The 57004-nt window shown below is 64.6% G+C and carries 50 protein-coding genes (1 of these 50 cut by a window edge); 31 read left to right on the top strand and 19 right to left on the bottom strand.

The window, feature by feature from the left end; translation table 11 throughout:
- The first annotated feature begins 17 nt into the window (after positions 1–17).
- Positions 18–527, top strand: a complete 510-nt coding sequence (locus ACRARG_RS00550) for a hypothetical protein (protein WP_432688030.1) — start codon at positions 18–20, stop codon at positions 525–527.
- 129 nt (positions 528–656) lie between these two features.
- On the opposite strand, the gene ACRARG_RS00545 is transcribed toward ACRARG_RS00550, so the two are convergent.
- The 4 genes from ACRARG_RS00545 to ACRARG_RS00530 are packed head-to-tail and all read right to left on the bottom strand — an operon-like array spanning position 657 to position 2766.
- A complete protein-coding gene (locus tag ACRARG_RS00545) occupies positions 657–1130 on the bottom strand; it encodes a CinA family protein (RefSeq protein ID WP_432688029.1) in 474 nt (157 codons plus the stop codon).
- Entirely contained in the window at positions 1127–1621 is a 495-nt protein-coding gene (locus ACRARG_RS00540; protein WP_432688028.1) for a phosphatidylglycerophosphatase A family protein, read from the bottom strand. The genes ACRARG_RS00545 and ACRARG_RS00540 overlap by 4 nt, the downstream gene beginning before the upstream one ends.
- The gene (gene ispF / locus ACRARG_RS00535) at positions 1618–2097 is read right to left on the bottom strand and encodes a 2-C-methyl-D-erythritol 2,4-cyclodiphosphate synthase (protein WP_432688027.1); all 480 of its coding nucleotides are present in this window, start codon (positions 2095–2097) and stop codon (positions 1618–1620) included. The genes ACRARG_RS00540 and ispF overlap by 4 nt, the downstream gene beginning before the upstream one ends.
- Before the next feature lie 9 nt (positions 2098–2106).
- Positions 2107–2766: an IspD/TarI family cytidylyltransferase gene (locus ACRARG_RS00530; protein WP_432688026.1), complete on the bottom strand. Its 660-nt coding sequence runs from the start codon at positions 2764–2766 to the stop codon at positions 2107–2109.
- A 165-nt stretch (positions 2767–2931) separates the two neighbouring features.
- Here ACRARG_RS00530 and dusB point away from each other — a divergent pair, with 165 nt between their 5' ends.
- The 5 genes from dusB to ntrX all read left to right on the top strand — a co-directional run bounded on the left by dusB (position 2932) and on the right by ntrX (position 10199).
- Entirely contained in the window at positions 2932–3945 is a 1014-nt protein-coding gene (dusB, locus tag ACRARG_RS00525) for a tRNA dihydrouridine synthase DusB (RefSeq protein ID WP_432688025.1), read from the top strand.
- Positions 3942–5024 carry a two-component system sensor histidine kinase NtrB gene (locus ACRARG_RS00520; protein ID WP_432688024.1) on the top strand — a complete coding sequence of 361 codons (1083 nt, stop codon included), beginning with the start codon at positions 3942–3944 and terminating at the stop codon, positions 5022–5024. Before dusB ends, ACRARG_RS00520 begins: the two co-directional genes overlap by 4 nt.
- A gap of 3 nt (positions 5025–5027) precedes the next feature.
- Complete coding sequence (locus ACRARG_RS00515; RefSeq protein ID WP_432688023.1) at positions 5028–6398, top strand: response regulator; 1371 nt, start codon at positions 5028–5030, stop codon at positions 6396–6398.
- 100 nt (positions 6399–6498) lie between these two features.
- A complete protein-coding gene (locus tag ACRARG_RS00510) occupies positions 6499–8793 on the top strand; it encodes a sensor histidine kinase NtrY-like (RefSeq protein ID WP_432688022.1) in 2295 nt (764 codons plus the stop codon).
- Positions 8790–10199: a nitrogen assimilation response regulator NtrX gene (gene ntrX, locus ACRARG_RS00505; protein WP_432688021.1), complete on the top strand. Its 1410-nt coding sequence runs from the start codon at positions 8790–8792 to the stop codon at positions 10197–10199. The genes ACRARG_RS00510 and ntrX overlap by 4 nt, the downstream gene beginning before the upstream one ends.
- Here ntrX and ACRARG_RS00500 read toward each other — a convergent pair whose 3' ends face one another.
- Positions 10200–10685, bottom strand: coding sequence for a hypothetical protein (locus tag ACRARG_RS00500; RefSeq protein WP_432688020.1), 486 nt, complete (start codon positions 10683–10685; stop codon positions 10200–10202).
- 105 nt (positions 10686–10790) lie between these two features.
- On the opposite strand from ACRARG_RS00500, the gene trkA reads away from it, so the two are divergent.
- From trkA to hflX, 4 genes are all read left to right on the top strand, one after another.
- Positions 10791–12167, top strand: a complete 1377-nt coding sequence (trkA, locus tag ACRARG_RS00495) for a Trk system potassium transporter TrkA (protein WP_432688019.1) — start codon at positions 10791–10793, stop codon at positions 12165–12167.
- 4 nt (positions 12168–12171) lie between these two features.
- The gene (locus ACRARG_RS00490; RefSeq protein WP_432688018.1) at positions 12172–13692 is read left to right on the top strand and encodes a TrkH family potassium uptake protein; all 1521 of its coding nucleotides are present in this window, start codon (positions 12172–12174) and stop codon (positions 13690–13692) included.
- A 141-nt stretch (positions 13693–13833) separates the two neighbouring features.
- Positions 13834–14073 (top strand): RNA chaperone Hfq, encoded by a 240-nt coding sequence (gene hfq, locus ACRARG_RS00485; RefSeq protein WP_432688017.1) that lies wholly within the window; start codon positions 13834–13836, stop codon positions 14071–14073.
- Entirely contained in the window at positions 14073–15347 is a 1275-nt protein-coding gene (hflX, locus tag ACRARG_RS00480; RefSeq protein WP_432691288.1) for a GTPase HflX, read from the top strand. Before hfq ends, hflX begins: the two co-directional genes overlap by 1 nt.
- On the opposite strand, the gene ACRARG_RS00475 is transcribed toward hflX, so the two are convergent.
- A complete protein-coding gene (locus ACRARG_RS00475; protein WP_432688016.1) occupies positions 15344–17824 on the bottom strand; it encodes a penicillin acylase family protein in 2481 nt (826 codons plus the stop codon). The genes hflX and ACRARG_RS00475 overlap by 4 nt on opposite strands.
- 104 nt (positions 17825–17928) lie before the next feature.
- Between ACRARG_RS00475 and ACRARG_RS00470 the strand changes: the two genes are divergently transcribed.
- Positions 17929–18801, top strand: a complete 873-nt coding sequence (locus ACRARG_RS00470; protein ID WP_480382047.1) for an NAD(P)-dependent oxidoreductase — start codon at positions 17929–17931, stop codon at positions 18799–18801.
- An 18-nt stretch (positions 18802–18819) separates the two neighbouring features.
- On the opposite strand, the gene ACRARG_RS00465 is transcribed toward ACRARG_RS00470, so the two are convergent.
- The 11 genes from ACRARG_RS00465 to ACRARG_RS00415 form a co-directional block, all read right to left on the bottom strand.
- Positions 18820–19599 carry a GntR family transcriptional regulator gene (locus ACRARG_RS00465; protein WP_432688014.1) on the bottom strand — a complete coding sequence of 260 codons (780 nt, stop codon included), beginning with the start codon at positions 19597–19599 and terminating at the stop codon, positions 18820–18822.
- 39 nt (positions 19600–19638) lie between these two features.
- Positions 19639–22896 carry an acetyl-CoA carboxylase family protein gene (locus ACRARG_RS00460; protein ID WP_432691287.1) on the bottom strand — a complete coding sequence of 1086 codons (3258 nt, stop codon included), beginning with the start codon at positions 22894–22896 and terminating at the stop codon, positions 19639–19641.
- Between the two features lie 2 nt (positions 22897–22898).
- Positions 22899–24614: an AMP-binding protein gene (locus ACRARG_RS00455; RefSeq protein ID WP_432688013.1), complete on the bottom strand. Its 1716-nt coding sequence runs from the start codon at positions 24612–24614 to the stop codon at positions 22899–22901.
- Complete coding sequence (locus ACRARG_RS00450; RefSeq protein WP_432688012.1) at positions 24611–26275, bottom strand: AMP-binding protein; 1665 nt, start codon at positions 26273–26275, stop codon at positions 24611–24613. The genes ACRARG_RS00455 and ACRARG_RS00450 overlap by 4 nt, the downstream gene beginning before the upstream one ends.
- Positions 26272–26496 (bottom strand): acyl-CoA carboxylase biotin carboxyl carrier protein subunit, encoded by a 225-nt coding sequence (locus ACRARG_RS00445; protein WP_432688011.1) that lies wholly within the window; start codon positions 26494–26496, stop codon positions 26272–26274. Before ACRARG_RS00445 ends, ACRARG_RS00450 begins: the two co-directional genes overlap by 4 nt.
- On the bottom strand, positions 26496–27383 hold the full coding sequence (locus ACRARG_RS00440; RefSeq protein ID WP_432688010.1) for an ABC transporter permease: 888 nt from the start codon (positions 27381–27383) through the stop codon (positions 26496–26498). Before ACRARG_RS00440 ends, ACRARG_RS00445 begins: the two co-directional genes overlap by 1 nt.
- Positions 27380–28339 (bottom strand): ABC transporter permease, encoded by a 960-nt coding sequence (locus ACRARG_RS00435; protein WP_432688009.1) that lies wholly within the window; start codon positions 28337–28339, stop codon positions 27380–27382. The genes ACRARG_RS00440 and ACRARG_RS00435 overlap by 4 nt, the downstream gene beginning before the upstream one ends.
- 70 nt (positions 28340–28409) lie before the next feature.
- A complete protein-coding gene (locus tag ACRARG_RS00430) occupies positions 28410–29975 on the bottom strand; it encodes an ABC transporter substrate-binding protein (RefSeq protein ID WP_432688008.1) in 1566 nt (521 codons plus the stop codon).
- A 19-nt stretch (positions 29976–29994) separates the two neighbouring features.
- Positions 29995–31017 (bottom strand): ABC transporter ATP-binding protein, encoded by a 1023-nt coding sequence (locus ACRARG_RS00425; RefSeq protein WP_432688007.1) that lies wholly within the window; start codon positions 31015–31017, stop codon positions 29995–29997.
- Positions 31014–32021 carry an ABC transporter ATP-binding protein gene (locus tag ACRARG_RS00420; RefSeq protein WP_432688006.1) on the bottom strand — a complete coding sequence of 336 codons (1008 nt, stop codon included), beginning with the start codon at positions 32019–32021 and terminating at the stop codon, positions 31014–31016. Before ACRARG_RS00420 ends, ACRARG_RS00425 begins: the two co-directional genes overlap by 4 nt.
- Positions 32018–33553: an acyl-CoA carboxylase subunit beta gene (locus ACRARG_RS00415; protein ID WP_432688005.1), complete on the bottom strand. Its 1536-nt coding sequence runs from the start codon at positions 33551–33553 to the stop codon at positions 32018–32020. The genes ACRARG_RS00420 and ACRARG_RS00415 overlap by 4 nt, the downstream gene beginning before the upstream one ends.
- Positions 33554–34039: 486 nt before the next feature.
- On the opposite strand from ACRARG_RS00415, the gene ACRARG_RS00410 reads away from it, so the two are divergent.
- Positions 34040–35443 (top strand): amidohydrolase family protein, encoded by a 1404-nt coding sequence (locus tag ACRARG_RS00410; protein WP_432688004.1) that lies wholly within the window; start codon positions 34040–34042, stop codon positions 35441–35443.
- A 78-nt stretch (positions 35444–35521) separates the two neighbouring features.
- Positions 35522–36514, top strand: coding sequence for an isopenicillin N synthase family dioxygenase (locus tag ACRARG_RS00405; protein ID WP_432688003.1), 993 nt, complete (start codon positions 35522–35524; stop codon positions 36512–36514).
- A 17-nt stretch (positions 36515–36531) separates the two neighbouring features.
- Here ACRARG_RS00405 and ACRARG_RS00400 read toward each other — a convergent pair whose 3' ends face one another.
- On the bottom strand, positions 36532–36921 hold the full coding sequence (locus ACRARG_RS00400; protein WP_432688002.1) for a RidA family protein: 390 nt from the start codon (positions 36919–36921) through the stop codon (positions 36532–36534).
- A gap of 221 nt (positions 36922–37142) precedes the next feature.
- On the opposite strand from ACRARG_RS00400, the gene ACRARG_RS00395 reads away from it, so the two are divergent.
- From ACRARG_RS00395 to ACRARG_RS00330, 14 genes are all read left to right on the top strand, one after another.
- Positions 37143–38141: an ABC transporter substrate-binding protein gene (locus ACRARG_RS00395; RefSeq protein WP_432688001.1), complete on the top strand. Its 999-nt coding sequence runs from the start codon at positions 37143–37145 to the stop codon at positions 38139–38141.
- Positions 38142–38307: 166 nt separating this feature from the next.
- Complete coding sequence (locus ACRARG_RS00390; RefSeq protein ID WP_432691286.1) at positions 38308–39045, top strand: ABC transporter ATP-binding protein; 738 nt, start codon at positions 38308–38310, stop codon at positions 39043–39045.
- Positions 39042–39896: an ABC transporter permease gene (locus tag ACRARG_RS00385; protein WP_432688000.1), complete on the top strand. Its 855-nt coding sequence runs from the start codon at positions 39042–39044 to the stop codon at positions 39894–39896. The genes ACRARG_RS00390 and ACRARG_RS00385 overlap by 4 nt, the downstream gene beginning before the upstream one ends.
- Positions 39896–41158, top strand: a complete 1263-nt coding sequence (locus tag ACRARG_RS00380) for a cytosine deaminase (RefSeq protein WP_432687999.1) — start codon at positions 39896–39898, stop codon at positions 41156–41158. Before ACRARG_RS00385 ends, ACRARG_RS00380 begins: the two co-directional genes overlap by 1 nt.
- The gene (locus tag ACRARG_RS00375) at positions 41155–42555 is read left to right on the top strand and encodes an FAD-binding oxidoreductase (RefSeq protein ID WP_432687998.1); all 1401 of its coding nucleotides are present in this window, start codon (positions 41155–41157) and stop codon (positions 42553–42555) included. The genes ACRARG_RS00380 and ACRARG_RS00375 overlap by 4 nt, the downstream gene beginning before the upstream one ends.
- 112 nt (positions 42556–42667) lie before the next feature.
- Positions 42668–43252, top strand: coding sequence for an NAD(P)H-dependent oxidoreductase (locus ACRARG_RS00370; RefSeq protein ID WP_432687997.1), 585 nt, complete (start codon positions 42668–42670; stop codon positions 43250–43252).
- Positions 43249–43875, top strand: coding sequence for an NAD(P)H-dependent oxidoreductase (locus ACRARG_RS00365; protein WP_432687996.1), 627 nt, complete (start codon positions 43249–43251; stop codon positions 43873–43875). Before ACRARG_RS00370 ends, ACRARG_RS00365 begins: the two co-directional genes overlap by 4 nt.
- Positions 43872–44786 (top strand): isopenicillin N synthase family dioxygenase, encoded by a 915-nt coding sequence (locus ACRARG_RS00360; RefSeq protein WP_432687995.1) that lies wholly within the window; start codon positions 43872–43874, stop codon positions 44784–44786. Before ACRARG_RS00365 ends, ACRARG_RS00360 begins: the two co-directional genes overlap by 4 nt.
- Before the next feature lie 2 nt (positions 44787–44788).
- Positions 44789–45577: a creatininase family protein gene (locus ACRARG_RS00355; RefSeq protein WP_432687994.1), complete on the top strand. Its 789-nt coding sequence runs from the start codon at positions 44789–44791 to the stop codon at positions 45575–45577.
- A 95-nt stretch (positions 45578–45672) separates the two neighbouring features.
- Positions 45673–46725 carry an ABC transporter ATP-binding protein gene (locus tag ACRARG_RS00350; protein WP_432687993.1) on the top strand — a complete coding sequence of 351 codons (1053 nt, stop codon included), beginning with the start codon at positions 45673–45675 and terminating at the stop codon, positions 46723–46725.
- A gap of 2 nt (positions 46726–46727) precedes the next feature.
- Entirely contained in the window at positions 46728–47618 is an 891-nt protein-coding gene (locus tag ACRARG_RS00345; RefSeq protein WP_432687992.1) for an ABC transporter permease, read from the top strand.
- Positions 47611–48411, top strand: a complete 801-nt coding sequence (locus ACRARG_RS00340; protein WP_432687991.1) for an ABC transporter permease — start codon at positions 47611–47613, stop codon at positions 48409–48411. Before ACRARG_RS00345 ends, ACRARG_RS00340 begins: the two co-directional genes overlap by 8 nt.
- A 29-nt stretch (positions 48412–48440) precedes the next feature.
- Positions 48441–49463: an extracellular solute-binding protein gene (locus ACRARG_RS00335; protein ID WP_432687990.1), complete on the top strand. Its 1023-nt coding sequence runs from the start codon at positions 48441–48443 to the stop codon at positions 49461–49463.
- A gap of 233 nt (positions 49464–49696) precedes the next feature.
- On the top strand, positions 49697–51325 hold the full coding sequence (locus ACRARG_RS00330) for a GMC family oxidoreductase (protein ID WP_432687989.1): 1629 nt from the start codon (positions 49697–49699) through the stop codon (positions 51323–51325).
- Here the strand turns inward: ACRARG_RS00330 and pdxR are convergent.
- Positions 51306–52781: a MocR-like pyridoxine biosynthesis transcription factor PdxR gene (gene pdxR / locus ACRARG_RS00325; RefSeq protein WP_432687988.1), complete on the bottom strand. Its 1476-nt coding sequence runs from the start codon at positions 52779–52781 to the stop codon at positions 51306–51308. The genes ACRARG_RS00330 and pdxR overlap by 20 nt on opposite strands.
- Before the next feature lie 98 nt (positions 52782–52879).
- Between pdxR and ACRARG_RS00320 the strand changes: the two genes are divergently transcribed.
- The 4 genes from ACRARG_RS00320 to ACRARG_RS00305 form a co-directional block, all read left to right on the top strand.
- A complete protein-coding gene (locus ACRARG_RS00320) occupies positions 52880–53989 on the top strand; it encodes a mandelate racemase/muconate lactonizing enzyme family protein (RefSeq protein ID WP_432687987.1) in 1110 nt (369 codons plus the stop codon).
- A 67-nt stretch (positions 53990–54056) separates the two neighbouring features.
- Positions 54057–55310: an NAD(P)/FAD-dependent oxidoreductase gene (locus tag ACRARG_RS00315; protein WP_432687986.1), complete on the top strand. Its 1254-nt coding sequence runs from the start codon at positions 54057–54059 to the stop codon at positions 55308–55310.
- A 137-nt stretch (positions 55311–55447) separates the two neighbouring features.
- Complete coding sequence (locus ACRARG_RS00310) at positions 55448–56515, top strand: extracellular solute-binding protein (protein ID WP_432687985.1); 1068 nt, start codon at positions 55448–55450, stop codon at positions 56513–56515.
- A gap of 280 nt (positions 56516–56795) precedes the next feature.
- Positions 56796–57004 carry the 5' end (the start) of an ABC transporter ATP-binding protein gene (locus tag ACRARG_RS00305; RefSeq protein ID WP_432687984.1) on the top strand. It continues 862 nt past the right edge of the window, so 209 of the gene's 1071 nt are visible here — the first part of the coding sequence; its start codon is at positions 56796–56798; its stop codon lies off the right edge, out of view.

Raw genomic sequence — 57004 nt, 5'->3', positions numbered from 1 at the left:
ATGTGTAGGAGACAACCATGCCGCTGATTTCAGGGGTCACGACGCTCGTGACCAACATCGTCGCGCCTGGCAATAGCGCCAACGCGCCGGGCCAAGCTAAGCAAACTGAAGAAGAAACCGTCGTCGAAGAGACCGTACCGGCGGAAACCGAAGACACCGCGGAGCCTGCTGCCGAAGAGGCCGCGCCTGCGACCTCGGGGTCGAATGGCCTGTCGCGCTACAGCCTTTATGTTGCGGCAACGCAAGCGGCAGAGACTCCGGCGGAAACAGCCGCTGCTGCAAGTGAAACCGCCTCGGAAAAGCGGGAAGACGAGGTGACGGCAGTGGATTTTGCGCGTCGTGCCGCAATTGCCGCGCAGGCCAAGGCGTCCACGCAGTCGCTGATCGACGGCATGCAGAATGCCGCTGAAGAAGAGGTCGATCCGTTTGAGCCGCTGGCCAAAAACGACACCTCCGGCAAATCGGCTTATGCCAATGTGAACGCGGCTCCGTCGCGGACCGGCGGCACCTATAACGGCGACGCCTGAGTGCAGAGCCAACGGCAGGGCTGACTATCAGCCGATGTCGGGACAAGACAAAGGGCGCGGGCCAGAACCGCGCCTTTTCTTTTGGCCGGAACGGAGGCGGAAGCCATGTAGCTGACCGCACCAGGCCCCTTACTTCAGAAGCAGAAGCGCCATGTTCAGCGCATGATCGCGGGAGGCAGACCGGACCGCGCCACGCCCCAATGCCCCGAATTGCACGGTTTCGACCACTGGCGCGCGGCCCTTGAGGACCGCGCCAAAGCAGACCATGCCCTCCGGTTTGGTGTCCGTCCCGCCCGGACCGGCGATACCGGTGATCGACAGGGCAAGATCGGCCCCGGACACCGCCATGGCGCCCAGCACCATTTCCCGCGCTGTCGGTTCGGACACCGCGCCATAGGCGGCCAGCGTTGCCTCGCGCACGCCCAGCAGGCGCATCTTCATCCCGTTGGAATAGGTCACGAAGCCACCCAGAACGACAGCAGACGACCCGGCGATATCGGTCAGCGCGGCGGCGACCATCCCGCCGGTGCAGCTTTCCGCCGTCACCAGAGTCAGCCCCCGGGTGCGGCAGGCGGCCAGAACCTCCTCCGCCAGCCCGCTCACATCAGCACCACGTGATAGAGCGCGCCGAGGATCAGCACGACCGCCGCCGCCAGCGCCCCGGCGATCACATCGTCCAGCATGACCCCCAGCGGACCTTCTTTGCGATCGGCCCAGCCCACGGGGCCCGGTTTCCAGATATCGAAAAGCCGGAAGAACAGGAAGGCCACGAGCCAGCCCGGCCAGAGCGCCAGCACAGACACGCCTGCGAAGGTCGCGCCATAGCTGACGGGGAAGAGGGCAACCCACTGGCCCACGACCTCATCCACGACCACCTCTGACGGGTCATGATCGGCTTGGCCTTTCGTCACCTCCAGCGTGGCCCACCAGCCCAGGGGAACCAGCAGCACCGTCGCAACCAGCACCAGCGCGAACCCTCCGATCAGATGCAGCACCAGCATGAGGGGCAGGGCGGCGGCGCTGCCCCAGGTCCCCGGCGCCGGTTTCAGGTTCCCGACCCCGCCCAGCGTGGCGATCAGCTGTGCCGCGCTCATGCCTGCACCAGCAGGGCCGTGGCAATTGCCGCAATCCCTTCCTGCCGTCCGGTGAATCCCAGCTGTTCCGAGGTCGTGGCCTTGACCGAGACACGTCCCGCATCCATCGACATGATCCTTTCCAGTTCCGCCTGCATCGCCTGCGCATGCGGCCCCACCTTGGGGCGTTCGCAGATCAGCGTGCAGTCCACATTGGATATGGCATAGCCCTTCGACCGCGCGAGCTCTACCGCATGGGTCAGGAAGATATGGCTCTCCGCACCTTGCCACTGCGGGTCGGAGGGCGGGAAATGCCGGCCGATATCGCCCTCGGCCAGCGCGCCATAGATCGCATCGGTGATCGCATGCATGCCCACATCGGCATCCGAATGCCCCTTGAGCCCGCGATCATGCGGCACGGCCACACCGCAGAGCATGACGTGATCGCCCTCGCAAAAGGCATGCACGTCAAAGCCGTTTCCCATCCGGATATCCATCCGTCCTCCTTAAAGACTGGCCAGAATTCTGGCCGCCCGGGCAAAATCCCCGGGCAGGGTGATCTTGATATTGTCTTCGTCGCCCGGCGTAATGACGACCTCCAGCCCGGAGGCGCGGGCGACCTCGACATCATCCGCCGCCTCGCCCGGAAAGCCGTCATGCGCCGCGGCGATGGGGCCAAGCGCGAACCCCTGCGGCGTCTGCGCCCGCATCAGCCCCCGCCGGTCGCGGGTGCCGGTCACGCGGTCATTCTCCGCGGTCCAGAGCGCGTCAGTCACCGGCACGCCCGGTGCCGCCGCCTCTGCCCCCGCCAACAGCGCGCCCTTGACGCCCGCGATGACGCGGGCGCTGACACAGGGCCGGGCGATATCGTGGATCAGGACATGGGTCGCGCCCAGCTCCCAGGCCTTGGTGATCCCGGCCTTGACCGAAAGCGACCGGTCCGCGCCACCCGTCACACGATGCACATGCTGGGGCAGGGCGACGTCAATATCCTCCGGATGCAGCACGAGGATCACCGGATCCGCGCCGTCAAAAGCCGCGATAGTCCAGTCGGCCACCCGCCGTCCCGCGACCTCCCGCCATTGCTTGGGCAGGCCGCCACCGGCGCGGAGCCCGCGCCCGGCCGCGACAAGAATACTGGCAAATTTTGGGTGATCGGGCTGCATGTCGCCGTCTTATGCGCTAAACACGGCAGCGGCAATCATTCGGCGCCTGCGTGCGGGTGATTAATTTTTGTGCGTTCACATTGGTGTGCTGGTTTTCTGCGCACATGCTGCGTTGAACCTGCTGGCACCTGCGGTTAATCAGACTTTGTTGCTCAAGGATTAGGCATGTTTTCGGACCCTCTCTCCGATATTTCCGGCGATCGGACGACCCCTGTCGTCGCGCTGGCGCCCATGGCCGGTATCACCGACCTGCCTATGCGCGACCTCGTTTCGGGGTTTGGCGCCGACCTCGTGGTGAGCGAGATGGTCGCCAGTGGCGAATTGCTGACCGGCCGACCGGGCACGCGGGAACGGGCCGAGCTTGGCCTTGAACGCGCCGCGACCTCTGTCCAGCTGGCAGGACGCGATCCGGCCACCATGGCCGAGGCCGCCCGTCAGGTCGAACAGCTGGGCGCGAAGGTGATCGATATCAATATGGGCTGCCCGGCAAAGAAGGTGACCGGCGGCCTGTCTGGCTCGGCCCTCATGCGCGACCCCGATCTGGCGCTGGCGATCATAGAGGCGGTGGCGGAGGCGGTGGCGACCCCGGTGACGGTAAAGATGCGCCTTGGCTGGGACGAGGGGCAGCTCAATGCCGCCCATATCGCCGCCCGGGCGGAAAGCGCCGGGGTTCGGATGATTGTCGTGCATGGGCGCACCCGGTGCCAGTTCTACAAAGGGCAGGCGGACTGGGCAGCGATCCGCCCCGTGGTCGAGGCCGTCTCGATCCCCGTGCTGGCCAATGGCGATATCACCAACGCCCAAAATGCGCGCGAGGCGCTGCGCCTGTCGGGTGCGGATGGCGTGATGGTCGGGCGCGGTATTCAGGGCCGCCCCTGGGCCATCGAACAGATCCGGAGGGATCTGGCCGGAACGGCCCCGCTGGACGCCCCCGACCCGGCAGAGGTGGCCGCGCTGGCCGCAGCGCATTACGAGGCGATGCTGGGCTTTTACGGCGCAGAGCTTGGCCTGCGCGTGGCCCGGAAACAGCTGGGCTGGTACATGGATCAGGCGAAAACGCCGGCAGTGCTGCGCGGCCGGATCCTGCGCAGCCGCGACAGCCGCGAGGTTCTGGAGCTTCTGGTCCCGGCACTTGCCGAACATGCCGCGCGGCACCCGGAAGGCAGGGCGGCGGCATGACGGCGGAAAGCGATCTCTGGAATTCGCTGCCTGTGCCGGCGCTGATCCTCGATCAGGAAGACCGGATAAGCGATGTGAATGCGGCGGCCGAAGGATTCCTGAACACCTCGGCCAAATCGATCCGGGGCACCCTGGTCTGGGAAAAGGTCATGATCGACAGCCCGCTGGACAAGGCGTTCCGCCGCGCGCGAGAGACCGACTCGCCGCTTTTCGTCAACGACGTGGACGTCGGCACCGGCGAACGCGCCCCGCTGCATTGCAACCTTCAGGTGGCGCCGCTGACGGGCCAACCGGGCCATATGCTGTTCCTCATCTCGCCGCGGGAACTGGCGGGGCGGCTGACGCAGGACCACACGGTCAAATCCGCCGCCAAATCCGCCATCGGCATGGCGGAGATGCTGGCGCATGAGATCAAGAACCCGCTGGCCGGCATCACCGGCGCGGCACAGCTGCTGTCCATGGGCCTGTCGAAGGAAGATCAGGAACTGACCGATCTGATCGTCGCCGAAAGCCGCCGGATCGTGAAGCTGCTGGAACAGGTCGAACAGTTCGGCAACCTGACCATGCCGGATCTGCGCCCGGTCAATATTCACGACGTGCTGGACCGCGCGCGCCGGTCAGCCCTGCTCGGCTTTGGCGCGAATATGAAAATCCAGGAGGATTACGACCCCTCGCTGCCGCTGGCCATGGGCGATTCCGATCAGCTGTTGCAGGTCATTCTGAACCTTCTCAAAAACGCATCGCAAGCCGCCGGCAAGGATGGCGGGACGATCCGTCTGCATAGCTATTTTGAACATAGTTTTCGCCTCAGACGCTCTGATGGGGAGGGCAAGACGCTGCCCCTGCAGATCGAGATCATCGATGACGGTCCGGGCCTGCCGCCCGAGATCGCCGATCAGATCTTCGACCCCTTCGTCTCGGGGCGCGAAAACGGCACCGGACTGGGCCTCGCCCTCGTCAGCAAGATCATCTCGGACCATGACGGCTGGATCTCCGTGACCTCCGTTCCGGGCAAGACCGTCTTCCGGCTCTCCCTGCCGATGGCGCCCACCAAGAAAAAGAAATCCAAGGAGAAATAGACCATGGACGGCACGATCCTTGTCGCCGATGACGACCGCACGATCCGCACGGTGCTGACACAGGCACTGACCCGCGCGGGCTGCAAGGTCCACGCGACCTCCTCCCTGACCACGCTGATGCGGTGGGTCGGCGAGGGGAAAGGCGACGTGGTCATCTCTGACGTGATGATGCCGGATGGCAATGGTCTGGAAATGCTGCCGAAAATCTCTCAGGACCGGCCCGGCCTGCCGGTCATCGTGATCTCGGCCCAGAACACGATCATGACGGCAATCCAGGCGGCGGAGGCCGAGGCCTATGACTATCTGCCCAAGCCTTTCGACCTGCCCGACCTGATGAAGCGCACGGCCCGCGCGCTGGAGGCCCGCCGCCGCAGCGCCGCCCCCGCCGCCATCACCGATGAGACAGAGCGCCCGGATGAGCTGCCGCTGGTGGGCCGCACGCCGTCGATGCAGGCGCTCTACCGGCTGATCGCGCGGGTGCTGAACACCGATCTGCCGGTGCTGGTCACCGGGGAATCGGGCACGGGCAAATCGCTGATCGCCCGCTCGATCCACGACTTTTCCGACCGCCGCACGCTGCCCTTCGTCACCGCCGCCGCGGCAGAGCTGCAGGATATCGAGGGCCCGTCCCAGGTTCTGGCCCGCGCCAAGGGCGGCACCATCCTGATCGACGAGATCACCGACATCCCCGGAGAGGTGCAGGCCCGCATCGTGCGCATGATGGACGGCAATGCCGACAATCTGCCGCGCTTCATGGCGACCTCCCAGGCCGATCTGAACCGCGCGATGGAGGAGGGGCGGCTGCGTCAGGACCTTTATTACCGCCTGTCCGGCGCGGCGATCCATGTGCCCGCCCTGCGCGACCGGGTCGATGACATTCCGCTGCTGGTCGAGCATTTCCTGCTGCGCGCGGAACGCGAAGGCATGCCGCTGCGCAAGCTTTCGGCCGAGGCAATGGAGATGGTGCGCAGCAATCCCTGGCCCGGCAACGTCCGCCAGCTGGAAAACGCGATTCGCCGTCTGGTGCTGACAGCGCGCACCGATGAGATCACCAAGCCGGAAGTTGCCGCCGTTCTGGGCAGCCAGACGGAAAGCGAACCCGCCCAGGGTGTCGACGATGGAGAAAAACTGTCAGCCTCGATCGGCCGCCACCTGCGCCGCTATTTCGACCTGCATGGCAACATGCTGCCGGCCCCCGGCCTTTATGCCCGCATTCTCAAAGAGATGGAGATGCCGCTGATCGAGATCGCGCTGGAGGCCACAGGTGGAAATCAGGCCAAATGCGCCGATCTTCTGGGGATCAACCGGAATACTCTGCGCAAGAAGATCACCGATCTGGATATTCGCGTGACTCGGCGTCGCAAGTTGATGTAAAACCGCAACAGGTGCGTGGCCGACGTGTGTCAGATCACATGCGGCCGTCAACATGTAGCGGTCGTCGCAGAATGCGACACATCTGAACGAGGCGGGGCCTGTGGCAACTCGGGCACGAAATTTGACCTGGGCGGGCATTCGCAGGCTGCGGCGTCAGAAGAAACTGCAGAACGCCGGCACATTGGGTCTGGTCCTCCTGGGGCCGGTTCTGGTGATGGCCACTTTCCTGGTGCTGGGGCCGCTGGAGAACGGCGCCTCCTCCTTGAACCTGCGGCTCGTGCTGCTGGCCGATCTGGTCTACGTGCTGCTCATTGCGGCGCTGGTTCTTCAGCGTGTGGCGCAGATGGTCGCCGCGCGTCGGGCCAAATCTGCCGGGTCGCGGCTGCATCTCAGACTGACCGGCGTGTTTGCGATCATGGCGCTGATCCCGACCGTATCTGTCGCAATCTTTGCCGTTCTGACCATCAATATCGGCCTTGAGGGCTGGTTCTCCGACCGGGTCCGGCAGGTGGTCGGCTCCTCGCTTGAGGCCGCCCGCGCTTATGAAGAAGAACACCGGCAGGATCTGGAAGAAGACGCGCGCGCCCTCGCGCGGTTCCTCGACGGGGCCAAGCAGCGCGATTTCCTGATCAACGACGCCGTGCTGCGGACCGTCCTCGCCAATGGGCAGGGACAGATCCAGCGCGGTCTGCGGGAAGCCTATGTCATAGACGGCGCGGGACACATCAAGGCGCGGGGCGAAGGCTCCTATCTCTTTGATTTCGAAAAACCTTCTGACAGTCAGATCGCCGAGGCGACCGAAGCGGGCTATCTGCTGATCGAAGACTGGGACATCAGCGAATTCCGCGCGCTGATCCCGCTTCAGAACTTTGTCGACCGCTATCTCTATGTCAGCCGCGATGTCGACGGCGATCTGCTGGGGCTGCTGGACGATACGCAGGAAACCGTCCGGCTGTATCAGCAACTGGAGAGCGAACGGGGCAGGGTGCTGTTTGAATTCGGTCTGCTTTATATCGGATTTGCGGTGATCCTGATCCTCGCGGCGGTCTGGCTGGGCCTGTGGTTCGCCGAACGTCTGTCCCGGCCGGTGGGCCGTCTGACAGGCGCGGCGCAACGTGTGGGCGCGGGCGATCTGAACGTGCAGGTGGCCGAAGACGATGGCGACGACGAGATCGCCATGCTCTCGCGCTACTTCAACCAGATGACCACGCAGCTCAAGGGCCAGCGCGACGCCCTGCTGGAGAATACCAACCATATTGAACAGCGCCGCCGGCTGTTCGATTCCGTGCTGTCCTCTGTCACTTCCGGTGTGGTCGGTCTGGACCGGGAAGGCCGCGTCACATTCGTGAACCGGTCTGCGGAGCGGCTGCTGGACTGGCAGGAAGACCGTGAACATGTGGCGATTTCGGTGGCGGTGCCGGAATTTGGCGCGCTTTTCGATCAGCTCAGGGACAGCGGCGGTCAGACCCTGCAGGCCGAGGTCAAGGTGACCCGGCACAACAGTCAGGAAACGCTTCTGGTCCGCATGGCCACCCGCCGCAACACCGAAGGCCGCCGCGAAGGCTATGTGGTGGCCTTTGACGATGTGACAGAGCTGGTGACCGCGCAGCGGATGGCCGCCTGGGGCGATGTGGCCCGTCGCATCGCGCATGAAATCAAGAACCCGCTCACCCCCATTCAGCTGTCGGCGGAACGGATCAAGCGCAAGTTCTCCCGCCAGCTGGAGCCGCAGCCGGCAGAGGATCTGGCCGCCCTGACGGAGGTCATCGTCCGCCAGACCGGCGATCTGCGGCGCATCGTCGACGAATTCTCCAAATTCGCCCGGATGCCTGAACCGGAAAAGCAGCTGGAAGATCTGCGCGACCTGCTGCATGGCACGGTCCTGCTGCAGCAATCCGGCCAGCCCGATGTTACGATCACAGAGACGCTCGCCGGCCCCATGCCCGCCGATCTTGACGCGACGATGATCGGTCAGGCGCTGACCAACCTGATCAAAAACGCGGGCGAGGCGACGGAAACGCTGCGGGAAAAAGGCGCGCCGGAAGGGTATCGTCCGGAGGTCCGCGTCAGCGCGCGCACTCTGGTCGAAACCTCTGATATCGGCTCTCTCCCCTGGGCCGAAATTCGCATCGCCGACAATGGCATCGGCCTGCCCGAAGACCGCGCGCGACTGTTCGAACCCTACGTCACCACCCGCGACAAGGGCACCGGCCTGGGCCTGCCCATCGTGAAGAAGATTATCGAGGAACACGGCGGCACGCTGCGCCTCGACGACGCGGAGCCCTTTGACGGGCTTCAACATTCCGGCGCCTGCGCCATCATCCGCCTGCCGCTGAGCGTGGCCACGGTGGACGGCGAAGAGCCGCCGCAAAAAATTGCCAGTGAGGGACCATGAGCGACATTTTGATCGTCGATGACGAACGGGACATCCGGGAATTGATCTCGGACATTCTGGAGGATGAGGGCTTCTCCACGCGCCTTGCCGGCAGTTCGGACGAATGCATGGCGCATCTGAACACCGAACCCCCGGCGCTGATGATCCTCGACATCTGGCTCAAGGACAGCCGGATGGACGGGATCGACATCCTTAAACATGTCAAACGGGACAACCCGGATGTGCCTGTGGTCATCATTTCCGGCCATGGCAATATCGAGATCGCCGTGGCCGCGATCAAGCAGGGTGCCTACGACTTCATCGAAAAACCCTTTAATATCGACCAGTTGCTGGTTGTGATCCGGCGCGGGATGGAAACCTCCCGGCTGCGGCGTGAAAACCAGCAGCTGCGCCGGCGCGACACCCAGTCGGCGGAAATGGTCGGCCAGTCCGCTGCGTTCCGCGCCATGATGGGCCAGCTCGACAAGGTGACGAAATCCAACGGCAGGGTGATGCTCAAAGGCCCCGCCGGCGCCGGCAAGGAGGTTGCCGCCCGCTATATCCATGCCGAGTCGAACCGCGCCGACGGGCCATTTGTGTCGGTCTCCTGCGCCTCGATCGAGGCGGACCGGATGGAAGAGGTGCTCTTTGGCCGCGAAGGCGGCGAGCGCGGCGTGGAGCCGGGCCTCCTGGAAGAGGCGCATGGCGGTGTGATCTATTTCGATGAGGTCGCGGATATGCCCGTGGGCACCCAGTCCAAGATCCTGCGCGTGCTGGTCGATCAGCAGTTCCTGCGGGTGGGCGGCACGGATAAGGTCCGGGTAGACCTGCGCGTCGTCTCCTCCACCTCCCGCGATCTGGAGGCGGAGATCGCCGCAGGCACCTTCCGGCAGGAGCTCTTCCACCGCCTGAACGTGGTTCCGATCGACGTGCCGAGCCTTGCCGAACGCCGGGACGATATTCCGGTGCTGGCCCGGCATTTCATCGAAGCGCTGCACAAGACGCAGGGCCTGCCGCAACGGGATCTGACCGAAGAGGCGGCCGCCCTGATGCAGACGATGGTCTGGCCGGGCAATGTCCGTCAGCTTCGCAACGTGCTGGAACGGATCCTGATCCTGGGCGAGGGCACGGGCCCGATTGATGCGCGCGAAGTGCCCGGAGAGGAAGAGCGCTCGGCCGAAACGGGCCGCGTGGTCCTGTCCGGCGCCCTTGCCACCCTGCCGCTGCGCGAGGCGCGCGAGGCGTTCGAACGCGAATACCTGCTGACGCAGATCAACCGTTTTGGTGGCAATATCTCGAAGACCGCTCAGTTCGTGGGCATGGAGCGCTCGGCTCTGCACCGCAAGCTGAAGTCGCTGGGTGTGGTCACATCCACCAAATCCGGCGGGCGCATCGCCCGGCTCGACGAAGGGGACGACGACGACTGACTAGCCGCGGACCGGCGTCACGACCTGATAGGCTGTTTTACCGCGCGGTACGACACAGGAACTGTTGGCCAGCGCGGGCATGGCCAGATCAAGCGAGCTTGGCACCTGCGCCTGGACCGCTTCATCGCAGACCGGAAGCGTGACACGCGTATAGCCCTTGGCCGCCATGCAGGACCGTTCCAGCAACCGGCGTTCGGAGGCGTTGACGTCGATCGTCACGATCTCCGGCGGTTCGCGAAACCCCGGCACGACGAAACAGGACCCGTCGTCGCGGCAGATACGCTCTGGCGGGACGAATTCGCCGGGGTAGATGCGGGTTTCGTTTTTGACCGGCGCCTGCTGGATCGCGCTGAGCGCACAGGCGGTTTCCTCGGCCTGAACGGCGGCGGCGCTGACACCCTGCCGGTAATAGATTTCCCGCGCACAGCCTGCCAGGGCAAACAGGGCGACAGAGAACAGAAGAGCGGGGCGCGCGATCATGGCCATATGCCGAGCATGCATGGTTTTTCCCTGCCGGACAATTCGTTTGACCCCTTGTAACGCATCTGTCATGCGATAGCTTCTGATTAGGGAAATCCCGAAGGAGATGGGATGAAGGTCATCATCTGCGGGGCGGGCCAGGTTGGCTGGCAGATCGCACGCCACCTGTCGGGCGAAAACAACGACGTGACCGTTGTCGACAACAACCCCGAACTTATCCGACGTGCCACCGATACTCTGGATGTGCAGGGGCTTACCGGCTTTGCCTCCTATCCCGATATTCTGGACAAGGCGGGGGCGCGTGACGCCGATATGATCATCGCCGCCACCTATTCGGACGAGGTCAATATGGTGACCTGCCAGGTGGCGCATTCGATCTTTGCCGTGCCGCGCAAGATCGCCCGCCTGCGCGCGCAAAGCTATCTCGACGCGATCTATTCCGACCTCTACCGCCGCGACCATATGCCGATCGACGTGGTGATCAGCCCCGAGCGCGAAGTGGCAGAGGCCGCGATGCAGCGCCTGTCCGCGCCCGCCGCTTTTGACACGGAGAAATTCCTCAACGACAAGGCGCAGCTGCTGGGCATCAATATCGATGCCGACTGTCCGGTGGTGAACACGCCGCTGAAACAGCTGACGGATCTGTTCTCGACGCTGCGGGCCATCGTTGTGGGCATCCGGCGCGACGGGCGGCTCTTTGCGCCGGAACCCAATGACCAGATCTTTCCCGGCGATGCCTGCTATATCTGCGTCGTTGACGAGGACGTGCCCCGCACGATGGAGGTCTTTGGCAAGACCACCCGCACGCAGGAACGCGTGGTCATCATCGGCGGCGGCAATGTAGGCCTCGCCGTGGCACAGCGTCTGGAACAGAAGGGCCGCGGCATCCGCGCCAAGGTGATCGAGAAAAGCCGCTCCATCGCTGAAAAGGCCGCCGATGCGCTGGAAAGAACCATCGTTCTGAACGGCGACGGCCTCGACAAGGCGCTGCTGGCAGAGGCAGGCATCCAGCGCGCCGACGCCATCCTCTGCGTCACCGATGACGACAAGACCAATATGCTGGCCGCCGTGCGCGCCAAGGCGGCGGGCTGTCCGATGACCATCGCGCTGATCAACGATCCGACGCTGGTGCCGATGATGGGGCCGCTGGGCATCGACGCCCATATCAACCCGCGCCAGACCACCGTGTCCTCGATCCTGCGCCATATCCGCCATGGCCGGGTGCGCGGCGTCTATTCCATCGGCGATGCCGAGGCCGAGGTGATCGAGGCAGAGGTGCTGTCGACCAGCCCGCTCGCCGGGCGCATCCTGCGGGAGATCGACTTCCCGGAAGGCGTGCTGATCGGTGCCATCGAGCAGAATGGCAAGGTCATCAAACCCACCGGCCAGACCCGGATCGAGGCCGGCGATGTCGTGCTGATCTTTGCCCTGGCCGATGACGTGCCCGAGGTGGAACGCCTGCTTCAGGTCTCCATCGACTACTTCTAGGCCGATGCGCATCCGCACCTCAGAACAGCCGCTGTTTCTGGTCCTCGTCTCGGCCGCGGCCGTGTCGATGCTGATCCCGGCCGTGGTCGGGCTCGCCACCGAAGATTTCAGATCCGCCCGCAGTTTCCTCTATGCGGGGCTGATGGGCATGTTTGCCACCTGGCTGATCGCGCTGGCCCGGTCCGGGCGGACCTGGACCCGGCGCAACACCGATCTTGTGGGGCTACTGTCATTGCTGGGGGCATATGTGCTCATCCCGGCCTATTTCGCGGTTCCCTTCCACGAGGCCCTCCGCTCGACCACCTATCTGAATGCCTATATCGAGATGGTCTCGGCGTTCACGACAACGGGTGCCACGGTCTTTGACGTGCCCGGACGCATGACGCCCGCGCTTGACCTGTGGCGGGCGCAGGTCGGCTGGATGGGCGGGCTGCTGATCTGGGTGGCTGCGGCGGCCGTTCTGGCACCGCTGAACCTGGGCGGATTCGAGGTCACCTGGGCCGCCGTTGCGGGATCCTACGAAACCGGCGCCGAACGGTTCCAGCGTGCCAATCTGTTGCGCCGGGTGATCCGTTTCACCCAGCAGCTGGCGCCGATCTACTGCCTTTTGACGGGCATCCTCTGGGTCATGCTTCTGATCAACGGAGACAATGCGCTCACCGCGCTCTGTCATGCCATGTCGACTTTGGCGACCAGCGGCATCTCCTCTGTGGGGGGGCTGCCAAATGCCGAGAGCGGGATCGCGGGCGAAATGGTGATCTTTCTGTTTCTCTTCTTCGCGCTCAGCCGGGTGAGTTTTACCAATGACACCTCTGTCTCGCGCTTTGGCCTGCATCTGGATCCGGAGCTGCGGCTGGGTGCGCTGATCGTGATCTCCATGCCGATCCTGCTGTTCCTGCGCCACTGGATCGCCGCCTTTGAGGTCAATGCCGGCGAGGATCTGGTGACCGGCCTGCGCGCATTCTGGGGCGCGATTTTCACGGTGATGAGCTTTCTGACCACAACAGGGTTCGAAAGCGCCGACTGGGATACCTCGCAGGCCTGGTCTGGCCTGGGAACGCCGGGGCTGATCCTGATGGGGCTGGCGATCATGGGGGGCGGGGTGGCCACGACCGCAGGCGGGGTCAAGCTGATGCGTGTCTTTGCGCTCTACCTCAACGGGCTGCGGGAGATGGAGCGGCTGGTGCATCCGTCCTCTGTCTCAGGGCTCGGGCCGATGGCGCGGCGGATCGGCCGGCAGGGTGCCTATCACGCCTGGATCTTTTTCATGCTCTTCGCCATCACGCTTGCGGCCCTGATGGCGCTGCTGGCGCTGTTCGGGCAGGGGTTCGAAGAGGCGACGATCCTTGCGGTCGCGGCCCTGACAACCACCGGGCCATTGCTGCAGCACGCAAGTGAACAGGCGATTCACCTTAGCGAGCTTGGCGCGGCCGCAAAGATCGTGTTTGCCGTTGGCATGATCCTGGGCCGGCTGGAACTGCTGGCGATAATTGCGCTCTTTAACGCCGATTTGTGGCGAGACTGACGCAACTGGGCATCATCGTTGATTAATCACGAAAAATAGGGCTGGCAAACGCCGGAATTAAACGCATACTCACCCCCGCTAGAGGGTATGCCCTGCTTTACGGCCGGGTGAGAGACAAAGAATAAAAACAAGGGTCAACATATGGCTTCCGACAGACAGAACCTGCAAGACGCATTTCTTAATCATGTGCGCAAAACAAAGGTTCCCGTCACCATTTTCCTGATCAACGGGGTCAAGCTGCAAGGCGTGATCACGTGGTTCGACAATTTCTGTGTGCTGCTGCGCCGGGACGGTCAGTCTCAGCTGGTATACAAGCATGCGATTTCAACGATCATGCCGGCTCAGCCGATCTCGCTCTATGAGGGCGAAGAAAACCAGTGATACCCCACGACCGGCCCGTAACCCGGGCCTGGGTACTGCATCCCGACTTCAAAGGGGAAGACAACCGCCACGCGCCGGAATATGCGCTGGAGGAAGCGGTGTCGCTTGCCCGTGCGCTACCGGCGCTTGAGGTGCTGGGCCAGGATATCGTCCGCATCGCCAAAGCGGTGCCGCGGACACTGTTCGGCTCCGGCAAGGTCGAGGAACTGGGCACGGTCCTGAAGGCGGCCGAGGTCGAGCTGGTCCTGATCGACGGGCCGGTGACGCCGAAGCAGCAGCAGAACCTTGAAAAGGCCTGGGGCGTAAAACTTCTGGACCGGACCGGGCTGATCCTAGAGATCTTCTCGGATCGCGCCCGTACGCGCGAAGGTGTGCTGCAGGTCGAGATGGCGGCGCTGGCCTATCAGCGCACGCGTCTGGTGCGCGCCTGGACCCACCTGGAACGCCAGCGGGGCGGGTTGGGATTCGTCGGCGGCCCCGGCGAGACCCAGATCGAGGCCGACCGCCGCGCCATCGACGAACAGCTGGTGCGCCTGCGCCGTCAGCTGGAAAAGGTGGTGAAAACCCGCGAGCTGCACCGCGCCGCCCGCGCCAAGGTGCCGTTCCCGATTGTCGCGCTGGTGGGCTATACCAACGCCGGGAAATCCACGCTTTTCAACCGGCTGACAGGGGCAGAGGTGCTGGCCAAGGATATGCTCTTTGCCACGCTCGACCCGACCATGCGCCGGGTGCGTCTGTCTGATCAGGGGCCGGAGGTGATCCTGTCGGACACGGTGGGCTTTATCTCCGACCTGCCGACCCAGCTGGTCGCCGCCTTCCGCGCCACGCTGGAGGAGGTGCTGGAGGCCGATCTGGTCCTGCATGTCCGCGATATCTCGCATCCCGAAAGCGCCCAACAGGCGCAGGATGTCGAGGATATCCTGGCCGAGCTTGGTCTTCCCGAAGGCGTGCCGGTGCTAGACGTCTGGAACAAGATCGACCGGCTGGACGCAGAAACGCGGGACGGCATGGTCACGCGCGGAGACCGGGAAGACGTCATTTATCCGATCTCGGCCGTAACCGGGCAGGGGCTGGAGCCGCTGCTCAAGGCCATCGAGACGGGGTTGGAGACGGGCCATGTGACGGAGGTTCTGACCGTGCCCTTCGATGCCGGTCGTGCCCGCGCCTGGCTTTTCGAACAGGGCGTGGTTGTGTCGGAAGAGCAGGGCGATGATGCCGCCCGGATCACGGTACGCTGGACCCCCGCCCAGGCCGCGCGGTTCCGCAGCTTCTAATCGGTCGAGCTGGTCCCCGGCGGCAGGATCCAGGTGATCCCTTCATTGGCGGCCCGGGCCAGATCGGTATCCAGCGACATGGGCACATATTCCCCCCGCCGCCAGAGCTGCGCCATATCGTCGTAATGCCGCGACAGCGGATGCCCCGACTGGCCGGTGGAGATGATGAAGACAGAGGAATTGGGATCGGCGAAATCATAGACCCCCCGATACCCCGCGCCATGCACATTGAGGAACGGATCAGGAAGCGAGCCCTTGGTCGAGCCCCGGAGCAGCGTATTGTCCCCGCCCGAGGTCGACTGCCGGATATTGACGAAATATTTGAGGATCGGCACCGAGCCCAGGACCTGATGGTCATGCGTGGCCTGATGCGCATCGCCCCAGCGAAGGCTTTCCAGCGCATCGCCATAGGTTTCCCGGACCCAGACCAGCGCATCGTCCAGCGCCAGCCGCGCGATATCGGAACAGGTTTCCACCGGGTTGGACTGCCGGATATCGCACCAGGCCGCGGCCCCGTCCACATCGCGGAAGACACGCTCAATAAAGACCGGCTCGACATGGATGAATTCCTGCGCCAGCGGCCCGAGGTCATCCTGTATCAACCTATGCTGGAGCGCACGCAGCCAGGCGGCATAGATCAGCGGCTCGGGCAGATGCTCGTTCATCTCGCCGTTCCACTCTGCCAGCAGCTCAAGCGCGCGCTGGCGCAGCCGTTCCGGCGTGCCTTCGGGCGCGGCCTCTCCGGTGAACCAGAGATCTGCCCCGATCAGCGGCAGCAGTGAGCGCGCGGTGAAAGACACGGTATCGAGCTGCGCTTCGACAAAACTGTCACGTGTATGAACCTCGCGCGATTGCATCAGGCGCTGCCAGCGGTGCACACGCTGCGTGTCGCCCCATAGGTAGGAGACATGTTCCGGAAAGGCCCGGTCCACCAGCTTGTTGTTGGTATTGCCCAGAATGCCGCCAACGGGGTTTCTGAATTCGGGATTATCCTCATAGGGCAGATAGCCTTGCCAGCGGTTCTCCGGCAGCCAGCCCTGGGTGGGCAGGCGGCCCTCGCTCCGGTGGGCCGGATCACGCATTGGCATCTTTCCAAGCATTTTCAGCGCGATAGATGACCGGTCCGCCAGGGTGATATTCTGGCTGGGCGCTGTGAAATCTTTCAGAAGGTCGATGGCATCGTCCACCGATTGCGCCGACATCAGCCGGATCCCGGTGCCGATGGTCAGATCGTCAGGTGTCAGCGCCGTCCAGGACAGGGAGGCCACATGCCCGCCGGGGGTGATCGTGGCCAGATCGTAGTCAGAGCCTGACAGCACCGGCCCGTTATCGGTCCACCGCAGCGTAATGGTGACCGGATCGGCGCCCTTGATGCGGATGATGGAGCGTTTGGTTTCGAATTCTTTCCACCCGTCCGGCGTCCGGTATTCCAGCGCGTTCTCGGGGTTCAGCTGTTCGATATGCACGTCCTGATCATCGAGATAGGAGGAGGTCAGCCCCCAGCCCAGCATTTCGGACCGGCCTGTCAGGACCGAAGGGATGCCGGGGATGGTGCCGCCGATCACGCCGCCGCTCTGCAGTTGCAGGCGGGCAAGATACCAGATCGCCGGTGCCGAGAACCCCAGATGTGGATCATTGGCGAGCAGCGTGCCCCCGGAGGCCGACCGCGAAGGCGCGGCCGCAAAGGCGTTGGACGCGCCGGCGAAATCCGTCGGTCGGGACGGCGACAGCGGATCGTCGGAGAACCCGCGCCCCTGCGCGTAGCGCGGCAGGTCGGGAAAGAGAGAGGCGTATTTCGGAAGCGCCGCAATGCCGGTGCCGGGCGCATCCGGCATGATATCCTTCAGCCGCTCGGGATCGGGCAGGGCGAGAGAGGTCCGCGCCCGCATCACCTCGTTCGCCAGATGTCCGGACAGCTGCAGCGCCATGATCTTGCCCATGGCGAGGCTGTCGGCGGGCGTCCAGGGCGCAATCGGCGCCCGGAAGAGGAAGAGCTCCGGCGCGCCGCGCCCGCGCGCCTCCTGGTTGATCTCGTCCAGACGCGCATTCACCCCGGCCGAATAGGCCCGCAGCTTGGCGATGGTGTCGGGGTCCTGATATTCCAGCGAGTCGCGCGCGATGTTATAGAGGTCGAGCCGGCGCATCAGCTTGTCGAAATCGATCGTCCGGGTGCCGAACACTTCGGACAGCCGGCCCTGCGCGGTCCAGCGCATGGTCAGCATCTGCCAGAGCCGGTCCTGCGCATGCACATAGCCGAGACCAAACAGCACATCCGCGTCGGATTCGCCGAATATATGGGGGACGTTGGAAGTATCGCGCACGATCTCGACCGGCGCTGTCACGCCATTGACGACAAGCGTCTTGTCATAGTCGGGCAGCGATCGCGCGGCGAACCAGTAGACCAGAACAAAGGCAATGACCGCCAGGACGATCATCCCGGTCGCGATCCGCATCAGCCAGATGAAAACCTTGCTCATATAATCCCCGTCCGCCCGAATTCGCCTGCAGGCAGGATCGGGGCTTGTCTTCTGCCTCTGCTGCCGACACTCCTATAGGACAAGCTGCAATGAGGGAAAAGAGCATGGCAAAGGTCGCATTTCTGGGTCTGGGCGTAATGGGCTATCCGATGGCCGGTCATCTGAAAGCTGCGGGCCATGAGGTCACGGTCTACAACCGCACTGTCACCAAGGCGGAGGCCTGGGTGAAGGAATACGGCGGAACGCTGCAGACGACCCCGCGCGACGCGGCCAAGGGTGCCGAATTTGTGATGACCTGCGTGGGCAATGACGACGATCTGCGCAATGTCTGCACCGGCAAGGAGGGCGCCTTTGGCGGCATGGACGAAGGCGCGATCCTGGTCGACCACACCACCGTTTCCGCCAAAGTGACCCGCGATCTGGCCGCTGTCGCCTCGGGCGGCGGGATCGGCTATGTCGATGCGCCGATCTCGGGCGGGCAGGCGGGGGCGCAGAACGCCGCGCTGTCGGTCATGTGTGGCGGCGAAGACGCCGATTATGCCAAGGCCGAGCCGGTGATCGACGCCTATGCCAAGATCTGCCGCCGCATGGGCGGGATCGGTGCCGGGCAGACCACCAAGATGTGCAACCAGATTGCCATCGCCGGTCTGGTTCAGGGCCTGAGCGAGGCCCTGCATTTCGCCCAGTCGGCCGGACTGGACGGCGAAGCGGTGGTCGAAGTGATTTCCCAGGGGGCTGCCGGGTCCTGGCAGATGCAGAACCGGTTCAAGACGATGCTCGCGGATCAGTATGACCATGGTTTTGCGGTGGACTGGATGCGCAAGGACCTCGCGATCTGCCTCAATACCGCCGATGAGATCGGAGCATCGCTTCCCGTGACAGCTCTGGTGGATCAGTTCTACAAGGACGTCCAGAAGATGGGCGGCGGCCGGTGGGACACGTCCTCGCTGCTGAAGCGGCTCGCTGCGCTCGGTTAAGCGCTCGGGGCGGCGCGGTCAGGTCAGGCCGGACGGACGGTTGGCGTCCAGATTGCACAGCACCCGGTCCCGGATCAGATCCAGCCAGAACCGCAGCGCGTGCTCCGCCGCCATCGGATCGCCGCTGCGGATTGCCTCGATACTGGCCTCGACCTGGGCCAGCCTTTCGCGACGTTCCGCCCCGGTCAGGCAATCCTGCGGCGTCTTCCAGATCGCCGTCCAGAAGGTGTGATCGTTCAGCTCGGCCCAGATTTCCTCCAGCAGCTTGTTCCCGCTGGTGACAATGATCGTGTAAACGATGCGGGTCAGCTGGAACGTAAAGTCCAGCGGATCGCAGCCCGGCATATCGGCCATGGCGCGCAGCTGACCCAGCCGCCGGTCGATCTTGAGCATGACATTGCTGTCGGGCTCCATGTCGACGCGACGGGCCACTGTGGCGGCGGCCATGCCCGCCAGCGCATTGCGGACATTGAACAGATCCGCGATGGACATGCGCGTGACCGGCCGCACAAAGGCCCCGCGACGCGGCAGGATTTCCACCAGCCGCCGCTTTTCGAGGATACGGAAGGCATCGCGCACCGGTCCCCGGCTGACGCGGTAGAGATCGGCAAGCTTTTCCTCGCCCAGCCGCTCGCCAGCCGCGATCCGCCCTTCCACGATCATCGCGCCGCAATATTCCGCGATCTGTTCGGCCGTGGTCAGCGCCCGGCGCTGGCGCCGCATGGGCGGAACACTCGCCGCGCGCGCCTCTGTCAGGCCCGAGAGCGAGGCCGTGATCGGGTGGGGTTTCGTCACCATTCCTTTACCAGTCTTCAAAAGCCGCGGGGCGGCAACCTCTTACCATGTATCGACAAATCCGCGCAGGCCCCTTTCGCGGACAGGGGCGGCATTTGTGGCATTCAGGATCCAGTTGCGGGTCAGCATCGGGTCGATCACCGCATCGATCTCTGTCGCGGCGGCATAGTTCACGGCCTTCCCATTGTCATAGAAATCCGCCAGCAACTTGTCGAAGAGCACCTTGTTCTTCTCCGGATCCGTCTCTGCTTCCAGCTCCTTGCGGAAGCCCAGCCGCACGGCACCTTCCAGCCCCATGCCGCCGAATTCCCCGGTGGGCCAGGACAGGGTGATGGCGGATTCCTTGAACCCGCCGGCCACCATCGCCTGTGCGCCCAGGCCATAGCCCTTGCGCAGCACCACCGCGTAGACCGGCACCCGCATGGACGCACCCGTGACAAACATCCGGCAGACATGGCGCACCAGCGCGGTCTTCTCCGCCGAGGGCCCCACCATGAAGCCGGGCGTGTCGCAGAGTGACAGCACCGGCAGCCCATGCGCATCGCAGAGCTGCATGAACCGCGCGGCCTTGTCCGCCGCATCGGCATCAATCGCGCCGCCCAGATGCTTGGGATTGTTGGCGATCAGCCCATAGGCCTTGCCTTCGATCCGGATCAGCGCGGTGACCATGCCCGGCCCCCAGCCGCGCCGCAGCTCCAGCACCGACCCTTCGTCGGCAAGGATGTCGATCACATCGCGGATCTCATAGACCCGCAGCCGGTTTTCGGGGATGACCCGGCGCAGGAGCCGCTGGTCGGGCACGGTGTAGCCGGTCGTATCCCCTTGGAAATACGACAGGTATTTCTTGGCGACGGCACAGGCCTCCGCCTCGTCCTTCACGCGGATATCGACGACGCCATTGGCATCCTGCACGTCGATGGGTCCGACCTCCTCCGGCGTGTAAACACCCAGACCGCCGCCCTCGATCATCGCGGGACCGGCCATGCCGATATTGCTGTCCTCCGTCGCGATGATCACGTCGCAGCACCCCAGAAGCGCGGCATTGCCTGCAAAACACCGACCGGCGACAACGCCTACGACGGGCACCTTGCCCGACAGCGCCGCAAAGGCCGCAAAGCTGTGCCCGTCGAGCCCCGCCACCGTGGCGCGATCCGTATCGCCGGGCCGTCCGCCGCCGCCTTCGGCAAAGAAGACCAGCGGCAGGTCATGCTGCCCGGCGAGGGAGAAGATGCGGTCCAGCTTGCGGTGATGCCGCTGCCCCTGCGTCCCCGCCAGCACGGTGTAATCGCCCATGGCAAAGGCCACGCGGGACTGGTCCGGGCCGAACTGATCGCCATTCACGGCCCCGGTGCCGGTCAGGATGCCGTCGCCGGTTGTGTTCTTCTCCAGATCCTCGCGGGTGCGACGGCGGCTCTGCGCGGCGATGGCCAGATCGCCATAGCCGTTGAACGTGCCGGGATCGCACAGATCGGCGAGGTTTTCCCGCACCGTCCGCTGGCCGCGCTTGTGCCGTTTGGCCACGGCGTCAGGCCGGGCAGGGTCGAGGCCCATGGCCTCCCGGTCGAAAAGCTCCTGCAGGTCGGGGCGCACGGCGTCGAGGTCGATCTCCTCCTCCTCCGTCGCCGCCGCATCCGGCCCGTCACCCGGCTGGATCGACAGGATCGGCGCGTCGGGCATCAGCGTCTGGCCGACCTCCGTCAGCACCGCGCCGATGCGGCCCGAGACCGGCGCCTCGATCGCATGTTCCATCTTCATCGCTTCCAGCAGCGCCACGACCTGACCCTTGGCGACCTCATCACCTTCCTTGACCCGCAGCTCAAAGACCGTGGCCTGCATGGGCGCGCGGATCGCTGTCTCGCCTTCGGGCACGGTCTTGGCCGTTTCTTCCGTCGCATCGGTCGTCGCCGCAGCGCCAAACCCCGCGCGCGGCATCTCCGCCGTGGCGGTGGCCAGCGCCTCCGCCTGCGCCTCGATAAAGCGGGTGGAAACGGTGTAGTCTCTCATCTCCGGCCGGGCGAGCAGGGCGCGCAGCCAGGGCAGGTTGGTGTCGAACCCGTCGATGCGGAACTCCGACAGCGCCCGTTCGGTCCGGCTCAGGGCAGAGGCGAATGTGTCACCCCGTGCGATGACCTTGGCCAGCAGGGAGTCGTAGGATGTCGATGTGCGATAGCCCGCATAGCCGAACCCGTCCACGCGGATGCCGGGGCCCGCCGGCGGATCATAGGCGGCTAGCGTCCCGCCGGAGGGGCGGATCGACCCGTCTGCGCCGATCTTCTCCATATTCACCCGAGCCTGAACGGCAAAGCCGCGCGGGGTTGCCGGCAGCGCAAGGTCCGCAAGCTTCGCGCCATCGGCGATCCGGATCTGCTGGGCGACCAGATCGATGTCGAATATCGCTTCCGTGATCGTATGCTCGACCTGGATGCGGGGGTTCGCCTCGATAAAGAACACCTCGCCCGTGGCCACATCCATTAGGAATTCGAACGTCCCGAGGCTGCGGTACTGCCCCGCCGCGGCCAGATCGCGGGCATGCTGGTGGAGCAACTCGCGCGTCGCCTCCGGCAGATCGGGGGCCGGTGCGATCTCGATCACCTTCTGGTGGCGGCGCTGCAGGGTGCAGTCGCGTTCGCCAAGGATCGCGATGCCACCCTGACCGTCGCCCAGCACCTGCACCTCGATATGGCGGGCGGTTTCGATGAACCGTTCGACATAGACATCGCCATTGCCAAAGGCTGCCGTGGCCTCCCGCGAAGCGGCTGCCACGGCATCGGCGGCCTCTGCCGCGCTGCGCACCACCCGCATGCCGCGCCCGCCGCCGCCTGCGACGGCCTTGACGATCATCGCGGCCCCCTCGGGCAGCTTGGCAAAGAAGGCCTCCGCCGCCGCGCCATCCACCGGGTCGGGCGTGCCGGGCACCACCGGCACGCCGCAGCGTTCCGCCAGTTTCCGCGCCGCGACCTTGTCACCATAAAGCGCCAGCGATGCGGGCGTCGGCCCGACAAAGACCATCCCGGCCTCCTCGACAGCCTTAGCGAACTCCGCATTCTCCGACAGGAAGCCATAGCCCGGATGCACCGCATCCGCCCCGGCGCGTTTCGCCGCCGCCACGACCTCCGCCACGTCGAGATAGGCGCGCGCCCCCATGCCCGGCAACAGCTCCGCCCGGTCGGCGCGCAGCACATGCAGCGACAGGGCATCATCGGCGGGGTGCACGGCCACGGCGGCAATTCCGGCGTCAGCGGCGGTCCGGGCGATCCGCAGCGCGATCTCGCCCCGGTTGGCAATCATCAGGGTCTTCATGGTCACGCGGTCAGTTCCTTGTCATCCACCCATTTCGAAAGCTCCGCCTTGCGCACCTTGCCGGTGGCGGTCATCGGCAGCGCCTCGACCAGACGGATTTCGGGGATTTTGTATTTGCTCAGTTTTTCGGAAAGCCAGGCGGTCAGCCCCTCCGGCGTAAGTTCCGGATCAGCGGGCTGGACAAAAGCCACGGGGATCTGCCCGGCATGGGCATCGGTGCGCCCCACGACGCCAGAGCCCTGCACGCCCGGATGCTTGCCCAGCACCGCCTCGATCTCTGCCGGGAAGACGGACATGCCGCGCACCTTCAGCATTTCCTTGCGGCGGCCGAGGTAATGCAGATAACCCATCTCATCCAGCACGCCGATATCGCCAGTATGAAGGAAGCCGTCGCGGATCGCCTCCGCCGTCGCATCCTCCCGGCGCCAGTAGCCTTTAAGCAGGGCGGGCGTGCGCACGGTGATCTCGCCTTCGCCGCCCAGCGGCACGATGGCATGGGTGTCGAAATCGCGGATCACGAAATCGGTCTGCGGCAGGGGCAGGCCCACGAACACCGGCTGCTGCTTCAGGTCGAAATCATCATCCTGCATATGGCTGGTGAAGGTGTTGGAGGTATGGGTTTCCGTCATCCCCCAGGCGGCCTCTGCCAGCACGGTGCCAGTCAGGTCGAACCAGCGCTTGCGGATGTCGGTGTCGAGCTTCTTGACGAAGCTGACGACCCGGACACGGTTGAGGGACGACAGGTCGAACTCCTTGAAATCAGGCCGGTTCATCAGCTCCACCGCGCCGTCGACGATGATGGCCGTGGTGGTGACCCCGTACCGCTCGATCGCCTGCAGCACGCCCAGCGGATCCCAGCGGGTCAGCAGCACCAGCGGCTCCCCGGTCATGGGCGGCATGACGAGCGCGGCATTCTCGCCCGCGATCCAGAACTCGGGGAAAAACGACAGGCTCACCCCCTTGGCGCGCCCGGTCGTGACCGACCAGTTGGCGGCGCCGGTAAAGATCATGTCGCGCTGCGTATGGATACAGCCCTTGGGCATGCCCGTCGTGCCGCCGGTGTAGTTCAGCGCTGCGGGGCTGTCGAGGTCATCCAGCGCAACAGGATCGGCCGGGAAGCTACTGATCTCAGGCAGAAAAGCAGTTGTGCCGGGGCAGGGGCGCGGCTTGGTCGCGACCGTGGCGGGCAGGTTGATCGTGGGGGTCTCCGGCAGGACCTCTGCCAGTGCGGTCGAAAAGACCTCCTCCACCTTCGTGCCGGGGATGGCCGCCTCTGCCACCGGCCAGAGCGTGTCGAGCAGCACGAGCATCCGCGCATCGGTATCCTTCAGCACATAGGCCAGCTCGTCGGCGGTCGAGAGGGGCGAGACCGGCACATGCACCGCGCCCGCCTTGAGGATGCCGAAGAAGGCGACGTGAAACTGGGGGCAGTTCGGCATGAAGATGGCCACGCGGTCCCCTTTGGCGATCCCACGCGCGCCCAGCAACGCCGCAAAACGGTTGGACTGGGCGTCAAGCTCTGCCCAGCTCAGCTCCGTCCCGTAGTAGATGACCGACGGCGCATCGGGCGTTTCCCTGGCCCAATGGGCGACATGGGCGGTCAGGGGGATCTCGCCCAGCGGATAGCTGACCTCGCGGTCCAACTGGGCGGGCCAGATCTTCGCCTGCCGCGCCGCCACATCGGCCAGATAGGCCGTCACCTCGGGGGTATCGCTCATGTCCTCTCCTCCATCGCCGCCAGCTCCTGCAGGAGCCCGGTCCTGAGCTTGTATTTCTCGATCTTGTTCGTGGGTGTCACCGGCAGGGCCGAGACGAAACGGATATGGCGGGGGTGCATGTAGCGGGGCATTTCCGCCGCCGCATGCTGCCGCACCTGCTCTTCGCTGAGGCTGACCCCGTCCTCGCATTCCAGAAAGACGGCGATGTCATCCTCTTCGCCCGCACTTGCAGGCACCGGAACGGCGGCCACGGCGCGCACGCCCGCGATCCGGACCAGCACGCTTTCCACCTCGAAAGAGCTCACATTCTCCCCCCGCACGCGAAAGAACCCGCCCATCCGGTCGATGAAAACGTAATGCCCGTCCTCCGCCCGCCTGCGCACCGCATCGCCCGTGTGGAACCAGCAGTTCCTCAGCACCTTCAGCGTCGCCTCGGGCTTGTTGATATATTCCTGCAGCAGCATCGCCGGGAAACGGGGCCGGATGCAGAGCTGGCCAACCGTGCCATCGGGCACCGGCATGTCTTCCTCATCCAGCGCTGCAACCTCCAGCAGCCTCGATGGCTGGCCCATCAGCCCCTTGGGCAGGTCTTCGCGGCCATCGAAAATGGGCCGCCCGACCTCCCGGGCCGCGGCGAGGTAGTCGGCCTTGGACGGCCCGCGCCAATAGGCCGGGGGCGTGCCCTCTTCGCCGGGGAATTCGTCGATCACCGCGCCAAAGACCGACCCGCTTTCGGTCTGGCCAAAGCCCACGGTGATGAAATCCACCCCGAAGCGCTGTGCGAATTCGTGGTGCCGGACCGAATAGGGCTGGATATGCACCTTGTTGAGCGTGTTGTTCCGGTCTTCCGTCGTCGCGGGCTGCGACAGGATATGCGGGATCATCACGTCGAGCAGCGTCGCCGCCGTCGCCCCGACACGCGCGATCCGGTCCCAGAAGGTCGTGGCGGAAAACCGGTCCCAGAGCCCGATGCTCGCCCCCATCCAGGCCGCCCGCGCAAAGATGCTGAACGCGCCGCCGACATGGTACATCGGCAGATCGCAGTGAAAGACATCCTCCTCGGAGTTGGAGATGCGCGAGCCAAAGCAATACTGGTTGATCCAGCGATGCCCCAGCTTCACCCCTTTGGCGGGGCCGGTGGTGCCGGAGGTATAGATGATCGCCGCCGGATCGGTCGGGCTGAGCGGCACATCCGGCACCTCCGTCCCGTCGAGCGTCGCGATATCGCCGCCGGGGCCCACCAGCGTGAACGCGGGCAGGTCGGCGCGATGGTCGTTGACGATCTGCACGCCCTCCGCATCGGCGATGATGACCTTGGGCCCGGTGTCGCTGATCTGGTAGGCCAGGAAAGACCCGCGCAGATTGTAGTTGAGCGGCGCAAAGACCGCCCCGCAGCGCCAGATCGCGAACATGGCCAGCGCAGAAACCAGCGCGTCCTTGGCATGGACTGACACATGATCGCCCTTACCGACCCCAAGCGCCGCGAGCCCCGCCGCCATCCGGTCGGCCCGAGCCCGAACCTCGGCAAAGCTGAGTGACGTGTCGCTATCCCCGTGATGGATGAAAAGCTTGTCGGGCTGCGCCGCCACATGCGCGTCGAAGACATCCCGCACCACATCGCCGTCGCGGGTCATGACGGCAAAGATCTCCTCCGGCGTCATGGCGTGACCTCCAGCAGCGCGACGGTCTGATCTTCCGCCACCTCGTCGCCCTCCGAAACCAGCAGGCGGACAACCTTGCCCGCACGTTCCGCCACAACGGGGATCTCCATCTTCATCGCTTCCACGATGAGGACCGGATCGCCCGCCGCGACCTCCGTCCCGGGCGCTGCCGCGATCTGCCAAACCCGGCCCGCGACGTCGCTTTTCAGTTCCATTTCCATCAGGACCTCCGGGAGGTGGGATCAAGCGCCTCGCGCAGCGACTCGCCCACCGTGTTGAATGCCAGCGCCGTGACGAGGATCGCGAGGCCGGGCGCATACATCTGCGCGGGCGCGATCTGCGCATAGAGATAGGCGCGCGCGATCATCGACCCCCAGGAGCTGTCGGGCGGCTGCATGCCCAGCCCGAGGAACGACAGCGACGCCTCCGCCAGCAGCGCCACCGCCATCAGGAGCGTCATCTGAACCAGCACCGGCTGGATCGCATTGGGCAGGATATGCCGGGTCAGGATCGTCCAGGTGGAGGCGCCGAAACAGCGCGCCGCATCGACGTAAAGCTCCTGCTTCAGCACCAGCGTCCGGGCCCGCGCCAGCCGCGCCAGCTGCGGCGCAAAGACGATGCCCACCGACAGCATCGCATTGGTCAGCCCGATGCCCAGAACGCCCGTCACCGCGATGGCCAGCACGATTGCCGGAAAGGACAGGAAGGTGTCGATGATACGAGAGATCACCTCATCCACCCAGCCGCCCGCATAGCCCGCGATCAGCCCCACCGGGATCCCGATGACAGAGGCCACGCCAACCGCCAGACAGGCCGCATAGACAGAGGCCCGCGCGCCATAGATCAGGCGGGAAAAGACATCGCGCCCCAGGTCATCCGTGCCCAGCCAATAGGCGCGCGACGGCCCCTCCAGCATGACGTTATAGTCCTGCAGCGTCGGGTCATAGGGCGCGATCTGGCCCGCGAAAATGGCGCAGCAGATGATCACCAGCAGGATCAGCAGCCCGGCGGCGGCGACGGGATCATCCATCAGCCAGTGCCGGAACCGGGTCAGGAACCCGTCGCGGTCGATCTGCGCTTCGGTACGGGGGGCCGTGGCATCGGTCATCGCTGGCTGATCCTCGGGTCAAGAACGGAATAGAGCATGTCGGTGATCAGGTTCACGGCGATGACGGTCAGCACCATGACCAGCACCGCCCCCTGAACGACCGGGAAGTCGCGCTGCAGGGTGGCGTTGACGATGGTGTTGCCCATGCCGGGGATGGCAAAGACGACCTCCACCACCACCGTGGCGGCGAGGGTCCGGTTCACCAGCAGCGAAATCACGGTCAGCAGGTTGACCGAGACATTGCGCAGCCCGTGTTTCCAGAGGATCGCCCGGAAGGGCAGCCCCTTGGCATGCAGGGTGCGGAAATGCTGCGACCCCAGCACTTCCACCAGCGACGACCTGAGCTGCCGCGCGACCTCGGCAATGCCCGATGCGGCCAGCGCGACGGCCGGCAGGGTCGCATGCCAGATTGCCGCGCCAATGTCCTGGAAGGGAGAGACAAATCCCGTCGCCGGGAACCAGCTGCGGTTCAGCGCAAAGATCACCACAAAGATCATGGCGATCCAGAAATTCGGCAGCGCCACCCCGACCGACGATCCGACCATCACCAGCCGGTCCGCGACGCCGCCCGATCGCGCCGCCGCCAGCAACCCCAGCGGCACGCCGATCAGCACCGACAAAAGGATCGCGTAGCACACGATGAAGAGCGTATTGGGAAAGACGCGGGCGAGGGTGGTCGTGACCTCTTCGCCCGAGAGCAGCGAGGCGGACAGATCCCCCTGTACGGCGTTCATCGCCCAGGACCCGTATTGCACCAGCAAGGGCCGGTCGAGCCCGTTGAGACGCCGGATCTCCTCGATCCTCTCTTCGGTCGCGTTTTCACCGGCCAACGTGATCGCCACATCGCCCGGCAAGAGCTTCAGCAGCATGAAGACGGAGAAGGTGGCGAGGATCAGCACCGGCACCGCCTGCACGAGGCGGCGGCGGAGCATGCGTCTTTGCAGGGCGTTCATCATCTGGTCATCATCCGGGGGTCAGAACCTTCGGGGAAAATGGCCCGGCCACGGGAGCGGCCGGGCCCGGGCCTCAGCCGAGTTTCACATCGCGGAACTTCGGCTTGCCCAGCAGGTTCGCCTCGAAATCCTTGACCTTGTCGGTGGTCGCATCGACTTCGTAGCGGATCGACAGCGGGATGCAGAGCTGCGCCTCCATCGCGAGCTTCTGAACGGTCGACAGGGCAGCGGCGCGCTCTGTCTGATCGTTCGTCTCCCGGCTTTTCTGCAGCGCCTCGTCATAGCCCTCGGGCGGCGCGACACGGCCCGGGTTGTAGTAGGAGCTCTCGGCATACATCAGCGCATAGGTCAGGCTGGGATCCGGGCGCCCGGTCCAGGCGGAGAGCAGGATGTCGCCCACCTTCTCCTCACCGAAGAACCGGCCCGAGGCCTCGGGGATGGGCGCATTGGTGAACCGGCCCTTCACGCCGATCTTGGCCCATTGCGCCAGCAGGAATTCCTGCCGCTGAACAGAGCCCTGATCGGGATAGCCCCGCATGTCGAGCTCGATCCCGTCGCCGTAACCGGCCTCCTTCATCAGCTCCATCGCGCCGTCGACGTCAAAGGTGGTCAACGCCGCGGCCTCCTCCGAAAAGGCCCAGTGCGCCTTGGGCAGGTTCATATAGGCGGGCTCGCCCACACCGGCCTGCGTCACCTGCACATAGGCGTCCCGGTCAATCGCCATGGACATGGCGCGCCGCACCCGTACGTCCTGCAACGGACCACGGGCGGAGTTCACATAGACCTGATAGATATAGAGCGTCGGCCCCGCCACCAGCGTCAGGTTGGGCATCTTGTCGACCAGCTGCTGCTGCCGCTCGTCCAGCTGATAGGCCAGATCGACCTGACCGGACTGGATGGCGCGCAGGCCCGTGGCGGATTCCGGGATGATGAACAGCTGGATGCCGTCCACCCCCGGCACGCCATCGCGCCAGTGTTCGGCAAAGCGTTCGCCGGTGACCTGTTCGCCATCCGTCCAGCTGACGAATTTCCACGGGCCAGTGCCGACCGGTGCGCGGTCCACATTCGCCTCAGGATCGTTGCCGAGCGCCGTGGGCGACACCATCATGCCAGCGCGGTCCGACAGGATCAGCGGCAGGGCGGTATCGGGGGCCGAAAGTTTCAGCGTGACGGTCAGCTCATCGGTCGCTTCGACCTCCGCCACATTGGCCACGTCCTTCTTGATGTTGGACAGCTGCGCGGTGCGGTTACGGTCGAGGTTGAACTTCACCGCCTCTGCATTGAAGGGCGTGCCATCGTGGAAGGTGGCGCCGGAGACGAGCTTCAGCACCAGCGTCTGCGGATCGGTGAATTCCCAGCTCTCCGCCAGCCCCGGCTTGGGCGCCAGCGTGGCCGGTTCCCAGTCCACCAGCGTGTCGTAGAAATTATACAGGAACACATGGTCAGAGCCCGCGCCGCCCGTGGTCGGATCGAGGCTCGACGGGTTGGAATTGGCGCGGATCTTCAGCACGTTGCCGGATTGCGCCCAGGCGCCCTTCGGCAGCATACCGACAGCCGCAGCCCCCGCCATCCCCGCCAGCACCTGCCTGCGGCGCAGCGGTGGCAGCGCGTTTATCAATTTGTCGGTCTTCGATGTCATGACGATGTCCTCCCTGTCATCATTCCGAAATCTGCCCCGCGCCCCGGTCCGGCAGGGGCGGCAGCCCCTCTGGCGTGGCATGGTGGCAGGCGACCCGGTGATCGGGTCTGAGCTCGCGCCACGCCGGCTCCTCTCCGGCGCAGCGCTCCGTGGCCCAAGGGCAACGGGTATGAAAACGGCAGCCCGATGGCGGGTTCACCGGGCTCGGGATATCGCCCTCCAGCACCATCCGACGCCGGTGGCGCAGATGGGCGGGCAGGGGCTGCGGCTCGGCCGACAGCAGGGCGATGGTGTAGGGGTGCAGCGGGGCCTCGATGATCCCCTCGGTCGGGCCCAGTTCGACAAACTGGCCCAGATAGGTCACCGCGATCCGGTCGCTGATCTGCGCCACGACAGAGATATCATGCGCGATAAAGGCATAGGCCAGCCCCATATCCGCCTGCAACTCTTTGAAGAGGTTCAGGATCTCGCCCCGGATAGACACATCCAGCGCCGCCACCACCTCGTCGCAGACCACCAGCTTGGGGTCGAGCGGCAGCACCCGCGCGATATTCACCCGCTGCTTCTGCCCGCCCGACATCTCATGCGGGTAGCGCTGCGCCATGTCCCGCCGCAGCCCGACCTTTTCCAGGGCCGCCAGCGCCGTGTCCCGCATCTCAGCCGCCGAACGTCCGCCCGCAATCTTCATCGGCTCGATCAGGCTGTCGAGGATCGTCATCCGCGGGTTCAGCGCGGCGTTCGGGTCCTGAAAGATCATCTGATAGGCGCGCCGGGCCACCCGCCAGTCGCGCTTGGACATGCTGGCCCGGTCCTGCCCGTCGAATTTCAGCGTCCCGCTGGAGGGCTCCAGCAGCCCGACCAACGTCCGGCCTACGGTCGACTTTCCCGACCCGCTTTCGCCGATCACGCCAAAGGTCTCTCCGGCGCGGATCTCGAAACTGACGCCATCGACCGCGCGCACCTCCTCCGTCCCGTCGAGGCTGGGGAAACGGACGGTCAGGTCGCGGACCTCCATCACCGGGCGGCTCAGGGTATCCTTCATGCCATCGCTCCTTCCACCGCACCCGCGAGGCTCAGCTCATCGGCGCGCCCGCAGCGGACCCGGCGGTCGGCGGTCACATGGCGCAGCTCCTGCGGCTGGGCACAGGCCGCCTGCGCATGCGGGCAGCGCGCGGCAAAGCGGCAACCCTTGGGCATGGCCATGGGTGCAGGCACGCGACCGGGAATATAGGCGAATTTGCCCTTTTCCATGTTGAAATGCGGCAGGGAACGCAGGAGCCCCGAGGTATAGGGATGCTGCGGCGCCATCAGCGCGGCATCGACCGGGGCATCCTCCACGATCTCTCCCGCATACATGGTAATCATACGCTGGCAGGTCTCCGCCACCACGCCCAGGTCATGGGTGATGAAAAGGAGCGCGGTGCCCGTTTCCTCCGACAGCTTGGTCAGCAGCTCCATGATCTGCGCCTGTATCGTGACGTCCAGCGCGGTGGTCGGCTCATCCGCGATGATGAGGTCCGGCTTGTTGATCAGCGCCATGGCGATCATCACCCGTTGCCGCATCCCGCCCGACAGCTGGTGCGGATATTCGCCGTAGCGCTTTTCGGGCGCAGGGATGCCCACATCGGCCAGCGCGGCGATCACGCGGTCCTTCTCCTCCGACTTGGAGACACGCTCATGCAGCCGCAGCGCCTCCCCGATCTGTTCGCCCACCGGGAAAACCGGGTCGAGCGCGCTCATCGGTTCCTGAAAGATCATCGCGATCTTCTTGCCCCGCATCCTGCGCACCTGCGCGGTGGAGGCCGTGGCCATGTCCACCCCGTCCAGGCTGACCCGCCCGCCGATCTGCGCCGTGCCCGGCAAAAGCCGCATCAGCGACAGCCCCGTGACGGATTTCCCGCAGCCCGACTCGCCCACCAGCCCCACGCGTTCGCCCCGGGCGATCTGGAAGGACACATCGCGCACGATCTGAAGCGCCGGCTGACCGCGCCGGCCAGAGAAGCCGATGCTCAGGTCCTTCACATCTAGGATCGGGGTCGCGCTCATGGCCGGTACCTCACGGCGGGGGCGTCCAGCAGCAGGCGCCGCTGCGCCAGATGCACAAAATCGACCAGATGCGCGCGGGTCTCGGCCGGGTCGATGATCTCCTCCACCCCGTAGGCCTCCGCCGTGCGGAAGGGGGAGCGCAGGGCTTCCAGCCGTTCTGTGATCTCGGCCATCTTGGCCTCGCGATCCGGCGCTGCTTCCAGCTCCGCGCGATAGGCGGCCTCGATCCCGCCCTCCAGCGGGATGGAGCCCCAGTCGCCCGAGGGCCAGGCGACGCGATGCCGGAACCCTTCGGGGTTCATATGCGCCGCCCCCGCCACGCCGAAGCATTTGCGCACGAGGATCCCCATGACCGGCACCGTGGCGCGGTAGACGGCGGCAATGGCGCGGGCGCCGCGCCGGATGGTACCTGCGGCCTCCGCCTCCGGTCCGATCATGAAGCCGGGAATATCGACGAAATGCAGGACGGGCAGGCGGAAGGTTTCCGCAAAATCGAGGAAGCGCGCGACCTTGTCACAGGTCTCCGCCGACCAGCCGCCGCCGTAGATATTCGGGTCCGACGCCAGAACGGCCACGGGACAGCCATCGACGCGGGCGAGGGCGGTGATCGTGGCCCGGCCGAATTTCGGCGCCATCTCCATCAGGCTGTCGGGGTCCAGCACCCGGGCCAGCACGTCACGCATCCGGTAGGTGCGGCGGCGGTCCACGGGCACGATATCGCGCAGGCTCTCATCCGGGGCGACCTCCACAGGCGCACCACGCAGCGGCATTTCCCCGACCGAGGACGGCAGGAAGGACAGGAACCGGCGCGCCGCGTCAAAGGCCGCCGCCTCGTCCTCCACCACCAGATCGGCCGCGCCGGATTTCTCATGCACGGCAGGCCCGCCAAGCGAATCCTTGTCCGTCTCGATCCCGATCCGTTTCACCACTGGCGGCCCGGCGATGAACATATGCGAGGTCGACCGCGTCATGACCGTCAGATGGGCCGAAACCGCGCGAGCCGACGCGATCCCCGCGACCGAGCCCAGCACCAGTGCCACCACCGGCACCGTCTCCAGATTGCGGATGACCGAATCCCAGGCCGGGTTGGCGGGGACATAGGTGCGCCCCATCGCTTCCACCGTGCGGACGGACCCGCCGGTGCCGTCGATCAGCCGGATCAGGGGCAGGCGCAGGCTCCAGGCCATCATCTCCGCCTGCACGACCTTCTCGCGGATCGACGCATCCGCCGCCCCGCCGCGCACCGTGAAATCATCCGCCGTGACCACCAAATCGCGCCCGTCGATCCGGGCCCGGCCGAAGATGAAATTGGCGGGCGAGAGGTGATCAAGCGCCCCGTCCGGCCCGTAGACGCCCACGCCGCTGAGGCTGCCGATCTCCCGGAAGGAACCCGCATCGCAGAGCTGGTCGATCCGCGCCCGGGCGTCCAGCTTGCCGCGGGAATGGTGCTTGGCCACCTTCTCCGCACCGCCCATGCGCATAGCGTCGCTGCGGCGCTTTTCCAGCGCCCCCAGCCTGTTCGAGCCGTCCATGAAATTCCTCCCTGCGTGGTCCTCCAACCACGGGGTCAGGCTTTCACTGGGTCCATTTATTGTCAACAATTTACAAACGCTGCGGCGCGGAAGTCTCGTCTGAAAATGACTGAACGATGCGTTAAGTAGAGTTAAATCAGCTGTTTAAGCGAATGAAAAAATCCTGACAATTGACAGGGTGGCGCGCACAATTGCTGCGGTTGCGTCCATCTCAGGGACGCTGCGTGGTACAAAAACGTGCCTCCGAATTGTGCAATATCCGGTGCCGATCAGGGTTTTCATGATCATACCGCCCGAATCCCTGTGACAAGCCGGACAGTCCGCGTCAGTCTGTCAGCGAGTAGAAGCGGTGGGGCCCACGCCCTGACATTGCTCATCAGTTGAGACCCCTCCGGCGCCCCTGGGCGACCAGACCGATTGATGAGTAGCTATGCCCGCCCTCGTTCCCGAGATCCCGACGTTTTGCCTGTGCCCTGAGGTTCAGCCATGACCGGCCTTCTGATCGCCAATATCGCGCATGGCCTGACCGGTGATGCCGAAGGCACCCGGTTCAGCGGCGCGATCCGTATCCGGGACGGGCTGATTGCGGACATGGGAAACCTCCGCCCCGAACCCGGCGAAAGGGTGATCGACGCCACCGGCTGCGTGGTGACCCCCGGTCTGGTGAACACCCATCATCACCTGTTCCAGTCGGTGCTTAAGGCCGTGCCGGAGGGCATGAATGCCGCGCTGGATGACTGGCTGATGCGCGTGCCCTACAGCTACTGGCCGTTCATCGATGCTGAAACGCTGGCCGTCTCCGCCCGGATCGGTCTGGCCGAACTGGTGCTTTCGGGCGCGACGACCGTGTCGGACCACCATTACATCTTCTCCGCCCTTTACGACTACGATCCGGCGGAGGTCCTGTTCGACGAGGCGCAGCGCTTCGGCATCCGCTTCCTGCTGGCGCGCGGCGGCATGACCAAGGGCCGCGCCTTTGACGACCCCGCCGTGCCGCCCGCCCCGATCGAGACGTTTGACGGCTTCCTCACCGGCATCGAACAGGCCGCCGACCGCTGGCACGATCCGTCTCCGCTGGCCATGACCCGCATCGCTTCCGCCCCGGTGACGCCCTGTTTCAACGTGGAACCGCAGATGCTGGCAGAAATCGCCCAGCATGCCCGCGCCCGTGGCCTGCGCCTGCATGCGCATCTGTCGGAAAACACCGGCTATGCGGCCTATACCGAGCGGGTGCATGGCAAGCGGCCCGTGCCTTGGCTGGCGGATCACGGCTGGCTGGGCCCGGATGTCTGGTTCGCCCATCTGGTCGATCTGACCGAGGGGGAGGTCGCGCTGCTGGCCGAAACCGGCGCGGGGATGGCGCATTGCCCGCAGGCCAATGCCCGGCTCGGCTCCGGCATCGCGCCCGCAGAGGCGCTGTTCCGGCTGGGTGGCAAGGTGTCAATGGCCGTCGACGGGGCGGGCGCCAATGAGGCCGCCGATATGGGGGCCGCGCTCTATTCCGCCTTCGCTTTGCACCGGGCCACCAAGGGCGTCGGGGCCGTAAAGGCCGAAGCCCTGATCCACTGGGCCACGCGCGGCGGGGCGGAGGTGCTGGGGTTCGACCAGACGGGCCTCCTCGCCCCCGGCATGGCCGCAGATATCGCGCTTTTCGACCTCTCCCATCCGCGCAATTTCGGCCTGCATGACCCGGCGCTGGCCCCTGTCCTGACCGGGGCCGCACAGGTCAAACACAGCTTTGTCGGCGGCCGCCAGATTGTCGAGCACGGCCGCATCCCCGGCCTAGATCTGGCCGAGCTGGCAGAGGACGCTGCCCGCGTCACCCGCCGCCTGAGCCAGAAAATAAGGGAGGCCGGGGCGGAACCCCTGGCCCGGACCGCCCATGCCTAACCGCATCCGGAGTAGAAGCAGTCAGCGCAATCCCGCGCCGGTCATTGCTCCCATACCCGTCCCGAAGGAGGACAGATCATGAGCACAGACCCGACCCAGATGGCCGAACTCGCCAAGGAATCCCGCATCGGCGGCTATGGAGAGGAGGTCCATCGCGACATCCCCCAGATCGACATGTCGGACTATTTCAACCGGCGGGACGAGATCACGGAGGCGCTCTGGTCCGCCGCCACCGATATCGGTTTCTTCCAGCTGACCAACCACGGTATCCCGCAGCAGCTGGTGGATGAGGCCTTTGCCCTCTCCGGCGGGTTCTTCGACCTGCCGACCGCAACGAAAGAGCAGTTTCCGCTGAAGCCCGGCACCAATGCGGGCTGGGAATATATGGCGCAGGTGCGCCCCTCCACCGGCACGGCCGACCGCAAGGAAAGCTACCAGATCACCCTGCCGCGCATGCAGGGCCTCTGGCCGTCAGAGAGCGACCTCGCCGGTTTCCGCGCCACCATGCTGGCCTTTGAACGGCACAACTGGTCGCTGGCGATGAAGGTGCTGGCCTGTTTCGCGGACAAGCTGGGCTTTGAGGCCAACCTCTTTGTCGATGGCCATGACCCGCAGAAACCCGAATACCAGTCGACCCTGCGGCTGATCCATTACCTTGGGATGGAGGACGCCAAACCGCAGGATTTCAAATTCTGGCGGGCGGGCGCGCATACGGATTTCGACTGTCTGACGCTGCTGCACCAGCGGGCCGGGCAGGGCGGGCTGCAGCTCTGCCCCTTCAAGGACAGCGAAGGCCGCGCCATCGCCTGGACGGATGTGCCGCCGCAGGACGGGGTCATCACCTGTAATATCGGCGACATGCTGATGCGCTGGTCCGACGACCGGCTGCAATCCACGCTGCACCGCGTCCGGATGCCAAAGCCCGAGGAATATCTCGGGCCTCGTTACTCCATGGTCTATTTCGCCCAGGCCAATACCGATACCCTGCTGGAGGGGCCGGAGCGGAAATACGAGCCAATGACCGGCGGCGATTACATCCGCATGCGGCTGGGGGCGAATTACAAGAAATGACCCAGGCGGCGCGGATATCAGGGCAGGGCGGCCGTCACTTCGATCTCCACCACGAATTCGGGGCGGGTAAAGCCGCTCACGATCACGAGGGTGGAGGCAGGCAGATGGCTGACGTCCCGCAACCAGGCATCCCGCGCCGCCATATATCCCGCCATATGGCTGCGGTCGGTGACATAGGCGTTGATGCGGAGCAGGTGGTTACGGCTCGTCCCGCCCTCCCTCAGGATCGCGTCGAGATTGGCGAAAATGATCTGCGCCTGCGCCTCCGCCCCATCTGGCACAGTGCCATCGGCGGCCAGACCCAGCTGGCCGGAGGTCACGACAATCCCCGTACCTGTCGTCGCCACACCATGGGCATAGCGGGCAAAGGGCGGGGCGATATCGGGGGGCAACAGGCTGCGGATCATGGCGGCTCTCCTCTGGTTGGCACAGTCATGACAAAGCGCCCCTGCGCGGCCAAGTCCGCGTTTCTGGCAACGCAACCCGAGGCTCTGCAAACCGGCGACATGCTTGCGAGCGCCCAAGAATTAAGCAAGACACAGAAGCTTGTGGCGAATGCGGGGGCGCCCCCTGTCCGTCGCCTGAACCATCTGGAAAAATTGACAAAAACACCAACCGGGAGAATCAAATGACCCAACTGAAAACCCTCACCGCCATGGCGCTGGCCCTCTCCGCGACCATGGCCCAGGCCGAAAGCCATATGACCGAAGTGTCCTTTGGCACCAACTGGCTGGCCCAGGCCGAGCACGGCGGTTTCTACCAGTCCGTGGCGGACGGCACCTATGAGGAATGCGGCCTCAAAGTCACCATCCAGCCCGGCGGCCCGCAGGTGAACAACCGCGCGCTGCTGCTGGCCGGCAAGATCGATTACCACATGGGCGGCGACCTGCTGCAGGCCTTCAACGCCGTGAAGGAAGGCGTGCCGGTCGTGTCTGTCGCCGCCGTCATGCAGAAACACCCGCAGGTTATCCTCGCCCATCCCGGCAAGGCGTCGACCTTTGAGGATCTCAAGAACCTGACGCTGCTGATCGGCGACAACGGCTATCAGTCCTATTACCAGTGGATGATCGCCCAGTATGGCTTCACCCCCGAACAGCGCGAACCCTATACGTTCAACCCCGGCCCCTTCCTGGCGGACGAGGACAAGGGCATGCAGGGCTATCTCAGCTCCGAGCCTTATCTGGTTGAAAAAGAAGGCGGGTTCACACCCGACGTCTTCCTGATCGCCGATGCGGGCTATTCCACCTACGCCACCACGATCGAGACGATGGCAGATACCATCGCCTCCAAGCCGGAAGAGGTGAAATGCTTTGTCGATGGGTCGATCAAGGGCTGGTACAATTACCTCTACGGTGATCACTCTGCGGCTGACGAGATGATCATGACCGACAACCCGGAGATGACGCAGGACAAGATCGACTACGCGATCGAGAAGATGCTGTCCGAAGGGATCGTTGACTCCGGCGATGCAGAGACGATGGGCATCGGTGCCATGACCGCAGAAAAGGTTGAGGATTTCTTCACCAAGATGGTCGACGCCGGCGTGATCGAAGACAGCATCGACTGGCAAGCCGCCTTCACCACCGACTATGTGAACCAGAAGGTCGGGATGGACCTGAAGAAGTAAGACCAACCGGCGCAGCCAGATACGGCTGCGCCCACAAGGCCCCCGTGGCGCAGGCGCCGCGGGACGGCACGGACCTTCTCATCCGTCGGGCGGCGCGGTGAGCCTTTCCGGGAGCCAACCCATGATCAAACGTCCACCTCTCGGCCAACGCGCGCCCTTGCTGAATATGTCTCATGTAGAGAAGACGTTCAGGGGCGATGTCGTAGCCCTGCGCGATATGAACCTGACGGTGAACGAGGGCGATTTCATCTCGCTGCTGGGGCCGTCGGGCTGTGGCAAGTCCACGGCACTGCGCCTGATCTCCGGCCTGATGACCCCGACCTCGGGCAGGATCGACTGGACCGGCGGCAAATCCAAGGACGATCTGGGCGTCGTCTTTCAGGAACCGACGCTGATGCCCTGGGCGCGCGTGGTCGACAACGTCTGGCTGCCCTTCCGCCTGCGTGGCATCGCCTATAGCGAGGTCAAGGATCAGGTGCTGGAGGCGCTCAAACTCGTGGGCCTTGAGAAATTTCAGCGCGCCTTCCCGCGCGAGCTTTCCGGCGGCATGAAGATGCGCGTCTCCATTGCGCGTGCGCTGGTCACAAGGCCGCGCCTGATCCTGATGGACGAACCCTTTGCAGCGCTTGACGAAATCACCCGCCACAAGCTGAACAACGATCTGCTCGCCCTGCGGGAGGCGATCGGCTGCACCGTGATCTTCGTGACCCATTCGGTGTTTGAATCGGTCTTCCTGTCGGACCGCATCGTCGTCATGGCCGCCCGTCCGGGCCGCGTGATCCGGGAGGTCGAGGTCACCGCGCCTTACCCCCGCGACGAGGAATTTCGCACCTCCGCCGCCTATGCCGCCCATTGCCGCGAAGCCTCCGAAGCCCTTCACCAAGCCATCGGAGAGGCCGCATGAGCATCGCCGACACAACCCCCGTCCCGCAAGAAGATCAGGAAGAGCTCGCCCGGTACCGGCGCGAGAGGGTGATGAAGATCGCCCGATGGACCCTGCCGTCGCTGGTGATGATCCTGACCATTCTCGCCTGGCACCTCTACGTGACGATCTGGGAAATCCCGCATTACGTCCTGCCCGGGCCCGGCCTTGTCGCCCAGAAGATGGTGGAGGACTGGGGCATCCTCGGGCCCGCCATGATAAAAACCGGCAGACTGACCGTTCTGGCGCTCTTCTTTGCGGTGGCGGGCGGCGTGGGCCTCGCCGTGGCGTTTACCCAGTCGAAATGGGCGGAGATGTCGTTTTTCCCCTATGCCGTCATCCTGCAGGTGACGCCGGTGGTGGCCGTCGCGCCGCTCATCCAGATCTATGTCGACAACGCCTTTGTTGCGGCGCTGCTATGTGCCTGGATTGTCGCGTTTTTCCCGATCCTGTCGAACACGACCATCGGGCTGAAATCGGCCGATCACAACCTGTCGGACCTCTTCACCATCTACGGCGCCACCCGCTGGCAGCGCCTGCGTTACCTCGCGGCCCCCTCCGCGTTGCCGTTCTTCCTGGGCGGGCTGAAGATCGCCGGGGGCCTTGCCCTGATTGGCGCCGTGGTGGCGGAATTTGTCATCGGCCGTGCGGGCACCGGCCTCGGCCTGGCCTCAACGCTGCTGGAGGCCTCCTATCGCTTCAACTTCGGCCGCCTCTACGCTGCGCTCATCCTGATTTCGGTCATGGGGGTGGTGATCTTCGCGCTGATGAGCCTCATCAGCTACCTCGCGCTCTACCGCTGGCATGAAAGCGCTCTGAAACGAGAAACCTGATGGACTACAAGACTTTACCCACCGGCCGCTTTACCCTGCGGGACGTGACCGTCCCCGGCTGCCTGATCGGCAGAACGGATGATCTGGTCAGAACCGATATCGGCATCGACGGCAACAGGATCGCAGCGCCGGGCGGCACGGACGTGCCCATGGCGGGCGCTATGGTCCTGCCGAGCTTCACCGATATGCACACCCATCTGGACAAGGGGCATATCTGGCCCCGAGCCTCGAACCCCGACGGCACCTTCATGGGCGCGCTCAATACAGTGCGCGCGGATCACGCCAACTGGACCGGGCCGGACGTGGCCGCGCGCATGGAATTCTCGCTGAAATGCGCCTATGCCCATGGCACGGCGCGGGTGCGCACGCATCTGGACAGCGTCAACGGCCAGTTCCGCCGCTCCTGGCCGGTGCTGGCCGAAAAACGCGCCGAATGGGCGGGAAAGATCGAGCTTCAGGCTGTCAGCCTGATGAGCTGCGACCGCTTTTCCGATGATGGCGAATTCCTTGAGATTGCCAATATGGTGCAGGAGCTGGGCGGCGTTCTGGGCCTCGTCTCCTATCCGATGGACGGGCTGAAGGATGTCTTGATCAAGTTCTTCGACATGGCGGCCAGCAAGGGCCTGTCGGTCGATTTCCACACCGACGAGACGATGGATCCGACCTCCGAAACCCTGCGCGCCATTGCGGAGGTGGTGATCGAAACCGGTTTTGACGCGCCCGTGGTGGTGGGCCATTGCTGCTCCGTCTCCACCCAGGCCGAAGACCGCGCGATGGACACGCTGGATATCGTCGCCAGGGCCGGGTTGAACGTCGTCTCCCTGCCCATGTGCAACCTCTACCTGCAGGACCGCATCCCGGGCCGCACGCCGCGCAACCGGGGCGTGACGCTGGTGCATGAGATGAAGGCGCGCGGGATTGCGGTCAGCTTCGCCTCCGACAACACGCGCGATCCGTTCTATGCCTATGGCGATCTCGACATGCTGGAGGTGCTGCGGCAGGCCACGCGGATCGCCCATCTGGATCATACCGATACCGACTGGGTGAATTCCGTCACCGCCACGCCTGCCGCCGTCTGCGGGTTCGACGCGGCCGGGCTGGCGACAGGCGCGCCCGCCGATCTGAACATCTTCCGCGCCCGGGAATGGACCGAACTTTTCGCCCGTCCGCAGATGGACCGCATTGTGATGCGCGGTGGCATCGCCATCGACCGGACGCTGCCCGATTATTCCGAACTCGACGACCTGATGAGGCCCCAATGACCGCCAATATCGCCGCCGCCAAGGCCGCCCTGAGCCATCTCGACATCGAGGAGCGCGCCGCCGCGATCAAGACCGCGTCGCGCGATTTCTTCTGGTATTCTCCGGTGTTGAAGGACCGGCTGGACCATGTGCTGGCCGATTTCGTCGTGCGCCCCAAGACCGAAGCCGAGGTGATCGAGGTCCTCAAGGTCTGTTACGAACATGACGTGCCGGTCACCACGCGCGGCGCGGGCACCGGCAATTACGGTCAGGCCATGCCGCTGGCCGGCGGCTGCGTCCTGCACCTGCGCAATATGAACGCGGTTAAGGAGATCACGCCGGGCCGGGTCGTCGTGGAACCGGGCTGCCTGCTCAAGGAACTGGATCACGCCTGCAACGAGACGGGGCAGGAGATCCGCATGTTCTCCTCCACCTGGGACACGGCGACGGTGGGCGGCTTCATCGCTGGGGGCTCCGGCGGTGTCGGATCGGTCCGCTGGGGGTCGCTGCGCGATCTGGGCAATATCATCCGCCTGCGCGTGGTGACGATGGAAGCCGAACCGCGCGTTCTGGAATTCCGCGGCGAGGAGCTCGCCCGCGTCTCCCACGCCTATGGCACCAACGGCATCATCACCGAACTCGAACTGCCGCTGGCCCCCGCCTATGACTGGGTCGACATGTTCGTGGCGACGGACAGCTTCCCCGACGCCGTGGCCTTTGCCGATGACCTCGCCAATCAGGATGGCGTCCTGCTGAAACTGGCCTCCGTCTACGAGGCCCCTGTCGCGCATGAGTATTTCCTGCGGGTCAAACCGCATGTGGAGCCCGATACGAACCTCATAGGTCTCATGGTCGCGCCGCAGTCCATGGAGGGGTTCCTGACCTTCCTTGGCCGCCGTCCGGAAGCCAGGCTCATCTACCGTTCCGACGATCACGACTGGCCGCGCGCGCCCGGCAAGGTCTTTGAATACGGTTGGAACCACACGACCCTGCGCGCGCTGAAGGTGGACCCCTCGATCACCTATCTCCAGGTCCGCTACGGCTTCCCCGAGCATCGGGAGTTGATCGAGAAGATCCGCGCCATGTTCCCCGGCGGCGAGGTCATCCAGCACCTCGAAGCCTTGCGCATGGGGGGCAAGGTGGCCTTTGCGGGCCTGAGCCTCGTGAAATTCACCACCGAAGAACGGCTGAACGAGATCATCCGCCTGCATGAAGAGGCGGGCGCGATGATCTTCAACCCGCATCGCTACACGCTGGAGGAAGGCGGGCGGCAGACGGTGGACGACACTCAGCTGTCCTTCAAGAAGGAGGCCGATCCAAAGGGCCTGCTGAACCCCGGCAAGATGATCGCCTGGGATGATCCCGATTTCGCCTATGACGAGATGTACGCCTATCCCGGCATGAGGGCGGCAGAATGAGGCGGGAGTTAACCCGGATGGGTGAGATCACCCATCCTACAGGTCGCCGCGTAGGATGGGTGCTCTGCACCCATCCCGCCATCAACGCATCTTCCGCGCAAGGCTCCGCCCTATGACCCGCGCCATGGTTCTCTTCGCCCATCCGGTGCCCGAAAGCTTCAACGGCGCGGTGCATCGCACGGTGGTCGAAACGCTGACAAAACGTGGCTGGGACGTGGATGATTGCGACCTGAATGCCGAAGGCTTCCTGCCGGTCCTGACGGAACTGGAACGCCGCGGCTATCACGAACAGCCCGCCAATATCGAACCCGTGAGAGAGTATGTCGACCGCATCCGCGCGGCGGAGGCGCTGATCATGGTCTTTCCGGTGTGGAATTTCGGCTATCCCGCGATCCTCAAAGGGTTCCTCGACCGGGTCTTCCTGCCCGGCGTCAGCTTTGCTTTGGGCGAGGACGGCAAGGTCCGCCCGAACCTGCGCAACATTCGCAAACTTGTCGCCTGCACCACCTATGGTGGGAAACGGACCCGTGCGATCCTTGTCGGCGATCCGCCCCGCAAATGCGTGACCCGTGCCGTCTGGCACGTCTGCCGCCCCGACAAGATGCGCTACCTCGCGCTCTATGACATGAACAACAATACCGAACCAAAGCTGAAGGCCCATCTCGACCGGGTGCGGCGCGAGATGGAGGTCCTATGAGAGCGCTCATCATCTATTGCCACCCGAGGGACACGAGCTTTACCGCCGCGATCCGCGACCGTGTCATGGCACAGCTTGATAAGGCGGGGATCGAACACAGGATGATCGACCTATATGCCGAAGGCTTCAACCCGGTCATGTCGGCGCAGGAACATACCGACTACCTGACGCCCGGCATCAACCGCGCCGCGCTGGAATCTCATGTCGAGCTCCTCGAATGGTGCGATGCGCTGATCTTTGTGTATCCAACCTGGTGGTACGGGTTGCCTGCGATGCTGAAGGGCTGGCTCGACCGCGTCCTGCTGCCCGGCATCGCCTTTCACATGCCCCAGGCCGAAGGCGAGACGATCCGCCCCGGCCTGACCCATATCACCCGTCTGGGTGTGTTTACGACCTGCGGCGCCTCCTGGTGGCTGACCCGTTACATCGGGGCGCCCGGGCGGCGCACGCTGATCCGGGGTGTCCGGCTGCTCTGCGCGCAGGGCTGTCTTACCGCCTTTGCCGCGCATTACCTGATGGACAGCTCCTCAGACGCCAGCCGGGCTAGGCATATGGCCAAGGTCGACAAGGAAATGGCAAAGTTCCTCAGGGGCCTGCCGGTTCCCGCCGAGGTGAAGGCATGATCCCGATCCTCTCCTGGACCCAGTTCAAGCAGGACCCGGAGGCGTTTTCCGCCGCCCTGGGTGCCGCCTGCCGCGAAACCGGGTTCTTCCTGCTGGCAGAACACCCGGTCCCGAACGATCTGGTGGCGGAGACGTTCACCGCCGCCGATGCCTTCTTCTCTCTGCCTGTCGAAGAAAAACAGCCGCTGTCGATCTCCGGCAACCCGCATAATCGCGGCTGGGCCCAGATGGGCAGCGAGAGCCTGGACGAGACCTCTGGCCAGACCGACCGGAAGGAGGCGTTCAACGTGGGCTTTGACCTGCCCGAGGACGACCCGCGTGTGATGAAAGGCGAGCCCTTTCGAGGTGTGAATGTCTGGCCGGACCTGCCGGGGTTCCGCGACACCATGCTGGCCTATTACAACGCCACCCTCGCGCTTGGCGTTCGCCTGCATGAGGCCGTTGCCTGGGACCTCGACCTGCCGAAAGGCCATTTTGCCCCGAATTTCACCGAACCCATGGCGACGCTGCGGGTGCTGTCCTACCCCGAAGCCACCGGCGGCGCTGGAGAAATCGGCGCCGGTGCCCATACCGACTATGGTTCCGTCACCCTTCTGATGACGGATGGTGAGCCCGGCCTGCAGGTCAAACCGCGTGGCGGCGACTGGACCGACGTGCCGCATGTGCCCGGTGCCTTTGTCGTCAATATCGGCGACTGCCTGATGCGCTGGACCAATGACATTTATGTCTCCACCCCGCATCGCGTGCTGCCGCCGAAACGCAAGCGCCGCTCCATCGCCTTCTTCCTGGACCCAAACCCCGACAGCGTGATCGCGGCGCTGCCCGGCACGGGCGATCCGAAATACCCGCCGATCACCGGGGCGGACTACCTCCGTTCCCGCCTTGACGCGACCTACAAGCCGGAGACCTGACGATGACCCGCCGCGACTGGTATGCCTACCGCGCCCCCGAATTCGACGCGATCGACCCGATGACCACCATCGCCATCCTGCCGACTGCCGCCGTCGAACAGCACGGGCCACATCTGCCCGTGGGCACCGATACGATGATTGCCGAGGGTATGCTGGATCTGGTCCGCGAAATGGCCCCTGACGATCTGGATATCCGCATCCTGCCGATCATGGCCGTGGGCAAATCCAACGAACATCTCTGGGCCCGGGGCACGCTGACGCTGACCGCCGCCACAGCGCTGCAGGCCTGGACGGAGATCGGCCTCTCGGCCGCCCGCGCCGGCATCCGCAAGATCGTCATCGCCAACAGCCATGGCGGCAACCTCGACCTCATCTCCATCCTCAGCCGGGAGTTGCGGGTGGAGGCGGGCATGCTGGCCGTCAAATGCCAATGGGGCAATTTCGGTTACCCCGAAGGCATGTATACTGATCACGAGCGCCAGTACGGCATCCATGGCGGCGATGTCGAAACCTCGCTCATGCTGGCCTTCCGGCCAGAGACGGTGGATATGTCCAAGGCCAAGAACTTCCGTTCTGCTGCCGAAACCTCCGCCATCCCGCCCACCGGCCCGATCAGCCGGGGCTGGATCGCCTCTGACCTCAACCCCGATGGGACCGTGGGCGATGCCTCCCTCGGGACCGGAGAGAAGGGCCGCCGCACCGCGCGTCATCAGGTGGCCGGTTTTATCGAGATGCTGCGCCAGATCGAAACCATGCCGGTGCCCACGGCCCCCGCAAAGATCAATGGGTAATCGGACGGCAAATTTTCCGATCTGAAAAAGACCAGAGGCTTGCACCAAAAGGACATTTCGCCTCTACTCCTCAAGAGGAAGTCGTGGGTGGATCAATGGAAACAGCGGTCGAAGCGGTTAATGCAGCGCGTCACTACGGGGCGGGCACCTATGCGGTGAAGGCGCTGGACGACGTCTCTCTCTCCATCCGGAAGGGGGAGTTCTTCACGCTCCTCGGGCCGTCGGGCTGCGGCAAGACCACGCTCCTGCGCCTGATCGCGGGGTTCGAGACACCGACGAGCGGGCAGATCCTGCTGTCGGGCAAGGACATCACGGAAGTCCCGCCCAACAAGCGCCGCGTGAACACGGTTTTTCAGAGCTACGCGCTCTTTCCGCATCTCTCGGTTGCCCGCAATATCGCCTTCGGGATGGAGATGCTGGGGCGTCCGAAATCGGATATCTCCGCTCGTGTCAGCGAGATGCTGGCGCTCGTGCAGCTGGAGCAAATGGCGGAGCGTAAACCCTCCATGCTCTCGGGCGGCCAGCAGCAGCGGGTGGCGCTGGCCCGGGCGCTGGCCCCGGGGCCGGAGGTTCTGCTCCTCGACGAGCCGCTCTCTGCGCTCGACCTCAAGCTCCGCAAGGAAATGCAGCTGGAACTCAAGCGGCTGCAGACCGAAACCGGCATCACCTTCGTCTTCGTCACCCACGATCAGGAAGAGGCGCTGACCATGTCCGACCGGATCGGCGTGATGAAATCCGGCAAGCTGCAGCAGGTCGGCGGCCCGCGCGAGATCTACAACGGTCCGGTCAACCGCTTCGTCGCCGATTTCATCGGCGAGACGAACTTCCTGACCGGCACGCTGACCGGTGGCAAGGTCAAGCTCGACACGGGCGAGGTGCTGGATGTGGCGGCGGACGGGCAGGGGCCGGTGACGCTCGCCATCCGCCCCGAACAGATCCGCATCGCTCCGGACGGCCCGCTAGAGGCCACGCTGAAACAGACCGTCTATTTCGGCACAGACACCCATTGTCACCTTGTTCTGAAGGACGGGACAGAGGTTGTCGCCCGCTTGCAGAGCCCGCCCTCCGGCGAGGTGGGCCTGACCCCGGGCGAGGTGCTGCGCATCGCCCCGGTGCAAGGCTCCGTCCAGGTGCTGAAGGAGGATTGAGCATGGCCAGCGGACCCGCACGCGACGGCTGGCTTCTGTCCCTTCCGGCCCTGATCCTGCTGGCCATCGGCGCGGCCGGGCCGCTGCTGATCGTGGTGATCTATTCCTTCCTCGAACCCGGCGATTTCTCCGGCGTGATATGGAACTGGACCGGGGAGGCCTGGTTCCGCGTCTTTTTCGAACGCGACATCTTTGACGATACGGTCAGCATGGCCGATGCCCATCTGACGATCTTCTGGCGGTCGGTGAAGCTGTCGCTGCTGACGACCTTCATCACGCTGATCATCGGCTTTCCCATGGCCTGGTTCATCGCGACCCAGCCAGCAAACCGCCGCCCGGCCTGGCTCTTCCTGATCACGATCCCGTTCTGGACCAACCTGCTGATCCGCACCTTTGCGATCCTGGAAATCCTGCGTAATCAGGGGCTTCTGAACACGTTCCTGCTCTGGCTCGGGGTGATCGACCAGCCTTTGCAGATCCTCTACACCGATGGCGCGGTGCTGATCGGCATGGCCTATGTCTACCTGCCGCTGATGGTTCTGCCGCTCTTTGCCGCGATCGACCGGTTCGATTTCCGGCTGCTGGAGGCGGGCTATGACCTCTATGCCTCCCGCGGGCAGGTGCTGCGCCGGATCGTCGTGCCCATCGTGCGGCCGGGGATCGTGGCGGGCTCGATCCTCGTCTTCGTGCCCTCGCTGGGCGCCTATGTGACGCCGCGTATCCTTGGCGGCGGCAAGAACATGATGGTCGGCAACTTCATCGAGCTGCAATTCGGGCAGGGCCGCAACTGGCCGCTAGGCGCGGCGCTGTCGATGCTGCTGCTGCTGATCGTCGTGCTGGCGCTGCTGGCCTATGTCCGCGTCACGTCGGGCAAGGAGCAGCCGCATGTCTAAGCGTTTCTCCATCACCACCATGCCAGGCTTTGCGACCATCGCCATCGCGGCCTTTGTCCTGCTCTACGTGCCGATCATCACCATGGTGATCTACAGTTTCAACGCGTCGGACTCGGTCGGCCTCTGGGGCGGCTTTTCCTTCCGCTGGTACGCGATCGCCTGGGAGAATGACTTCGTGCAGGAGGCGACGGTGCGTTCGCTCGTCATCGCCGTCTCCGCCGCGCTCATCGCCTCCACCCTCGCCACGCTGGCGGCCCTCGGCACCACGCGGCGCGCACCCTACAAAGGGCAGACGCTCATCTACATGATGATCAACCAGCCCCTCATGGTGCCGGAGATCGTGACCGCCGTGGCGCTCCTGATCTTCTTTGCCGCCATCAAGAAGGCCACGGGCTATACCGGCCTTGGCTATCTGATCCTGGCGCATTCCGCCTTCTGCGTGCCCTTCGCCTATCTGCCGATCCGCGCCCGGCTGGAGGGGATGGACCTGACGCTGGAACGTGCGGCCGCCGACCTCTACGCCACGCCGTTTCAGGCCTTCCGCCGTATCACCCTGCCGCTCATGGCTCCGGGGATTGCCGCGGGGGCCATGCTGAGCTTTGTCATCTCCCTCGATGACGTGATCATCACGGAGTTTGTCAAATCCGCCGGACAGGATACGCTGCCGACCTATATGCTGGGGCAGCTCAGGCGGGCCGTCACGCCAGAGGTCAATGCGATCTCCACCGCGCTGCTGGTCCTGACCATCCTGCTGCTGACAGCCTTCTTCCTGCTTACCAAAAAACGGGGCTGAACCCCGTGCCCAACCAACAAGGAGTATCCATGAAACTGTTTCTGACATCCGCGCTGGCCATTGCCGCCGCCACTGCAGCCACTGCCGAAGGCAAGCTGAACATCTACAACTGGGGCAACTACACCAGCCCCGAGCTGATCGAGAAATTCGAGAAGGAATTCGACGTCGAGGTCACCATCACCGATTTCGACAGCAACACCACCGCGCTTGCCAAGATCGAGGCCGGTGGCCATGGCTTCGACATCGTCGTGCCGACGCACAGCTATGTGCCGACCTATATCGACAAGGGCCTCCTGATGAAGCCCGGTATCCCGGAGATGGAGAATTACGGCAATATCTCCGCCCAGTGGAAAGACGTCGACTGGGACCCCAAGCGGGAATACACGGTGCCATGGCAATGGGGCACAACCGGCGTCGCGGTGAACAAGACCGCCTATTCTGGTGACGTGAACACCTCTGCCATCTTCATGGACCCGCCGGAAGAGCTGGTCGGCAAGGTCAATGTCGTGCCGGAGATGCAGGACGTTGTCTCGCTGGCGCTCATGTATGTCGGCGGGGAGCCCTGTTCGACCAATAAAGAAGACCTGAAAAAGGCCCGCGACATGCTGGTCTCCGCCAAATCCAAATGGCTGTCGATGGACTACGGCACGACCGAGAAGCTGTCGAACGGAGACTGGGTGGCCTCCGTCAACTGGAATGGCTCCACTTTCCGGGCGCGCAACAACAATCCGGATGTGGTCTATGGCTATCCCAAGGAAGGCTATATCGTCTGGATGGACAATATGGGCATCCTCGCCGACGCGCAGAACCCGGACAATGCAAAGCTCTTCCTGAACTTCATCATGGATCCGGAAAATGCCGCGATGATCTCCTCCTTCGCGCGCTATGCCAACGGGATCGACGGGTCGGAGCCCTTCATGCCCGAAGACATGAAGACCGCCCCCGAAATCGTTGTTCCTGAAGAGCTAAAGGCGGCTGGTAAATTCAGCCCGGCCTGTTCGGACGAGGCGAAGGAATATTACAACGCGATCTGGACGGAGCTTCAGAAGTAAGTTTTTCGCTTCAGTGCGGATCGAGGGCCGGCGTTTCGCGTCGGCCCTTTCTCGTCGCCACAGCGCGATGCGTTGCCGGGCGAGGCTCCGCAACCGGGTTTGTCAGCCAAAGTTGCGCACAACGCCGCAATTGGACCTCCCGCTGCCGCGAAATGGCCAGTGACCGCAGACCGTTTGGTGCATAGCCTTGCCAATTGATCCGTCAGTCAACGGACAGATTCGGGCAGGGCGACATGGACCAGAACAGGGTCAGCGAAAGCGATGTGGTGATCATAGGCGCGGGCTCCGCGGGTTGCGTGCTGGCCGCCCGCCTGTCCGAAGACCCCAAGCATAGCGTCACCGTGTTGGAAGCCGGCGGGTCGGACCTCAACCTCTGGGTCCGGATGCCCATTGGCTATGGGGGCGCCTTCTATCACCCCAAACTCAACTGGCGCTATTACACCGAACCCGACGCGGGGCTCAAAGGCCGTCAGTCCTACTGGCCGCGCGGCAAGGTGGTGGGCGGGTCTTCCTCCATCAACGCCATGGTCTTCATCCGGGGGCAGGCGGCGGATTATGACCGCTGGGCGGAGGCCGGGAATAAAGGCTGGGCCTATGCCGACCTCCTGCCGTATTTCAAGAAACTTGAGACATTTCAGGATGGTGAGGATCAGTATCGCGGCGGGCTCGGCCCGATCACGGTGCGCCGGATTGATCGCGACGTGCATCCGCTGTCGCATGATTATGTCGCCTCCGCCGTCGCGGCGGGCCATACCAAGAACCCCGATTTCAACGGCGCCACGCAGGAGGGCGTCGGCCTCTACCAGATCAACACCCGCAAGGGGTTTCGCTGCTCCGCCGCGACCGGCTACCTGCTGCCCGCGCTGAAACGTCCGAACCTGACGCTCACCACCCATGCCCAGGTCACGCGCATCCTGTTCGAGGGCACCCGCGCAACCGGCGTGGAATATACCCAGCACGGCCAGACTCACCGGATCATGGCGCGCCGTCAGGTCGTGCTTTCCGCAGGCTCCATCGGTTCGCCGCAGATATTGCAGCTTTCCGGCGTGGGCGATCCGGACAGGCTGCGCGCCGCCGGGGTCACGCCGCTGCACAGCGCGCCACAGGTCGGAAAGAACCTGCAAGACCATATCGGCTATGAGCTGATCTACCGCTCCAAGGTGCCGACGCTGAACAAGACGCTGGGCTCCTGGCTGGGCCGGGCGCTGGCGGGCGCGCAATATGTGCTGACGCGGGGCGGGCCGCTGTCGCTCTCGGTCAACCAGGGCGGCGGGTTCGTGAAAAGTGACCCCAGCCGCGACCGGCCCAATATTCAGCTCTATTTCTCGCCCATGTCCTATACCCGCGCCGTGCCCGGCGTGCGCCGCCTGATGAAGCCCGACAGCTTTGAGGGCTTTCAGATCGGCATGTCCAACTGCCACCCCGCCAGCCGGGGAGAGATCCATATCCGCACCGCCGATCCCGCCATGGCGCCGGAGATCACGCCGAATTACCTCTCCGCCCCGCAGGATCTGGAGGAGATGGTGGCCTCCATGGCGCTGCTGCGCGCCATTGCCGCCCAGCGACCCATCGCCGACGCGATCGAGGAAGAACTGCGGCCCGGGCCAAATGTCACCACACCGGACGAGATTGCGGATTATATCCGGTCCACCGCCGGGTCGATCTTCCACCCCTGCGGCACCTGTTCCATGGGGCCGGATGCGGCCACCTCCGTCGTCGGCCCCGATCTGAAGGTCCACGGGCTGGAGGGGCTGACCGTCGCCGATGCCTCCATCATGCCGATCCTGCCGTCGGGCAATATCAACGCGCCCGCGATGATGATCGGCGAAAAGGCGGCGGAGCTTATCGCGGCACGGATCTGATCGCCCGCGCCAGCCGTTCCGCGCCGCGCATGATTTCCACCGGCGGTACGGCGGAGAATCCCAGCGTCAGCCCCTGCTGGGCAATCGGCGCCAGTGCGAACCGCGCCAGCGGCGCAACCGCCAGCCCGTCGGATTTGGCCGCCTGCGCCACGCGCAGCTCGTCATGGCCGCCGACAAGCAGACCGACGGTATGAAACCCCGTCTCAGTTGGCCGGATATCGAGCAGCCCCGCCAGATGCCGCTCTCCGGCCGTGAGCAGCGCATCCCGCCGCTCCCGATAGAGCGACCGCATCCGCCGGATATGGGCGCTGAACTTCCCCTCGTCGATGAAGCTCGCCACGATGGACTGGACCGAATGGGACACCCCATGGGCAGAGGCCTCCAGCGTCCGCTGGAACACGTCGCGCAGCCCGCCGGGCACAACAGCATAGCCCAGCCGCACCGCCGGGAACAAAGCCTTGGAGAATGTGCCGACATAGATCACCCGCCCGCCGGTATCCAAAGCCTTCAGCGGTGGCAGGGCAGAGCGGCCGTAGTGGAACTCTCCCACATAGTCATCCTCGATGATCCAGGCCTGCTGCCGCTCTGCCTCCGCCAGCAGCTCGAACCGGCGGTCACGAGACATGGGCATGCCTAAAGGGTGCTGATGCGCGGGCGTGACAAAAGCCGCCCGCATCGCGCCGGCCTCCCGCCCAGCCGCCACGTCCAGCCCCTCGTCATCCACCGGCACCGGGATCAGCCGCGCCCCCCGCGCCAGCAGCGCGTTGCGGGCGCCAATCGCTCCGGGGTTCTCGATCCAGACGGCGTCGCCGGGATCGAGCAGGATCTGCGCGATCTGCAGGAAGGCATCCTGCGCCCCGGCAAAGATGAACACCTCCTCAGGACGGCATAGGAAGCCGCGATTGGCCCCCAGATGCCGGCAGATCGCCTCCCGCAGCGCGGGAAGGCCGGCGGCATCTGGATAGGACATGATCTCGGCCCTGGGACTGCGCCAGTACCGCGCCGACATCTGCGACCAGAGGGCCATGGGAAAGGCATCAAACGCGGGCATGCCGGTGACAAAGGCGCGGGGCCCGCGCGGATGTTCGAGCCGGGGAAAGAACCGGTCCGCCATCTCCTGTCCCAGTCCGGCGAGCCGGGGCAGGGTGTCGGGCTCCGGCGCGGCCTCCGCCGGCGGTTGCGCCCGCACCTCGTCCGACACGAAGGTGCCCGCCCCGACATGGCTGACGATCATCCCTTCGGAGGCGAGCTGTTCATAGACCGTCACGACCGTTGTCCGGGAAACCCCATGATCGCGTGCCAGGATCCGCGTGGCGGGCATCCGCGTGCCCGCCGGCAGCTCCCCCGACAGGATCATGTCACGCAGATGCGTCGCCAGCTGCATCGACAGCCGCGCCGGATTGCTCCGGTCGACCTGGAGCGTCGGGATCAGGGCACCGCCCGGATATTTTGTCATCATAGCCTCTGAATTGGTCTTCCAGACGCTGCGGATTGGACCTTAACTCCAGACCGTTTTGCAAGTCCTATCATCCAAGAACAGCAATAGGAGCGTCCATGCGCCTGACCCGTATCGAGACCTTTGCCACCCGAGACATCGGTTTTGTCCGTGTGACCGATGAGACCGGGGCGCAGGGCTGGGGGCAGGTGTCCACCTACCAGTCCGACCTAACCGCTGCGGTGCTGCATCGTCAGATCGCACCGCATGTTCTGGGGGTGGAGTTCGAAGACGCCGACGACCTTTTCGACCGTGCCGCGGAGAAGGAGCACAAATTTCCGGGCTCCTATATTGCGCGGGCCATTGCCGGCGTCGATACGGCGCTCTGGGATCTGAAGGGGAAACAGGCGGGCGTGCCGGTGGCCACGCTTCTGGGCGGTTCACCGGGCCCGCTGCGCGCCTATGCCTCTTCGATGAAGCGCGACATCACCCCCAAGGACGAGGCGGAGCGGTTCCGCCGCCTGCGGGGCGAACATGGCTTTGACGCCTTCAAGTTCCGCATTGGCGCCGAATGCGGCCGCGGGCAGGACGAATGGGAGGGCCGGACGGAAGAGATCATCCCGACGATCGCAAAGACATTTGCATCTGAGGACGTCTCCCTCCTGGTCGATGCCAATTCCTGCTACGCGCCCAAGGCCGCGATCCACTACGGCCATATGCTGCAGGACAATGGCATCGTCCATTACGAGGAACCCTGTCCCTACTGGGAGCTGGAGCAGACCGCCGAAGTCACCGCCGCGCTGGAGATTGACGTCACCGGTGGCGAACAGGATTGCTGGCTGCCCACGTGGAAACAGATGTTCGAGCTGAGCGCCGTCAATGTCGCGCAGCCCGATGTGCTCTATGTCGGCGGCATTGGCCGTATGCTCAAAGTCGCGCGGCTGGCGCAGGACCACGGCCTGCCTGTCACGCCACATGCCGCGAACCTCGGCCTTGTCACCCTGTTCACCATGCATGTGCTGCGTGCGATCCCGAATGCCGGCCCATATCTTGAGTTCTCGATCGAAGAGGCGGATTATTACCCCTGGCAATACGGTCTCTATCGGAATGAACCCTATGTGGTGTCAGGCGGGCAGGTGACCGTCACCGAAGCCCCGGGCTGGGGTGTGGAGATTTCTGACGAATGGCTGGCAAAATCGGAATACCGGGTCAGCGAGGCCGCCGCGTGACCCATATGGCACCTCCGTTAATTTGCCTCTGCGCATCGCACAGGGCAGGACCAACCGGGGATGCATCATGAAGACGACACCCTACTGGTGGGACTCGGCACCGCTGGCCCGGATAGAGCCCGGCGCGCTGCCTGCCAGGGCAGATTGCGTCGTCATCGGCTCGGGCTATACCGGATTGCAGGCGGCGCTGCCGGTCGCACGGGCCGGGCGGTCTGTCGTGATCCTCGACAAGGGTATGCCGGGCGAAGGCTGTTCCACCCGCAATGGCGGTCAGATCAGCCATTCGATCAAGCCCGGCCTGGCCGAGCTGCGCCGCCGTCACGGACCGGACATTGCGGCCGGCATTCATGCCGAGGGCACGGCCTCCATGGCCTACCTTGCCGAATTTATCAGAACCGAAGGGATCGACTGCGCCTATCGTCTCTGCGGCCGGTTTGACGGCGCGGCCACACCGCGCGCCTTTCGTGCCATGCAAGCCCGCGCGGACGGAGAGAAAATCCGTCTGGTCCCGCGCGAGCGTCAGCGCGAGGAGCTGGGGACCGATGTCTATCATGGCGGTATCGTGCATACGGGCTATGCCAGCCTCGATCCGGGGAAATACCACGCAGGCCTGCTGGCCGCCGTGCGCGCCGCCGGGGCGGAGCTGCATCCGGCCACGCCGGTTCAGACGATGCAGGAGGGCCCCGACGGTGTCACCCTCACCACGCCAAGAGGGACGATCACCGCGCGCGATGTCGTCGTGGCCACCAACGGATATACGCCGGACGCGGCCGGCTGGCACCGCCGCCGCGTCATCCCGATCGGCAGCTATGTCATCGCCACCGAACAGCTGTCGCCCGATCTGATCGCAGAGCTGTTCCCGACCGACCGCATGATCTGTGACAGCCGCCGGGTCATCTATTATTACCGGGCGTCGCCGGACGGAACGCGCGTCCTGTTCGGCGGCAGAACCAGCGCCGGGGAAACCGGTGCCAAACCGGCTGCGGCCCGGCTCAAATCCGAAATGTGCCAGATTTTTCCGCAGCTTGCGGGCGTGGGCATCAGCCATAGCTGGATGGGCTATGTCGCCTTCACCTTCGATAAGCTGGCGCATACCGGGCGGCGGGGCAACATCCACCATGCAATGGGCTATTGTGGATCCGGTGTGGGTATGGCTTCCTACCTGGGAATGAAAATGGGCCTGCGTGTGCTGGGCGATCCGGCCGGGGATACGGCGATGATGCGGACCGATTTTCCGACCCGGCCGCTATACACTGGCGATCCCTGGTTTTTGCCCGCCGCCGTCACAACCTACCGCATGCTCGATCGGCTCGGGCTTTAGTGAAACTGTCATAGTAGCCAGTTAACGGTTTGCCAGGATGCGCGAAATGGACCTTTCGGGCCATACCATTCTGGAGTTCACTTTCTCCAAGGCCGCGCAGACGGACCTGATCAAATCTTTCCAACGGAGGACTTCCCATGACACCTAAATTCCGCGCCCTGCTTGCCGGGACGGCGCTGGTTCTGGCCAGCACAACCGCCCAGGCAGAAACGCTGCGCCTGCTGACCTGGGGCAGCTATGCGCCTGACGAGGTCGTCAAGCTGTTCGAAGAGAAATATCCCGACATCGATGTCGAGGTGACATTCTCCAACAACGAAGAAATGGTCGCCAAGCTGCGCGCCACCGGCGGCACCGGCTTTGACCTCGCCCAGCCCAGCCATGACCGTGTCTTTGCCGCGCAGAAGGAATTCAACATCTACAAGCCGCTTGATCTCAGCAAGATCAACACGGCTGCGATGACCCCGAACCTGCTGGAAGGCGTGAAAGCCAATACCACGATCGACGGAGAGGTCTATTCCGTGCCGCATCAGTGGGGCACCTCCGGCATCATGGCCAACATCAAGGAAGTGCCCGATGTGACCGGCTGGGGCGACCTCTGCGACGAGAAGTACCAGGGCCGCACCTCCATGCGCCTGCGCCGCACCATCCTGCTGGGCACGGCCTTTGACATGGGCATGGACCCCTTCGCGCTCTATGCCGATACCGCCGCTTATCAGGACATGCTCGACAAGGTCACCGACAAGCTGATCGCCTGTAAGTCGATCATCAAGACCTACTGGTCCGGCGGCGACGACCTGTCTGCCCTGATGCTCTCGGGCGAGGTTGTCGTGTCGGAGACCTGGGATTCGACCGCCTTCAAACTCTATGGCGAGAACCCCGATATCGTCTTCGTGCCGCCCGCAACCGGCGCGCTGGCCTGGATCGACACCTTCACCATCCCGCGCGGTGGCGAGGCGGACGATGCGGCCTACAAGTGGATCAACTTCGTGCTGGAGCCCGAGATCACCGCGCTGATGTCCGCCTCCACCGGCGCGATTGCCGCCGTGCCCAACGGGATTGAGCTGATGCCGGAAGACAAGAAGGCCGCGATCTCTGCCGCTTTCGATCAGGAAGACCTTGATAACCTGAAGTTCTTCGCCAATATCCCGCCGGGGATCGAAGACATGGAAGGCCTCGCGCTCGAGCGCATCAAGGCCGCCAACTGATGGTATCGGGCCGGGGCGCGGCTGCGTGCCCCGGCCTTTTTGCGATGCATCCGGCTTCCCCGTTCTCCCAGCACGGAATCGAGCCGCAGGCGCCGGGCCAGCGACTGCCCGAACCGGCGGGCTGGCGCTTTAATGACACAGGCGCAGACCTCGGCGGTCAGATGCATCTGGAAACCATAAAGTTCACCCGTTCTGCCGTCGAAGCGCCACCCCACGGGCAGGCACTGTCCCGGCTCCCGTTGCGCCTTCGGACCAGCGACATATTCAGAAAGACCCGCACATGTATGACCTGAGCTGCGCAGACGTCACCAAGAAATTCGGCGCTTTTACCGCCGTCCAGAACGTCTCCCTCGACATCCCCTCGGGCTCTTTCTTCTCCATCCTCGGGCCCTCCGGCTGCGGCAAGACCACGCTGATGCGCATGATCGCGGGGTTCGAAAGCCCGACCTCCGGCGATATCAGCATCAAGGGCGAAAGCGTCGTGAAACT

The organism is Pseudooceanicola profundi, assembly GCF_050897955.1.
Taxonomy (GTDB): Bacteria; Pseudomonadota; Alphaproteobacteria; order Rhodobacterales; family Rhodobacteraceae; genus Pseudooceanicola.
This window is presented reverse-complemented; position numbering and strand designations above follow the sequence as displayed.

What these genes read in the sequence shown, in the direction of transcription:
- ACRARG_RS00455 (WP_432688013.1), bottom strand. Translation starts at nt 24,614, where the DNA reads ATGAGCGATACCCCCGAGGTGACGGCCTATCTGGCCGATGTGGCGGCG.
- ACRARG_RS00415 (WP_432688005.1), bottom strand. Translation starts at nt 33,553, where the DNA reads ATGGACGGCTCGAACAGGCTGGGGGCGCTGGAAAAGCGCCGCAGCGAC.
- ispF (WP_432688027.1), bottom strand. Translation starts at nt 2,097, where the DNA reads ATGGATATCCGGATGGGAAACGGCTTTGACGTGCATGCCTTTTGCGAG.
- ACRARG_RS00450 (WP_432688012.1), bottom strand. Translation starts at nt 26,275, where the DNA reads ATGACGCCGGAGGAGATCTTTGCCGTCATGACCCGCGACGGCGATGTG.
- ACRARG_RS00390 (WP_432691286.1), top strand. Translation starts at nt 38,308, where the DNA reads ATGTCTCATGTAGAGAAGACGTTCAGGGGCGATGTCGTAGCCCTGCGC.
- ntrX (WP_432688021.1), top strand. Translation starts at nt 8,790, where the DNA reads ATGAGCGACATTTTGATCGTCGATGACGAACGGGACATCCGGGAATTG.
- dusB (WP_432688025.1), top strand. Translation starts at nt 2,932, where the DNA reads ATGTTTTCGGACCCTCTCTCCGATATTTCCGGCGATCGGACGACCCCT.
- trkA (WP_432688019.1), top strand. Translation starts at nt 10,791, where the DNA reads ATGAAGGTCATCATCTGCGGGGCGGGCCAGGTTGGCTGGCAGATCGCA.
- ACRARG_RS00395 (WP_432688001.1), top strand. Translation starts at nt 37,143, where the DNA reads ATGACCCAACTGAAAACCCTCACCGCCATGGCGCTGGCCCTCTCCGCG.
- ACRARG_RS00520 (WP_432688024.1), top strand. Translation starts at nt 3,942, where the DNA reads ATGACGGCGGAAAGCGATCTCTGGAATTCGCTGCCTGTGCCGGCGCTG.
- ACRARG_RS00315 (WP_432687986.1), top strand. Translation starts at nt 54,057, where the DNA reads ATGAAGACGACACCCTACTGGTGGGACTCGGCACCGCTGGCCCGGATA.
- ACRARG_RS00320 (WP_432687987.1), top strand. Translation starts at nt 52,880, where the DNA reads ATGCGCCTGACCCGTATCGAGACCTTTGCCACCCGAGACATCGGTTTT.
- ACRARG_RS00515 (WP_432688023.1), top strand. Translation starts at nt 5,028, where the DNA reads ATGGACGGCACGATCCTTGTCGCCGATGACGACCGCACGATCCGCACG.
- ACRARG_RS00330 (WP_432687989.1), top strand. Translation starts at nt 49,697, where the DNA reads ATGGACCAGAACAGGGTCAGCGAAAGCGATGTGGTGATCATAGGCGCG.
- pdxR (WP_432687988.1), bottom strand. Translation starts at nt 52,781, where the DNA reads ATGACAAAATATCCGGGCGGTGCCCTGATCCCGACGCTCCAGGTCGAC.
- ACRARG_RS00340 (WP_432687991.1), top strand. Translation starts at nt 47,611, where the DNA reads ATGTCTAAGCGTTTCTCCATCACCACCATGCCAGGCTTTGCGACCATC.
- ACRARG_RS00360 (WP_432687995.1), top strand. Translation starts at nt 43,872, where the DNA reads ATGATCCCGATCCTCTCCTGGACCCAGTTCAAGCAGGACCCGGAGGCG.
- ACRARG_RS00335 (WP_432687990.1), top strand. Translation starts at nt 48,441, where the DNA reads ATGAAACTGTTTCTGACATCCGCGCTGGCCATTGCCGCCGCCACTGCA.
- ACRARG_RS00355 (WP_432687994.1), top strand. Translation starts at nt 44,789, where the DNA reads ATGACCCGCCGCGACTGGTATGCCTACCGCGCCCCCGAATTCGACGCG.
- ACRARG_RS00425 (WP_432688007.1), bottom strand. Translation starts at nt 31,017, where the DNA reads ATGAAGGATACCCTGAGCCGCCCGGTGATGGAGGTCCGCGACCTGACC.
- hfq (WP_432688017.1), top strand. Translation starts at nt 13,834, where the DNA reads ATGGCTTCCGACAGACAGAACCTGCAAGACGCATTTCTTAATCATGTG.
- ACRARG_RS00405 (WP_432688003.1), top strand. Translation starts at nt 35,522, where the DNA reads ATGAGCACAGACCCGACCCAGATGGCCGAACTCGCCAAGGAATCCCGC.
- ACRARG_RS00350 (WP_432687993.1), top strand. Translation starts at nt 45,673, where the DNA reads ATGGAAACAGCGGTCGAAGCGGTTAATGCAGCGCGTCACTACGGGGCG.
- ACRARG_RS00550 (WP_432688030.1), top strand. Translation starts at nt 18, where the DNA reads ATGCCGCTGATTTCAGGGGTCACGACGCTCGTGACCAACATCGTCGCG.
- ACRARG_RS00490 (WP_432688018.1), top strand. Translation starts at nt 12,172, where the DNA reads ATGCGCATCCGCACCTCAGAACAGCCGCTGTTTCTGGTCCTCGTCTCG.
- ACRARG_RS00440 (WP_432688010.1), bottom strand. Translation starts at nt 27,383, where the DNA reads ATGACCGATGCCACGGCCCCCCGTACCGAAGCGCAGATCGACCGCGAC.
- ACRARG_RS00385 (WP_432688000.1), top strand. Translation starts at nt 39,042, where the DNA reads ATGAGCATCGCCGACACAACCCCCGTCCCGCAAGAAGATCAGGAAGAG.
- ACRARG_RS00370 (WP_432687997.1), top strand. Translation starts at nt 42,668, where the DNA reads ATGACCCGCGCCATGGTTCTCTTCGCCCATCCGGTGCCCGAAAGCTTC.
- ACRARG_RS00475 (WP_432688016.1), bottom strand. Translation starts at nt 17,824, where the DNA reads ATGAGCAAGGTTTTCATCTGGCTGATGCGGATCGCGACCGGGATGATC.
- ACRARG_RS00410 (WP_432688004.1), top strand. Translation starts at nt 34,040, where the DNA reads ATGACCGGCCTTCTGATCGCCAATATCGCGCATGGCCTGACCGGTGAT.
- ACRARG_RS00500 (WP_432688020.1), bottom strand. Translation starts at nt 10,685, where the DNA reads ATGGCCATGATCGCGCGCCCCGCTCTTCTGTTCTCTGTCGCCCTGTTT.
- ACRARG_RS00365 (WP_432687996.1), top strand. Translation starts at nt 43,249, where the DNA reads ATGAGAGCGCTCATCATCTATTGCCACCCGAGGGACACGAGCTTTACC.
- ACRARG_RS00460 (WP_432691287.1), bottom strand. Translation starts at nt 22,896, where the DNA reads ATGAAGACCCTGATGATTGCCAACCGGGGCGAGATCGCGCTGCGGATC.
- ACRARG_RS00445 (WP_432688011.1), bottom strand. Translation starts at nt 26,496, where the DNA reads ATGGAAATGGAACTGAAAAGCGACGTCGCGGGCCGGGTTTGGCAGATC.
- ACRARG_RS00375 (WP_432687998.1), top strand. Translation starts at nt 41,155, where the DNA reads ATGACCGCCAATATCGCCGCCGCCAAGGCCGCCCTGAGCCATCTCGAC.
- ACRARG_RS00310 (WP_432687985.1), top strand. Translation starts at nt 55,448, where the DNA reads ATGACACCTAAATTCCGCGCCCTGCTTGCCGGGACGGCGCTGGTTCTG.
- ACRARG_RS00530 (WP_432688026.1), bottom strand. Translation starts at nt 2,766, where the DNA reads ATGCAGCCCGATCACCCAAAATTTGCCAGTATTCTTGTCGCGGCCGGG.
- ACRARG_RS00345 (WP_432687992.1), top strand. Translation starts at nt 46,728, where the DNA reads ATGGCCAGCGGACCCGCACGCGACGGCTGGCTTCTGTCCCTTCCGGCC.
- ACRARG_RS00540 (WP_432688028.1), bottom strand. Translation starts at nt 1,621, where the DNA reads ATGAGCGCGGCACAGCTGATCGCCACGCTGGGCGGGGTCGGGAACCTG.
- ACRARG_RS00465 (WP_432688014.1), bottom strand. Translation starts at nt 19,599, where the DNA reads ATGGTGACGAAACCCCACCCGATCACGGCCTCGCTCTCGGGCCTGACA.
- ACRARG_RS00380 (WP_432687999.1), top strand. Translation starts at nt 39,896, where the DNA reads ATGGACTACAAGACTTTACCCACCGGCCGCTTTACCCTGCGGGACGTG.
- ACRARG_RS00435 (WP_432688009.1), bottom strand. Translation starts at nt 28,339, where the DNA reads ATGATGAACGCCCTGCAAAGACGCATGCTCCGCCGCCGCCTCGTGCAG.
- ACRARG_RS00430 (WP_432688008.1), bottom strand. Translation starts at nt 29,975, where the DNA reads ATGACATCGAAGACCGACAAATTGATAAACGCGCTGCCACCGCTGCGC.
- ACRARG_RS00420 (WP_432688006.1), bottom strand. Translation starts at nt 32,021, where the DNA reads ATGAGCGCGACCCCGATCCTAGATGTGAAGGACCTGAGCATCGGCTTC.
- ACRARG_RS00470 (WP_480382047.1), top strand. Translation starts at nt 17,929, where the DNA reads ATGGCAAAGGTCGCATTTCTGGGTCTGGGCGTAATGGGCTATCCGATG.
- ACRARG_RS00400 (WP_432688002.1), bottom strand. Translation starts at nt 36,921, where the DNA reads ATGATCCGCAGCCTGTTGCCCCCCGATATCGCCCCGCCCTTTGCCCGC.